The sequence below is a fragment of the Staphylococcus pseudintermedius genome (assembly GCF_034042775.1).
Classification (GTDB): Bacteria; Bacillota; Bacilli; order Staphylococcales; family Staphylococcaceae; genus Staphylococcus; species Staphylococcus pseudintermedius.
Map to the genome: position 1 here is coordinate 919,978 of NZ_CP120150.1, position 57,671 is coordinate 977,648.

A 57,671-nucleotide genomic window follows, 5' to 3' on the forward strand; every position below is an offset into this window, starting at 1 on the left:
TACGCGGCTATGATGATAGAGAAGTAAAAGCGGAAAGAATTCGGAAAACTGTAGGGGCGGAACGGACATTTTCACTCGATACGAACGATGACGAAGAAATTTTACAAAAAATAGAAATGTTAAGCGAGAAAATTGCACAGCGTCTCGAAAAAATGAATCAGGCAGGACGTACGGTTACAGTAAAAATTAAAACACATCGCTTTGAAAATTTTTCCAAGCAACAAAGTTTAATCACGCCTGTCCAAGATGCCGATGAAATATATCGCATTGCATATGATTTATATTATGAATTGAAAGAAGCAGAAGTCCCGATTCGTTTAGTCGGTGTGACGGCAGGCGGTTTGCAAGATGCCTTTTTCAGAAACATGACGATTTATGACTTTTTATAACATATCTTTATCAGTCAGTTGCTTGCCATAAACTTGGAGGACATTGTTAAGGCTAGGATAGTGTTTCAGCAAACGATACGTAATCATTGCACAGGCTTTCGCGTCATTTAAAGCATCATGATGACCATGAAAATCAAGATTGAAATGAGACATCATATGTTTTAAGCCATGGCGACGTGCAGATACCGTCCTTTTTGCGAGTTGATATGAACAAAAGTAAGTCATTGGTGGCGTGATGAGGTTTTCTGCTTGGATGCTGGCGTGCAGGACTGACATATCAAAGGCGGCATTATGTGCAACGACTGGAAGATCGCCTATAAATTGCATCATGTAGGGATACACGTACGCAAAATTTGGCGAATGTTGTACGTCTTTTGCTTGAATACCGTGAACTTCAATATTACGTGCTGCAAAAAAATCATTCGGATTTACTAACGTATAAAAAGTTTCTACAATCTCATTGGCGACAACTTTCACCATACCGACTGAACAAATGCTCGTCCGTTTATAATTGGCAGTTTCAAAATCGAGCGCAACAAAACTATTTTCCATCATAGCCATACTTCCTTTCAAAATAATAGCTAAATATTAGCACATTTGGACGAGAGATAAAAATAAGATGATGTTGAAGCGGTTTGTGGAAAAATGAATAAGGTTTCATTCTCGGTATTTGAAACCAATCAAGAAATGAGAACAAGTTAAGTACAAATTTGTCCAGTTTAGCATTCAGTAGGGGATTTTTGCCAGAAAGCCATGTTCTATATCTGTAGAAAGAAAGGCTAGGTTACAAGGGTGTTTACCTAGCCTTTTATGCGGAAAGTAAATTTGGTCTATAAGGATTGTTTATACTTCAACTTCAAATTTACGTGCCGCTAATTCTTTTTCATAAAGATAAAGCGCATTTGAATCATCACCAATACGTTTTAAATAATCGATGTGTGTTTCGAACATTGATTCTTCTTCCACTTGTTCATCTAAAAACCAATTTAAAAATGAAATTGTCGCATAATCTTTATATTCATGTGCAATTTCAGATAAATCATAAAAACGGTGTGTCACATCTTGCTCTTGTTTTAAACCGTCTTCAAATGTTTCAAGAATGCTGTTGAACTCAACTTTTGGTGCGTCAAGTTGACTGAAAACGGCTTGTTCTCCACGGTCGTTAATGTAATCATAAATTTTTTGACCATGGAAACGTTCTTCTTTTGCCTGTTGGATGTAAAAATTCGCAAAGCCCTCGTACGAATGATAATCACAGTAAGAAGCCATCGCCATATAAGCATGTGCTGCAAAAAATTCATGGTTCATTTGACGATTTAATGCATTTAATAATTTTTCATTTAACATATCAATCACCCCTAAAATCTTTGGTATTTATTCATTGTACCCTATATTGTGAACAATATTCAAAAGAACGTTGTATTAAGAGTTTTTTATCAAAATGTACATCGGTCGTCAGTCGATGTTGAGCGATTATCTTTTTATTTGGTAATTTGTGTCACCATGATATAATATTGTAGGAAATCGGAGGAGAATGTTGAATATGAGACAATGGACAGCAATTAATATGGCAAAGCTCGCAAGAAAAGCAAGTCGTGCAACAGGGCGTAAAGGAACAGATTTACCAGGCCAAGTTGCGCGCAAAATTGATCAAAATATTTTACGTAAACTGGCTGGCCGTGTGGATGAAGTCGTGTTTGTTAGTGGTACAAATGGTAAAACAACGACATCGAATTTAATCGGTCATACGCTTAAAGCAAATCATATCGAAATTATTCATAACAATGAAGGTGCGAACATGGCTGCTGGGATCACTTCAGCTTTCATCGTCCAATCGACACCTCAAACGAAAATCGCCATCATTGAAATTGATGAAGGCTCTATTCCACGTGTTTTAAATGAAATGACACCTACTAAAATGGTATTTACAAACTTTTTCAGAGATCAAATGGACCGGTTTGGCGAAATCGATATTATGGTAAATGGCATTATTTCAGCCATTGAAAATAAAGGTATTCAGTTATTATTAAATGCTGACGATCCATTTGTGACACGTTTGAAAATCGCAAGTGATCATGTCACATATTATGGGATGCAAGCCCATGCGTACGAATTTGAACAGTCCACGATGAATGAGAGTCGTTATTGTCCGAACTGTGGGTCACTGCTGAATTATTCCCACATTCATTATAACCAACTCGGTCATTACACATGTCATTGTGGCTTTAAGCGAGAGACACCGCAATATGAGATTGCTTCATTTACTGTGGACCCCTTTATTGAAATGACGGTCAATGACACGACCTTTAATATGAAAATTGCAGGTGACTTTAACGCATACAATGCACTTGCAGCATATACAGTATTAAGAGAATTAGGTTTAAGTGATACATCGATTCGTAAAGGTTTTGAAACGTATACTTCAGATAATGGTCGTATGCAGTATTTCGAAAAAGGACAGAAAAAGGCACTGATTAACTTGGCGAAAAACCCGGCTGGCATGAACGCATCGATTGCTATGGGTGAAAAGTTAGATGAATCAAAAGTGTATGTCTTGAGCCTGAACGACTTTGCAGCTGATGGTCGGGATACGTCATGGATTTATGATGCTGACTTTGAAAAGTTAAATGAACAAACGATAGAAGCAATCATTGTAACAGGTTCACGAGCTGAAGAATTGCAATTGCGATTAAAACTTGCGGAAGTGACAGCACCGATTATTTTAGAAAAAGACATTTATAAAGCAACGGCGCTGACGATGGACTACAACAGTTTTACAGTTGCGATACCGAACTACACATCATTAGCACCAATGCTCGAACAACTGAATCGTTCATTTAAGGAGGTCGATTAATATGCATGAACTCACTGTCTATCATTTTATGCCAGACAAACTCAATTTATATAGTGATATTGGCAACATTATGGCGTTGAAATATCGTGCCAAAAAGCGTGGTATTCATCTTAACGTTGTTGATGTAAATGATACTGAGAATGTCGACCTTTCTAAAGCGGATATTTTCTTCATCGGTGGTGGAAGTGACCGTGAACAAAGTTTGGCTACGGAATCACTACGCAAAATTAAAACGGAATTGAAAGCAGCAATAGAAGATGGCTTACCGGGTCTCACAGTTTGTGGGGGATACCAGTTTTTGGGTGAAAAGTATATTACACCGGATGGGCAAGAACTCGAAGGCTTACACATTTTAGACTTTTATACAGAATCAAAAAAAGAGCGTCTAACAGGTGATATCGTGATCGAAAGTGATACGTTTGGCACTATCGTCGGTTTTGAAAATCATGGCGGTCGCACGTACCATGATTATGATACATTAGGCACTGTGACGCACGGTTACGGTAATAATGATACCGACTTTAAAGAAGGGATTCATTATAAAAACTTGTTAGGGACGTATTTACATGGGCCGATTTTACCGAAAAACCATGAGATGACGGACTATTTATTGAAAGCCGCTGCAGAACGAAAAGGCATTCCGTTCGAACCACTCCATATTGATAATGCGGAAGAAGAACAAGCCAAACAAGTATTAGTGGATCGTGCGCGTAAGAGAAAATGAATCTAGCGGCTCGGACACAATTTTTGATGTATTTTTAATGAGGTTATTCTATAAACCTGCCTTTATCTAAATTTAAACATTCATATTAACTGTAATTGCCCTTAATGGACTCGCGTTCTTAGGGGCTGAAGTCTCAAGAGTCTCGTCCATTGGGGCAATTTTACGTTAATTGTTAAAAGAAGCAGGCAGGTTTATGTGAATAAAGCGATTCAATACATCAAGAATTGTGTTTTTTTCTTATAACTTTGAGTGTGCACTTAGAAGCTTTTTGAGACAGCAGTGTGTTGCGGTAGTGTCCATTATATAAAATACATATTTCAAAATGGAGTGAGCGATAGCAGTGCCTTGCTCCATTTTTTTACGCTAAAGTAGAGAATAGAACTTGTTTTAAGTTTTCGGGAAGGAACGCAAAAGAGGTCAGATTTTCATATAAACCAGAATTGTTATTCACTCATTTCACCGGAGCGAACAAACGTAAAGAGATTTTTAAATGACCCATTGCTGTTAGTCTCATTGAAAATAAAGTGTTTAAAAATTGAAAGAACAGAGGTAGGACATTGAGTTTCCGAGCCCCTCTCCTACGATGAACGAAAAGCAAAATATAGAAATATAAAATTAATTAAGGTGAATGGGGATAAAAATTTTTGATTGTTTCATCTTATCAGCTCGTTTCATTGATTCACAGCATTTAAATTCAAATTGCTAAAATGGACGAGACTCCTGAGGGATCAGACGTAGCCGAAAATCCGCCAACGCTTCATTCATATTTAACAGCTCAATAAAGCGTTGGCTAGTTGAGGCAAGTCCCCTAGGAACGCGAGTCCATGATAGCAATTGTGAGAATTTAAAAAGGTGATAAATGAGGCAATTAGATGAAAATGCATCAATGGCATCAAAATTTTATGTCCCATTCCCGGTCAATTATATAAGAAGTGTATGAATGGTTCGCACTCACTTTTATACACTCTATTTGACTTTATAACGCAACAATAAAATACGATAAATTAACAAAATCTCATAAATGGTATGACTTTTAACTTGGTTATCGTCAAACTCATTCAAACCTTTCACTGAGTTCTTCAATGTCGATGCAGCTTTTTTCTCCGGCTTAAACGTGCCACAATTAAAAATTTGATCCATCCGCTGTGATATCGAAATCATCGCAATTTTTTCTTCGTCCGTAAAAATCATCATTGTATCATTTGGTAAATAAATAATATTCGACAAATGTGTAATCATCAGTCGATTTTCATGCGCGCGATTTGTCAACCGTCTTAAACGCAACCATTCATCGGATTGACTGCGACTTTTATGATAATTCAATTCATCTTTTTGGTATCCGAGTAATTCTTCAATCCGTGCGTTCAATACATGCAATTTTTGTACCGCTTGATCACTTTTTTTAGAGTGAAATAAGCCGATGACCAGTTCTTTCATCCGCGTATCAAATAAATGGTAAATTTCACGTTCTGTTTTTTCAATAAGGACATCGATTTGGTCGTAATATTTCGGTGGCATTATGATGAAGTTCACCAGTCCTGCTGTACCTAATCCTATGAAGGCTGTTAATAAGCGTGAAAAAAAGTTGAAATAATAATCTTCGTGTATATCTGGAATCATTGCTAAAGCGGTAAGTGTCGCAACTGTAATCCCGACATGTAAGTTCAAGCGAATACAAAGTAAGATGGTTAAAGTTGCAGTCAAACCATAAGTGAGTGCCGAGTCATCACCTAAAAAGTAAGTGCAGACGACAGCAATAAATGCACCAATGACTGTGGCTGGAAGTCGTTTGTAACCTTTTCGAATGGAAGCTTTGACAGTGGGTTCAATCGTTACGACGGCTGATAAAATTGCAAAAATAGGGTTGAGATCGAGTGACAAACAAAAAAGCGCAGTAAGAAAAGTAGCTAACCCTGTTTTAAGCGTCCGTGCACCGACTAAATTTTTATACCATTTATCCTTCATAGTTCGTATCTCCTGTTTCGTAGTTCATTATTAGTATATCAAAAATTTTTTGTTATAATAAGGACTGTATAAACTTTTAGAAGGAACGGGATAACAATGATAGTAAAAACAGACGAAGAATTACAGGCATTAAAAGAAATAGGTGCGATTTGTGCTGAGGTTCGTGATACAATGCGTGAAGCGACTAAGCCAGGCGTGACAACGAAAGAACTTGATCAAATCGCTAAAGATATGTTTGAACAAGCGGTTGCAATTTCTGCGCCGATTCATGATGAAAATTTCCCTGGACAGACTTGTATTAGTGTTAATGAAGAAGTCGCTCACGGGATTCCAAGTCAGCGTGTCATTCGTGAAGGTGACTTGGTGAATATTGACGTCTCAGCATTGAAAAATGGTTATTACGCGGATACGGGCGTTTCGTTCGTTGTAGGTGAAACGAGTGAGCCGATGAAGCAAAAAGTATGTGACGTTGCAGAAGAAGCTTTTGAAGCTGCAATGAAAAAAATTAAGCCAGGTTCTAAAATCAGTCAAATTGGTAAGGCGGTGCATGCTGTGGCGCGTAAAAACGATTTGACTGTCATTAAAAACTTAACAGGTCACGGTGTCGGTCAATCTTTACACGAAGCACCTGCGCACATTTTAAATTATTTCGATCCGCATGAAAAGTTGTTGTTAAAAGAAGGGATGGTCCTTGCTGTTGAGCCGTTTATTTCTTCTAATGCGACATATGTCACTGAAGGTAAAAATGAGTGGGCATTTGAAACGAAAGATAAAAGTTATGTCGCTCAAATCGAACATACTGTCATTGTGACAAAAGACGGTCCTGTACTCACAACGAAAATCGACCGTGATGAATAGATTCGGACTTAAGTCTTAAAGGGAAATGGTTCTGTAGCCTATTATCAAGGTTATAGAACCATTTTATAATAGGGGTAACGTTAGAGGTGATTCTAAAATGTTACAACTATTAAAAAGTTATTTTGAAAAGTTTTTTCGTGAGGTTTATCAACAACTGTTTCATCAATATTTGAATCGATTAGATATTAAAATTCAAAATATTGACTGTGCAATGGCTTATATCGAACGCAAAAAATGCCAAATGCGGATGATGATTGACAGAAGAACGATTGAATTAGAAAATAAATATATCGACTTAATGAATGAATATCATCTCTCAAGTGCGAAAGTGATTGAGGGTGGAGACATCAATTCGATTAAAAGTGATTTGAATGAAATTGAAAAAGAGTATGCGCAATTGGAAAATTACTTCCTCAAGTTAAGAGAAGATAAAGGTTTGATGAAAAAGGAATGTGATTTTGTTCAATCTTTAATGTATGCATACTAGAAAGGTGGAAATATGACACAAAAATATATTTCGACCGAATTACTCATTATTTTTACTGCGCTAATGATTATTGCGAACCTTTACTATATCTTTTTTGAGAAAATCGGGTTCCTCTTCGTTTTATTATTAGGCAGTATTTTAATGTATGTCGGTTATATTTACTTTCATAAAGTGCGTGGATTACTATTCTTTTGGATTGGCGCATTAATGATTTTATTTACATTATTATCTAATAAGTACACACTCGTCATATTATTCTTGTTTATGATTATCGTTGCGGTGCGCTATGTGATCTACAAAAGACGACCACTTGAAATATTATCAACAGAAGATGCGGCGCAAAACCCTTCATTCATCAAACAAAAATGGTTTGGCGAACAAAAAACACCAGTCTATGTTTATAAATGGGAAGATTTGCAAATTCAACATGGGATTGGTGACGTAGTTGTGGATATGACGAAAGCGGCGAATTTAAAAATGCAAAACCATGTCGTCATTCGTCACATCGTAGGTAAAGTGCAAGTCGTGGTACCCCTTAATTATAATGTGAATTTGAATGTGGCTGCATTTTACGGCAATGTCACTTTAGATCAACAGCGTTTTAAAGTTGAAAATAATAACATTTTAATGCAATCACAACATAAACCAGAAAACTATACCGTCAATATCTTCGTCTCAACATTTATAGGTGATGTTGAGGTGGTTTATCGATGAATCACTACGTGCGAGCGATAGGTTCGATGCTCATTCTCGTATATAGTATGCTCACCGCGTTTTTCTTTATTGACAAAGTGTTCACCAATATTATTTTCTTTCAAGGCATGTTTTATACACAAATTTTAGGTATTCCTGTTTTTATCTTTTTAAATTTAGTCGTCATTTTTTTATGTATTATTGTGGGCAGTGTGTTAGCTTATAAAATCAATCAACAAAATGATTGGCTCAAGCAACAAATCGTTCGTGCCTTTGAAGGTGAAACAGTGGGCATCAATGATCAACAACTCGAGCTGTATAATGAAACGATTGAATTATATCAAGCACTCGTCCCATTAAATCAAGAATTGCATAAAATGCGAATTAAAACACAAAATTTAACGAATGAAACGTATAATTTAAATGATTTGAAGGTGAAAAAGATTATAGAAGATGAACGACAGCGTTTAGCACGAGAATTGCATGATAGTGTGTCGCAACAACTTTTCGCGGCAAGTATGATGTTGTCTGCAATCAAAGAAACAGATTTAGCACCACCGTTAGACCAACAAATTCCAACGTTAGAAAAAATGGTGCAAGACTCACAACTTGAAATGCGCGCTCTGTTACTTCACTTGAGACCTATAGGATTGAAGGACAAATCGTTAGGTGAGGGAATTAAATCGCTTGTGACGGATCTACAACGTAAAGTACCCATTAAAGTCGTGCAAGAAATTGATGAGTTTGAAGTACCTAAAGGCATTGAGGATCACCTTTTTAGAATTACCCAAGAAGCGATTTCCAATACGTTACGACATGCTGAGGGGACGCAAGTAACGGTAGAATTACTTAACCGCAATGATTATTTATTGTTGCGTATACAAGATGACGGCATTGGATTTAATGTCGATGAAAAGTTAGAACAAAGTTATGGATTAAAAAATATGCGTGAACGTGCAATAGAGATTGGTGCCACATTTCATATCGTCTCATTACCTGATGCGGGGACGAGAATAGAAGTGAAAGCACCACTTGAAAAGGAGGAACAGCATGACAATTAAAGTATTATTTGTTGATGATCATGAAATGGTACGTATTGGGATTTCAAGTTATTTATCAACACAACCCGATATCGAAGTAGTGGGAGAAGGTGCCTCAGGTAAAGAAGCAATCGCAAAAGCCCACGAATTGAAACCAGATTTAATTTTAATGGATTTAGTGATGACGGATATGGACGGCGTTGAAGCGACAATGCAAATTAAGAAAGATTTGCCACATATTAAAGTCGTGATGCTGACGAGTTATATTGAAGATAAAGAAGTGTATCGAGCGTTAGATGCCGGTGTCGATAGTTACATTTTAAAAACGACGAGTGCGAATGATATTGCGGAAGCTGTACGTAAAACGAGTCGTGGTGAGTCTGTGTTTGAAGCGGAAGTATTAGTGAAAATGCGCAATCGAATGAAGCAGCGTGCGGAGTTATATGAATTGTTGACTGAGCGCGAGATGGAAATTTTGTTGTTGATTTCAAAAGGCTATTCGAACCAAGAGATTGCGAGTGCATCACATATTACGATTAAGACAGTGAAGACGCATGTGAGTAATATTTTAAGTAAGCTTGAGGTGCAGGATCGTACGCAAGCGGTTATTTATGCTTTCCAACACGGCTTGATTGAGTAGAACGTACGAGTATTCATAAAAAGGGAAAGAGGTAGGACATAAAAATTTTCGATGCTGTTGATGTAATATGGTTGTTGTACTTGCCCTTCCTATGACTTGAGGCTTTAGATTGCCCTCATGGCTTCGCGTTCCGAGGGACTGGTCCTTCAATTGACTACTGTTTGATTAAACTGTTACATTTGTTGAGACAATAGTGGATTATCGGAGCAGTACAGAAATCTCATGTGTCACAAAGATTTCGTCTGACTGCCCTTGCAAACATTGAGAAGTCAGACAGCTACTGCTGACAGTAACCACTATTAAAGAGAAGCGGTAACTGTCAGCAGTATGTATGCATTCCATCAGCCGTCTCAGCCTTTTAGGCAATCGTATATCAAATACAGCGCAAACAGAGTGCAAATTTATGAAATCAAGAAAACGATAGCAACATTTTTTATATCCCATTTACCTCTATTTTTCGACCGCTCGATTACCATTAATCTATTTCAGTAATGGTGATGAAACAGTCAAAAAAATGAGGAGGAGTAGGAAATAAATTTTTATCTCCTACTCCTCCTCAAGTTCGTTTAATTTTGATAGGATTCAGCGCGCTCATAACCGTTATGCACAAGGTCTAATTCACCGGTATGCGGATCAATGACAAGACCATGAACCGGCACTTTATTATCAAACAGTGGATGTTCATAAATCATTTCAATGTTGTGTTTTACATTATCATAAACATCGTCAAAGCCTTTTAAAAAGTTGGAAACATCGATGCCAGAGTAGTTGAGAATATCGATCACTTGCTCGTCGACACCACGTTGTTGCATCGTTGTCATCACTTCTTCGACATTAATATTTCCCATACCACAGTCTTTATGTCCCATAATAATAATTTCTTCAGCCCCTAATGCATAGATGCCTACGAGTAAACTTCGCATTGTTGAACCGAATGGATGGCTAATCGTAGCCCCTGCATTTTTAACGACCTTTAAATCCCCATTATTGAAACCGAGTGCTTTGGTTGATAAATCTTGCAAGCGTGTATCCATACAAGTGAGTAATACCGCTTTTTTTGAAGGTGTTTTACTTGTTGAATAAGCTTCGTACGCTTTATTCGCTACAAATTCTTCGTTGTATTCTAAAATGTGTTCTAGTAATGTCATTAGACTTCCTCCCAAGATTGGTACAGTGTTGTTTAATCTTCTGTTGTTTTAATATGCTTTGAACGACCTGTATTCGTGCGTTCGACTATTTCTGGTTCTTTGTATTGTGGTGCACGGTCTGTTGACGTGGTCATGTCATGTGTTGATTCAGACGCTGTGTTCTGTACGCTCTCTTTATGGCGCGTGTCGTTTGTTTCTTGATCATCATTCACTTGTTTATCGTCTTTTTCGCCATAATTATTATGTGCTTCAGCTAAGTCTTCTTCGTCTTCTGCTTCAAGTTCATCATACGTTTCTTCTTCAGGTGTTTTGCCTTTAATGACTTTACGTTGATGAACAATCGCATTGATTTCAGCACCAATAATTAAAATAAAGCCAGTGATGTACAACCATAACATTAAGACGATCACGCCTCCGATACTACCATACGTTTTAGAGTAGTTGGCAAAGTTTGAAACGTAAAAACCAAATGCCAATGAACCTAAAATCCATACAATCGTTGAGAATAGGGCACCAGGAATAACCGATTTAAATCGAATTTTCACATTTGGTGCTAACGTATATATAATTGTAAAAACAATCAGTACAGCTAATACAGGAAGGGCAGTACGTAACAGACTAAATACCCAACGAACTTGTTCGTCTAGGCCTAGTGGTCCGAATAATAAGTTGCCGATTTGCTCACCAAACGTAAATAAGACGAGTGTGAGTGGTAATGTAATCCCAATTAATAATGTAAAGAAAATCGCTAACAACTTCGATACGACAAAGTTACGGCTATCTTCAACATCATAAGCGACGTTAAAAGCATTCATCATCGCAGTCATTCCGTTCGATGCTGTCCACAATGCCAAGATCAACCCGATTGAGAGTAGACCACCACTTGCATTACCCATGACATCATCAATAATACCGGTAATGATGGAGGACGTTTCTGCAGGGGCATTCTTTGAAATTTGTGCTGTAATCGTATCGCTATCAATGTTAAAGAGTGGAACGAGCGATAAGATGAAAATCAACATTGGAAAAAGCGACAACATAAAATAGTAAGCAAGTTGTGCGGCTAATCCAGATGCATCATCTTTTCCAATACGATAAATTAAATAGTTAAAAAAGTTCGGACGGTCTGTATATTTGGCTGGTTTGTTAATTCTTGAAACGAAAAATGTTTGATTTTCTTTCGGTGCTTCTTTAGATTGAAACGGTTGAGGCTTTACGAATTTATGCTTCTCTTCCGTTTCACCTGTCGCATCTCCTTTTCGATCAGGAGAAGGCGTTTCTTCTTTTTGATTTTGCGCATGTTCGTCATTAGAAATTGTCTTTTTGACTTTATCAATAAAGCCTTCTGACTGTTGTTCGTTTTTAGACATAGCTAAACTCCTTATCTTAAAAATTAAAAGGGGCAATCTCCAAGGCATCATAAAATGTGCATTGAAATTGCCCTTGGGTATGACAGACGACATCAAACATATGAACGACATATAGCGTCAATGCATTGAAATGTGAACGTATCAATGTGAGTCATATGAGCTGTTCATACTTAAGATGTCATTGTCATCCAACGATAGTTCTAAAAATGGTTAGATTAAAGACCAATTTGTTTGTTGTTTTTGCGTTCCATAAATGTATCTTTTGCGTTGCGTAAAGAACGTTCTAGTTCTGGATTGTTACGACGAATTTCGTCAAACGTATTTTTCCAGTATAATACTTCATCTTTCACTTGAGTGAACTTAGAAGGTTGGCTTGAACGTTGCCCTGTTTTAATGTTATTCACTGATGTTTTCACAGAACGGCGTGTGTTTTTGTCGATTAACGCAATCGCACCACCGACTGTAGCCCCAATTAAGATTCCAGGTAATAATTTGTTTTGCATAATGATGTTACCCCTTTCGTGTGTCTTTAAGAATATAGTCTATTAAATGATCCGTAGATGACTGAATCATTTCATAAACACCTTCAAAATTATTTGTGTAATATGGGTCTGGAACGTCTGTTTCCTCCATATCACTGAATTCAAGCAATTTGTGCACCTTACCTTTAAGATGAGGATTAATGTCCTTAATATTATCTACATTACTTTGATCCATGGCAATAATGTAATCAAAATCATCCGTTTCTGTAAATAATTCGCTAATCATCCCATCGAAAGGAATGTCATGTGCTTTTAAAATTTTTTGTGTACCTTGATGAGGGGGTTCACCTAAATTCCAGCGACCTGTCCCTCTCGAGTATACTTCAATGTCGTCAATATTGCGATCCTTTAGACGTTGGCGCATAATTGCCTCAGCCATAGGAGATCGACAAATATTACCTAAACATACAAAAGCAACTGTTGTCATGCAGATAACCTCCATGTTCTAAATCTATATGCCCATTTTAGCCTTTTTTAAAACAATTCGAAAGTGATAGCGACAAAAATTTTTCAAATATTCATCACTTTGATAAAATATTGGAGACGAAAGGATGAGATAAATGTCAAAATCTATTGAAGAAATGATTATAGAAATACGCAATCGTTTAAATTTAGTAAACCCCGGATTAATTGATCCAGAAAACTATAGTGAAAATGATCGTGAAGATATAGAAGATATACATGCGTTTGTCACTTCGAAACGTGACTTTACACCACGTGAAATGACAGGTATTACTGAAGCATTAGGTGATATTCGCAAGTAATTCGAATTGGGAGGTTTTTATATGACAACTGAGAAACGATTACAACAATATGCTAAATTGCTCGTACGTGTGGGGATGAATGTGCAACAAGGTCAACCTGTGTACATTCGCACATCTGTAGAAACCGTGGACTTCACACGTTTAATTGTAAAAGAAGCTTATGCAGCAGGGGCCTCGGATGTAAGAGTGAAATATGAGGATCCTCAAGTTAAACGTCTGACTTACGAAAATGAGCCGACTTCATTTTTTGAACAAGAGGTTAAAGGCTATGACGTAGAAGAACGCATGGATTACGTGAACCGTGGTGCATGTATGCTAGCACTCTTATCAGAAGATCCAGATTTACTGAATGGCATCGATTCTGACAAATTAAAGGCGGCACAACGTCAATACGCAAAAGCTTTTAAACCATACATGATTGCAGCACAAAAAAATAGTTTCCCGTGGCTTGTTGCATGTTATCCTTCCCAAGCATGGGCAAACCGTGTGTATCCTGAATTAAGTGATGAAGAAGCGATGGCGCGGTTTTTAGAAGATATTTTGAGTATTGTACGCGTCGATGGCAATGATCCAATTGAAAACTGGGAAAGACATGCACAAAACTTAAAAGTGCGTGCAGCAATGTTGAACGACAAAGCTTATACAGCGCTTCATTTCGTTTCAGAAGGAACAGACTTACATATTGGCTTACCGAAAGGCCATATTTGGGAAGAACCGATGAGTTATACAGAACAAGGTCAAGGTTTTATCGCAAACATCCCGACTGAAGAGGTGTTCACTGCACCAGATTGTAACAATGTGAATGGTTATGTCACTAATAAATTACCGCTCAGTTATAACGGCACCATTATTGATGGTTTCAAATTAACGTTTAAAGATGGCGCTGTCGTTGATTTTGAAGCGAAACAAGGAGAAGCAGTTTTAGCAGACTTACTAGACACGGACGAAGGTGCGCGTCGTTTAGGTGAGGTCGCATTAGTGCCAGATGATTCACCGATTTCAAATAAAAACACGATTTTCTTTAATACATTGTTTGATGAAAATGCATCATGCCATATTGCGTTAGGTGCTGCATATGCGTTTAATTTGCAAGGTGGGACTGAAATGACGGCTGAAGAACTGAAAGCCCATGGTTTGAATGATTCATTAACACATGTGGACTTTATGATTGGTAGTAGTGACCTTAATATTTACGGTGTACTTGAAGATGGTACAAAAGAACAAATATTTAAAGACGGAAATTGGAGCAATTAAACATATTGAGGTGATGACATGGCAAAAATAGATAAAAAAGCGATGCAAGATTCGAAAGTTTATAAATCGAGACAAGTATTTCCACAAGACACCAATCATCTCGGGACGTTGTTCGGTGGTACAATGATGGCGAATATTGATGAAATTGCGGCAATTTGTGCAATGAAACATGCGAATCAAACTGTCGTGACGGCGTCTACAGATTCAGTAGACTTTTTAAAACCGATTCGTAACGGTGACATTTTAACGTATATCGCGATGGTTTCATATTCAGGTAGTTCATCAATGGAAGTTTGTGTTCAAATTTTAATTGAAGATATTCCGAACAATAAGCAGGAGTTAGCAGCACTCAGCTTTTTAACTTTTGTCGCATTAGATGATGACGGCAAGCCAACAAAAGTGCCTGCAGTATATCCTGAAACGGAAGCAGAAAAATGGTTTCACGAAACAGCTGAAGCCCGTGTAGCACGTCGAAAAGCAAGAAGACAAGAAAGTAAACAAACATTGCAATTTATTTCAGAATTAGAATTTAAGCAATAAACAATAGAAAGGCTGGGAAACGTCAAAAACTGCTTCCTAGCCTTTTTTAGCACGCATCTATTCGTTATTGATTAAAAAGTGTATGCATATGCGCTTCTTGTACCTTAAAATCAACATTTGGATAATACATATTTTTAACAAGAATATTCGGTCCGAGACATTCAAATTTTGGACAATGACAATTAATTGCCTGAGCTAAAGGACTGTCCAACCATCTTTGGAATACATCCGTCAATTGATCATGACGAATATTAGAAATTGTACCTGTTTCATCACCAAAATCTGTCACAATAACATCTCCCGTAAACACATTCACATTTAAGCGACTGCGGCCATCAGGATCATTACGCATCGTTACATTCGGTGCTTGTTTTAGCTTTTGACGTAATTTCGCATCTGCTTCATCTTGCAAACAAGGGAATATCGGCAAAGTTCCAAACAACATCCACGTGTTTGAATCACGCACATCTAATAAATGTGAAATGGCTTCTTTCATCGTTTTCAAATCGAGCACTTCCAATTGGCTCGCAAAATCAGCAGGGTACATCGGATGAATTTCATGACGTTGACATTTCATATCATTCACGACTTCACGATGAATAGACGTGAGATGTGGATAGGTACTTTTGTTTAACATCGTTTCTGCTGAGACGAACATTCCTTGCTCACTTAAAGTACGTGCGTTTGAAATCATTTGTTCATACAATTTCAATTTCGCTTTTAATGGGGGCTGCTTTTCCATCGCACCGAAACCGACTTCAGTAAAAGTATCAATTGTGCCCCAATTGTGTGAAATATGGAGGACATCAATATATTCTGCAATGTCCAAATAACGGTCTAACGGTAAAGTTAAATTCGAATTCAATTGGACATATATTCCACGTTGATATGCGTACTTTAATAATGGTTTAACTACTTCACGAATTGATTTTTTTGAAAACATGGGCTCGCCACCCGTAATAGAAATCGTACGTAACGTTGGAATTTCATCTAAACGTTGTAAAATTAATGACATCGGTAATATATCGGGGTCTTTCGTTTGTAATGTATAGCCCACAGCACAATGACTACAACGCATATTACACAAATTCGTTGTCGTGAATTCCACGTTGCTCAGCGTCAATTGACTGTATTGTTCTATATCTATATAAGGCTCCCACGGGTCATTAAATATTGAAATAGGCTCCTTTTGGGTCGTTAACATTTTTAAAAACTCCTCATCTTAAAATACATGATCACTTGATATTTACCATTGAGGAAAATCAAATTCATGTTAATATAACTATGACAACTGCAATTATAAAGGAGAATCGTAAAGTATGGAAGAGCCACAAACTATGAATCAAGTGAAAGAGAGACTTTCTCAATTTTTAGAAGAGATTGAACATGCGGATCCAAACAAGGTGGATGTTGCGGATATCGACGAATGGCTTCAATTGTTAGACCAACTTGAAGCGAAAGTGAATCAATTACGTCAATAAATATGGGTCAATATGTTTGAACGATTTACTTTGGGGTATACATTGAAATAGATATTTAAAAGAAAGGTGATGCAAATTATGGCAAAAGTAGCTGTATTATTAGCAGACGAATTTGAAGATGTTGAATTCACAAGCCCCAAAGAAGCACTTGAAGAAGCGGGCCATGAAACGGTAGTCATTGGTACAACTGCCAATGCTGAAGTTGTAGGTAAACACGGGACTAAAGTGACTGTGGATTTATCTATTGCTGATGCAAAACCAGAAGATTATGATGGTTTATTATTACCAGGTGGATTCTCACCAGACATATTACGTGGAGATGCAGAACAAAGATTTGGTACTTTCGCGAAATATTTCTTAAAAGAAGATTTACCATCATTCGCCATTTGCCACGGACCCCAAATTTTAATTGACACAGATGAGTTAAAAGGTCGTACTTTAACGGCTGTGCTTAATGTACGTAAAGACTTATCTAACGCAGGTGCAAACGTTGTTGACGAATCTGTTGTTGTTGATAAAAAATTAGTAACAAGTCGTACACCTGATGACTTAGATGACTTTAATAGAGAAATTGTAAATCAATTTAAATAATATGTGATTGATTGAGAGCGAGCGCTAGAATTTCTAGTGTTCGCTTTTTTAATATGTCCTGTTTTTGATACATACTCATATATTTAAAGGGTTTTCTAGTTTGCAGAACTAACCTTCGCTTTCTTAGGGGGGCTCAACTCAATTCAGCTTAAGTGTAGTGTACATTTATATGAAGTTGAATTGGATTTTCGGCTGGGTCTGATTCATCAACAGTCTTGAGAAGTTCTTGCAATCTAACAGTTTATGGCAAAAAATGAATTGTGTTGTAATAGAAAGTGAAAGTCTTTAGCACTCGCAGTTCTTAATTTCTATGGTTATAATTTCAAGTGAAACTTCGAATGTGAGAATGGTCGTAATACGAAAGGAAAGTATATTAAGTGTTTACACTTCTCATTTATTTTAATTGATGGAAATCACTTTGCATTGCCGATTTTTATATTTGGATTGAGTCGTCTGAATATGAAATTTTTACAATTTACATTGCCTCAAAATGTCTTAAACTTACATTTGAACGTAACAGTTGAAAACGGTAAAAAAACAGCACAGGTGATTTCACCTATGCTGCTTGAATGTGCTTATAAGAAACGTCTTACTGCTGTTGTTAATGATGGCATTTCGTTAAAAATAAATTTGCGGTCTTCTGTTAAGCTACGGTATGCCCATTTTGCATAATTTATCGCTTGTTCAGGCACGATTTTACCTGGAAGTGGTGCAGCATTTTTATCTACATACACATTAACGATTGTTGGTTTGTGTTGTTGTACTGCTGTTTGTACGATTGAATCAATGTCTTTCGGATCTTTTAATGTGTAACCGACACCACCACAAGCTTCTGCAAATTTCGCGAAGTCAATATCACTAAAGTCGATACCGTACTCTAATTCACCCGCTTCTTGTTGTTCATATTTAATAAATGAAAGTTCACTGTTATTAAGGACGAACAACACCATTGGTAAATTGTATTGCACCGCTGTTGAGAAGTCCTGCATCACCATTTCGAACGCACCGTCACCTGTAATCCCAATCACTTGGCGGCCAGGGAAAGCAATGCGTGATGCGATAGCTGTTGGAAGGGCACAACCCATTGTACCGAGCCAACTTGAAATAATGAAGTGGTTGTTCACACCTAAGTTCAAGTACCGTGTTGACCATACAGTTGATGTGCCCACGTCAGCTGCAATGACCGTATCATCAGTCATAACTTTATTAATCGCATCCATCAATCGTTCAGGACGGATTGGTGAAGCATCATTATTTTTATCTTCAGTCATCCAACCTTTCCAAGTTTCACGATGGTCTAACATTTCATTTAAGAATGATCGTTTTTCGACAGGTTGAATTGCGTCTGTCAATGCGCGTAATGCCAATTGACTGTCCCCAACGATAGGTGCATCGACATCAAAGCGGTGACCGATAGCTTCTGGATTTTCATCGATTTGTATCGCTGGTATGTTTTTCTTCGGTAAATAATCCACATACGGATAGTTCGTGCCTGCTAAAATGAGCAAGTCCGCATTTTGCATGGCTTGGTAAGAAGGTTTTGAACCAATTTTACCGAGGTTACCAAGATTGTATGGATGGTCATCGCCTACAATCGTTTTTGATGGCAACGTCACGATAGTTGGAATTTTACCTTTTTCAATGAATTCACGTACTTCTGCTTTCGCATGGTCTGTCCCTTTACCGACTAAAATGACAGGGCGCTTACTTTCATTGAATAACTGTGCAGCGCGTTGAATTTCGTGGCTTAAAGGTTGACGACGTTCTGGTACGTAAGGTTCAACTTCTGTAGGAAAATTGTCCTCAACTTTTGTATTTAAAATGTTGTTTGGTAAGGTCAACACTGCAACACCTTTTTCACGATATGCGGTACGAATCGCTTCGTCAACAATTTCGAAAATACGTGTCGCATCACTCTCTTTCAATTGATAGTTGTAAACTGCAACATCTTCAAATAATTTTGGTAAGTCCACTTCTTGGAATGCTTTTGTGCCTAGTTTATGACTGTCTGCTTGTCCTGATAATACAAGTTGTGGCACATTGTCCATTTTCGCATCGTACATCCCGTTTAATAAATGGATGGCACCAGGTCCACCGATTGCAAGTGAAACTGCAATTTTGCCAGTTAATTTAGTATAAGCGGCTGCTGCAAGACTTGCGACTTCTTCATGTCGTACGTGAATAAAGTCAATGTCGTTTTCAGCTACTTTTAATCCATCGACAACAGCATCGATAGAGTCACCTGGTATCCCATAGACATGGTCAATATCCCATGCTTTTAATGCGCTTACTAACGCCATATTTGCTTTTACTTTTCCCATAATAATGATTACTCCTTCTGTTTTGATTCTCTTTATGACAGTTACATACCCATTTTTTCACGTTCAGTAACAATCTTCAATGTTCGTGCTCAAGCTCGTTCTACAGACTGATTTTTGCCGAAACATATAGCATAATTTTGAAGGACTTGGTAAACTCACATTATTAAGTGATTTAATATGAGAAAGTAGGTCACACATATATGAAAAGAAGAGGCCGAATAGCCAAGCCTGCACCGCACAATGAACCACATCACAATACGTATTATCAACCTGTCGGACAACCGCCGAAGAAACAAAAGCCACGCCGTATTTTTCGCACGTTATTGATGTTAATTGTATTAGCAGGTGCATTATTTATTGGTGCGATGTATTTTATGGCACAGCGCGCGGACATAGATGAATTAAAAAGTATTGAACAAAAAAGTAGTTATGTCAGTGCTTCACAAATGCCAGATTATACAAAAGGGGCATTTATCGCTGTAGAAGATCGTCGTTTTTACAAACATTCAGGTGTAGATTATCGAGGAAGTTTACGTGCGATTTTTGCATCGGTGCGTGACCGTGATCGTTTACAAGGTGGGAGTACGATTACACAGCAGCTTGCAAAAAATTATTATTATGATAACCAACAGACCGTGACGCGTAAGTTGAAAGAAATGTTTGTCGCTAAACGGATTGAGCGGTATTACGACAAAGATGAAATTTTAAGCTACTATATGAATAATATTTATTATGGCGACAATCATTATACAATTGAATCTGCTGCGAATGATTATTTTGGTGTCACAACAAATGAACAAAATTACACATTACCGCATATTACAGTATTACAAAGTGCCATATTAGCAAGTAAGGTGAATGCGCCTTCCGTGTACAATGTGAATGACATGTCACCTTCATTTATTAATCGTACGAAAATGACGTTAGAAAAAATGAAACAACAAGAATTTATCAATGAACAACAATATACAGAAGCGTTGCAAGAACTTGGTGCTTAATGTATGAATATGGCATAATAAGGACATGAAGTGTTGAGGAAAACGAGACAATTTGCGATTTCTATCACTGCACAAACTTTAATGCCGGTCACGACGCTGTCAACAGAGTGGGGTAGAGCATTGGAATCTAATTATATTTTTAGATTTGAGCTCTACTCTTTTTCTTATTTAAAGGGGTGAAACGATGTCAAAAATTACTAAAATTGAAGTGCAAAAAAATAATCATGAACGTTTTAACATTTATATTGATAATGAATTTGCGATCGGCATTTCAATAGATACGTTGGTGGCGTTTAATATTAAAAAGGGCGATGAACTGGACATAGATGAACTTAAATCATTGGCCCAACGTGAATATCAACAGCAAGCGAACAATCATGCCATTCAATATTTGTCCTATCGCAAAAGAACACGTAAAGAAATCGCCACACAGCTAAGAAAAGAAGGTTATGAAGAAGACATCATTCACGAAGCCATTGCTTATTGTGAGCGACTTAAACTCATTGATCACCGCGATTATATGATCAGTTTAAAAAACACGATGCTACGAACAACGGATAAAGGACCGGAAGTATTTCGTCAAAAGCTACATCAAGCAGGAATTGAAGCGGATTTGATAGAAGAAGGCGTCCGTGTATACGAAGAGGAACAACCATTCGAAAGCATAGTAGACATTGGTCAAAAAATAATGAATCAAAAAAAAGGACCTCCCTCAAAAGTAAAGGTGAAAGTACAACAATCCCTACAACAAAAAGGATTCACCCTAGACACGATATTTAAAGTGATGGATGCATTAGATTTTAAACAGGACCCAGAAACTGTGGATAATTTATTGCAACGGGATTTAGAGAAAGTCTATAATAAATATCAGAAGAAATATGAAGGAAAGCCTTTATATATGAAAACGGTTGAGGCATTACTAAGAAAAGGGTATCCGTATGACGATATCCAACGAAAACTGACAGAAAGTGGTATTGATCATGATTGAAAAACGATTAAGCGACATGGATAGACAAGAAATTTTACATGTTATCCAGACGAGTAAAGAGAAAATGCGAAAAGCTGAAATGAACGGCATTATGAATGAATATGATGTTTATGCGAATAAAGTAGTTATTGCAGAGAGTTATTTAATCGACACGAATGAAATTGAACTTGGTAAAATTTATCGCCTTAAAGATGGCACAGGCAATTATTTTAAAGTCGAACGTCTCAAAGGGGTATTCGCATGGGGCTATCGCATTAATGGGGCGGAAGCTGAAGAAGGTTTACCAATTTCATTATTACAAATATAGAAGGGACTTTAGCGCATGGGTAGTTCAATTGTCTTGAAGATGATTAATGTCACACATTATTATCGTAATCAAAAAAAGCAAAATGTGCTTAAACCTTTTAGTTATCAACCAGAAGATATTGAGTTGAACAACATTTCTCTGCATATTTATGAAGGTGAAGCGCTAGGGATTATTGGTGAGGCTGAATCATCTAAATCATTAATCGGTGAAATTTTAGCTGGGACTGTCGAACCCGATAAAGGAAGAATCGCACGTGCTGCATCAATGTTTTATGCGAATATGAATCAAAAATCAGTTGAAAATATTCTAGTGATGGACTATGTAAAAGATGTCATTCAACTGTTTCCTTACGATGCACCTGAACATAAAGCTACACAAGTCATTAAGTATGCACATTTAGAAGCTGTACAAGATGAACGGGTCAAAGACTTAACAGATGCACAATATGCGCAGTTGTTATTCAGCTTAGCACGCGCATCAGAAGCAAAAATTGTCATTCTAAGTCATATATTGAGTGATTTAGATGAAGGATTTTTTGAAAAAGCAAAAGTAATGGTAGAAGATTATATCGACCGCGAATGGACTTGGATTGCGATTGACAATGATGTCGAAAAAGTGAAAGCTGTGAGTAACTATTTAGCATGGATTTCACACGGTCAAGTACGTAAAGAAGGCTCGATTAAACAAGTATTGCCTTATTTTCTGTCGCATCAACGGGATATGGCATCGTTAACGACAGCGGAAGAACGAGAACACTTTGATGAAGACTGGAAGCGCAATCGTTCACGCATGCCAGAGCTTACATATAATTTTAGACGGATTGAACGTTATCGTCATGCGCAACCACCAGCCTTTTTATCGCGAATATGGACTTGGTTGGCACTGTTTTTTCTTGGTATGTGCATGGCAGGTGTATTAATTTTTACTAACTTAGGCAAAATTGCAAGCGCACCATTAGTGACCCAAGCAACCATTTCGAAATCGACATCTGATCCATATGTGGACAAATTAGCTTATGGCATTGTAAACGACAGTGAAATGACGATCACGCCATTAGACAATAAGGGTAAAGAAGAACAGTTACCGCACTATACAGTCGCATCGATTACGGGTGAGAATAAAACAACGTACCGCATTGAAGTGGACGGCAAAAGTTATAAAGCAAACAAAGACAAATTCCTTTATTTAAATCCAGCAGCACTTTATAAAGAAGTCGATCGTAAACAGTTAGAACCTTATATGAAAGACAACTATATTAACTTTGTCGATTACTTTAACAGTGCACTCCATAAATCACATAAAAAGGTGAATGAAACACTTGTGCCAGAACATGAACAACGATTTGTAGAGCCGATTGTCGAACAGCCGATTTCAATGTTGTTTGATGACCGCGATCATTTACTCGGCTTTACATTTCCAATCGTGAAGCAAGACAAATTTAAAGATGAATTTAATATTAAAACCGATATTTGGATGAGCAAAACAGATTCAGGTTATTTCATTGCCGATCTTAAACATTCCAAATGGATTTATATCGAATTGTAGGTGATGAGCGTGTTAGAAAACTTAATTCATTTTTTTCATAATCGAACGAGATTGTTTAGACACAGTAAATATCGCCTTCAAAAACATCGCAAATGGACAGCATTAACTTTTTTAATTGCATTTGGTTTAATGGTTTTAACCGCAATAGCTTTTTATTTTTTAGATATCGTGGAAGTGACACAAGCGACTTTTGATTATCGACTGACAGGGCTAGTCGCTTTTGGTGTCATATGGGTTGCGATTTATATCCATTACCGCTTCTTTCCTAGAGATTATTATGTGACGCGTCACTTTAATATGAGTCCATTTTTCCATATTGTTTTGTCGAGCGGCATGCATACCATAATATTAACTGTTTTAATGACTGTCATGGCTTGGTTAAAACCATTGAATACTGATACGACGTGGGTAGGCGTATTCTTTTATAGTGCGATGTCGTTTGTTTTTATTGTCATCATGTCATTTTTACTTGGTTTAGTGTATGTGCTCTATCCAAAGTTAGACCGTGTCTTTACATTGATTGTGATTTTGACGTTTTTACTCGTGCCTATCCTTTATATTCCACCTAATAGTAACGGCTGGGTGACACATGTGATGATGCTGAACCCGATGTATTATCTAGTCAATGGCATGCAACAAGCTGTCATCGTTGGCCATGAAGCCATGAATCATCTCGGTTATCATTTTTATTTCATGTGTTTCATTGGATTGATGATTGTATTTTGTTATGCATTAAAAGATTATGTCTCACAATTAAGACCAAACGAACACCATCAATCAAAAGTACAAAAAGAAAAAGCCGAATAAACCAAAAGCTGTGAAACAACGACATCTCATCGTTGCACACAGCTTTTTTGTTTGATGGTTTTGAAGCGGTAAGGGCTAGGAAACACGTTTTAACGCTAAGGTGAAGGAGATATGAAGCACCATGAATACAAGTGATTAATTAATGATAATTAGTGCAATTGTTCAGTTTAAGAAACATATCAGATAACAGAACGATGCTGTGATAAAACAATAAAAAGCCTTTAAGGGGAGCAAAGCTAGGCGAGACTCCTGAGGTATCAGCTGAAACAAATAATCCACTATCGCTTTCATGAATGTAACAGTAAAATTAAAAACGTTTGTTAGTTGAAGTTTCAGCGCCTAGGAAGACGAGTCTAAAGCGTGCAACCCATAAAGGCTAAATAATTTTAAAAACTGCAGCATCGTGTTGCAATCTAAGGTTTGATTGGAGTAAAACCACTTAAATCGTTATAGTATATCATCACGCTGAATTAATGAGCGAGTAATTTTCTCAATAACTTCTCCTCACTAAACACCCACCCTGTATACGAATGCTTCACCTTCATCTCTTGATCAAGATGCAAAATCGCCACAAACTGATAATGCCCATCCTTCAAATAACGCAAATCAATAAATCGCAGCTCAGTCGTATAAGAATCAACTTGTCTCACATGCCAACGATAAATGGAAGAAAAGTTCAGAAAAGCTTTCACATTTTTATCATATTGTGCATATTTCATGATTGCATTACTTGGAAAAGGCTGACGTTCTACCTTGTCACTAAACACAATATTACGTCCATAACTGCGACCGACATAATCGTGTTTTTCAGTTTGGATTGCGATACGCCATTGCATAAAACGAAGGGTCGGTGCTACAAAAACTTTAATTGGTGTGCCGAGATGTTCCACTTGATTTAAAGCTTGTTTTTTTAACCAACTGCGCATTTGAAATCTTAAAATATAATATACAATGAGGACAATTAACACTGGAATAAACACAACATAAGGGTGTACACCGATGGCCCAAATGGCGATACCGACGAGCAAAATCGCAAAAATAATCGGATCAAATGTATTAATGACACTCAATTGAATCCATTTATTCGAAAAGGGCCGTAATGCTTGTGTACCATATGAGTTGAAAATATCAACAAACACATGGAGAAAGACGGCGAGTTGTGCCCATAACCAAACATGTAAGGGATCGACATGTTTGAAAAGACTATAGACCAGTAAAGTTAACAATAATGGCCAAAGTAAAGTAAAAGGAATAGAATGTGTAATGCCTCTATGATTTGAAATATATGTTGCATTATCTTTTAATTTTAGTACAGTATCACTATCAGGAATTAAAGAACCTGCAATCAGTACGGTTGCTGTTGCAGCGAAGTTTCCGCTCATAGCAGCATCCGTCGTTGCGATTGCTGTAAGTCCAACGCCTATCGCGATGTGTGTGGCTGTATCCATAATGTCTCACTCTTTTCAATATAACGTAACTTTATTATAGTCGATTATTGAAATGAACAAAAATCATTAATATATGCAAGGAGAATTGAAATGTTAGATGAACTTACATTCAAGCCACATTTATTGGAATGGTTTGAAAAGGAACAACGGCAAATGCCTTGGAGAGAAACGAAAAATCCCTATTATATTTGGATTAGTGAAGTGATGTTACAACAAACACAAGTCGATACGGTTCGTGATTATTATCATCGTTTTGTTGAAGCGTTTCCGACAATTGAAGATTTGGCGAATGCAGATGAGGACGATGTATTAAAACTATGGGAGGGTCTTGGATACTATAGTCGTGCACGTAATTTTCACACTGCCGCCAAAGAAGTCGTCGCATTTCATGATGGAAGCGTACCACAACATCCAGAGACATTTTTAAATTTGAAAGGTGTAGGTCCGTACACCCAAGCAGCTGTGATGAGTATTGCTTTTGATTTACCGTTAGCGACAGTGGATGGAAATGTCTTTCGTGTATGGTCTCGTTTAAATGATGATACACGTGATACGGCGCTTCAGTCGACAAGAAAAGCTTATGAAAATGAGCTGGCGCCTTATGTTGCACAACAATCAGGTGATTTTAATCAAGCGATGATGGAGTTAGGTGCACTTGTGTGTACACCTAAAGCGCCACTTTGTCTATTCTGTCCAGTTCAAATGCATTGTGAATCCTACGAACAAGGGACCGTATTAGAACGTCCTGTCAAAACGAAAAAGTTGAAGAAAAAAACGTTGAACTTTGATGTGTATGTCATTCAAAATCAATTAGGAGACTTTTTAATAGAACAACGTACAGCATCATTACTCAAAGGTATGTGGCAGTTTCCGATGATTGAACATGGTGCGAAAGAAGACATAGAACCAACCTTAGACATCAATCATTTAACGATTCAACGTAAAAATGTAGTGAAAGTGAAACATCAATTTACACATTTGACATGGCATTTGACTGTACATACTGCAACGGTGGATGAAACGGTCGCACCGGTTGTCGCAAATGGAAGAAGATGGATGGCATCCGTTGAAAAGGATAACTACTCTTTTCCAGTCCCGATGACAAAAATATTTAACGCAATAAATGAAGCGGAATAATTAAGTAATAGGAATGGAATATGATATAATAACGAGGTGAATTTTTAACAAGGTGGTGTGAGAAGTTGGTCAAATCGTGTATACCTCGAGAAGGGGAATCGATTAAAATTCAATCTTATAAACACGATGGCAATATACACCGTGTATGGTCCGAAACTACAATTTTAAAAGGAACAGCAGATGTCGTCATCGGTGGTAATGATCATACGCTTGTAACCGAAAGTGATGGCCGAACATGGGTAACGCGTGAGCCTGCAATTGTCTATTTCCATTCAGAATATTGGTTTAATGTCATTTGTATGTTTCGTGAAGATGGCGTTTATTATTATTGTAACTTATCGTCGCCTTTTGTTTGTGATGAAGAAGCTTTAAAATATATCGATTATGATTTAGATATTAAAGTTTATCCAAATGGCAAATATCATTTATTAGATGAAGATGAGTACGAACAACATATGAATCAAATGAATTATCCAAAAGATATTGATATGATTTTAAGACGCAATGTTGATATTTTACAACAATGGATTGAGCAGAAAAAGGGACCATTTGCACCTGATTTTATTAAAGTGTGGCGTCAACGATTTCAAAAGGTGAAAAACTTTTAAAATATCATATCGTTTGTAATTGAATAACAACACCGATTGGCGATGACAATGTAATACGGGGGCGGGACATAAAAATTTTTGATGCGATTGATGCAATATTTTGTTAAACTTGCCCTCCCTACGATTTTCGGTTTTTGATTGCCATCATGGCTTCCCTTTCCTAGGGGCTGGCCCTCCAACTCAATTCGGCTTGATTGAAGTCAACATTTGTTTGAAGCCGAATTGGATTTTGGGAGCAGTACAGGAATCTCATGTGTAACAAAGATTTCGTCGTACTGCCCCCGCAAGGCTGACTAGACTTCTCAAAATCATGCGCATTGAGAAGTCAGACAGCTACTGCGTTAAACGGTAGCCACTTTTAAAGTTAAATGACGTTGTTTAGCGTTTAACTTATCCCTCAGGAGTCTCAGCCTTCTGGGCAATCATATTTCAATACTGCGCAACTGCTTGCAAGTTGATGAAATCAAGAAAACGATCGCATCATTTTTTACATACACCCTTATTTTTCAACGGTTTAATCACCATTAATGGATATCAATCCATAAATAGAAGCAGAGACTGGGAAAACATCATGTCCCAGTCCCGTTCAATTCGTCATTCAAAGAGACGCGCGAAATTTATTTAACACATGATACAAATGGGGTCAATGTTGACGTAGGATAATACCGGGGGGCGTTTTTTTGATAAGAAGATATTTAGAGTTTGTAAAGCCGTATCGATGGCTGATTGTTGGTACGATTATAGTCGGAATATTGAAGTTTGGTATTCCATTACTGATTCCATTATTAATCAAATATGTCATTGATGATGTCATAAATAATGCGGCTCTAACAGTAGATGATAAGTTAATGCGTTTAGGTGTGTCTATGCTTATCGCGGCGTTTATTTTTGTAGTAGTACGTCCGCCGATTGAGTTTTTTAGACAATATTTAGCACAATGGACAAGTAACAAAATTTTATATGATATTCGAAAAAAATTGTATGATCATTTACAAGCGTTAAGTTCAAAGTTTTATGCGAACAACAAAGCAGGTGAAGTCATTTCACGTGTTATTAATGATGTCGAACAGACGAAAGATTTCATCATGACGGGGCTCATGAATATTTGGCTTGACTGTATTACGATTATTATTGCGTTGTCGGTGATGTTTTTCTTAGACGTACAACTGACGTTAGCGGCAATCGTTGTCTTACCTTTTTACATTTTAACGGTATATTTCTTTTTCGGCCGTTTAAGGGCTCTGACTCGTGAACGTTCACAAAAACTTGCTGAGACACAAGGTTTTCTTCATGAACGTGTCAATGGGATGGCGGTCATTAAAAGTTTTGCGATTGAAGAAAATGAAGCTAAAAATTTCGATCAACGCAACACGAACTTTTTAAACAAGGCCTTTAAACATACACGTTGGAATGCTTATTCATTTTCGGCTATCAACACTGTGACTGATATTGGTCCATTAATTGTTATAGGTTACGGTGCTTATTTAGCCATTACGGGATCTGTGACAGTGGGGACACTTGCGGCATTTGTCAGCTACCTTGAACAACTATACGGGCCATTGCGTCGACTTGTGTCTTCTTTTACAACATTAACGCAAAGTTTTGCATCAATGGATCGTGTTTTTCAATTGTTTGACGAGCCTTATGATATTAAAAATGCACCACAAGCGAAAGCGATACCGATTCGTGAAGGGCAAATTGAAATCGAAAATGTCTCATTTAAGTACAATCCAGAAGAGCGAAATGTATTGAACCATTTGAATTTGGATATCCAACATGGCGAAACAGTCGCATTTGTCGGTATGAGTGGAGGCGGAAAGTCAACCTTAATTCATCTTATTCCTCGCTTTTACGATGTGACGGAAGGCCATATTAAAATTGATGGCCATGACGTTAAAGATTTCGATACGGCAAGTTTGAGACGTCAAATCGGTATGGTGCAGCAAGACAACATTTTATTTTCTGATACGGTGAAAGAAAATATTTTGCTCGGTCGTCCAGATGCGTCATTTGAGGAAGTTGTAGAAGCGGCGAAACTCGCAAATGCCCACGACTTTATTATGGCATTGCCTCAAGGTTATGATACGGAAGTCGGCGAACGTGGCGTAAAACTTTCTGGTGGGCAAAAACAACGCTTATCGATTGCTCGTATTTTCTTAAATGATCCACCTATATTGATTTTAGATGAAGCAACAAGTGCGTTAGATTTAGAAAGTGAAGCGATTATTCAAGAGGCGTTAGAAAAGCTGAGTCATGACCGGACTACTATTATTGTAGCACATCGACTTTCAACGATTACACATGCAGATAAAATTGTCGTCATTGAAAATGGTGAAATTGTGGAGCAAGGTTCCCATGAGACGTTAATGCAACGAGAAGGCGCATACCGTCGATTATTCTCAATTCAAAACTTATAATTGCAATTGCAATCGTATGATAGTGATATGAAAGGGATTGGAACACAGAAAAATTTTGATGCTATTGATGCAAGATGATGAACCCCAAAACAATAACATCAATTTTTTATCCTTTTCACCCTCATTATCTGACTTTTTTAAAGTTATTAATGAATCATCGATCTATGAAGGGTTTGAGGCTTAAATTTTTATGTCCCATCCCTTGGCATACACAACATATAGTAAAGGAGCTAAGGAAATTTAATGTCCTAGCTCCTTTTGATGTTTGTGAGGTATAACGTGACGCCTAAAAGCAAGGTGAAAATTTAAATTTAAAAATAAATAGGATGTTCTGAGTGCAAAATGTGATAAGAATAAATCATTTTTGAATTCATTGTTAGTGGAAAAATCTATAAATAGAATGTGTCAATGATGCATGTGCCTAGAGGTGATTAATCAAGTTATTTCCAATTTAAATCGGTCACTTAAGTCAATATGGCCCTATATTTCATGTATAATGAAAGAAAAAGGGAGTGGGGGGTACAATGACTTTTTTAACTGTACTTCAATTAATTATCAATGTTTTATTAGTAGGTATATTCGTCATTGCATGTATCGCATTGATTGCGTTTTTAATTTTTGATAAACGACAAAAGCAGCACAGTGTATTACGTAATTATCCTGTGCTCGCACGTGTGAGATACTTTTTAGAACATATTGGACCTGAAATGCGCCAATATTTATTTTTAAATGACAATGAAGACCAACCTTTTTCAAGAATGGAATATCAAAATATTGTTATTGCGGGCAAGTACAACTCAAGAGGGGCGAGTTTTGGGACGCAGAAAAATTACGACAGCGGTTATTTTATTAATAATGCAATGTTTCCAACGCAAAAGCATCAGTTAAGGGTCGACAATGATGAATGGATTTCAACGTTCATTTATCAAATTAAAAGCGAAACATTGTTTAATCGTTCAGAGCATATTCGTGCGAAAGAAATTGAACCTTTTTATTTGGCGCCTGAACACTATGTCAAAATCGGTGAGCATGTCGCGCATCCATTTTATGTTAAACGTTTAGTTGGACAGTCGGGCATGAGTTACGGTGCTCTGGGTAAAAATGCGATTACGGCACTTTCGAAAGGATTAGGCATGGCGAACACATGGATGAATACCGGTGAAGGCGGCTTATCTGATTATCATCTTGCCGGTGATGTTGATATTATTTTCCAAATCGGGCCTGGTTTATTTGGCGTTAGGGACGAGCACGGACAATTCGACCCTGATCATTTCATGGCAGTTGCACAACATACACAAGTTAAAGCGTTTGAAATCAAGTTGGCACAAGGCGCTAAAACACGTGGCGGTCATATTGAAGGTAAAAAAGTGACAGAAGAAATTGCCAAAATTCGTAAGCTTCAACCTTATGAAACTGTCGACTCGCCGAACCGTTTTGACTTTATTAATAACGCGTATGATTTGTTGAAATGGATTGATGAGTTGCGAGAAATGAGTCAAAAACCAGTGGGCTTTAAAATGGTACTTGGTAGAAAAGACGACTTTAAACAATTGATTGACGCTATGCAAACGTTACAGATTTATCCAGACTTTATTACGATTGATGGTGGTGAAGGTGGGACAGGTGCAACGTTCCAGGAATTGCAAGATGGCGTCGGTTTACCGTTATTTACAGCGTTACCTATCATTGATGGTTTACTCAAAGCGCATCAGTTAAGAGACAAGGTGAAAATTTTTGCATCTGGAAAACTGGTCACGCCTGATAAAATTGCCATCGCGTTAGCATTAGGGGCTGACCTCGTGAATGTAGCCAGAGCGATGATGATTAGTGTAGGTTGTATCATGAGTCGTCAATGCCATAAAAATATTTGTCCAGTCGGTGTTGCAACGACGGATCCTAAAAAAGAAGAAGCGCTTGTCGTCGATGAAAAACAATATCGTGTAACGAACTATATTACGAGCTTGCATGAAGGGTTGTTTAATATTGCGGCAGCGGTTGGTGTGAAAAGTCCAACTGAAATCGGTCCTGAACATGTGACGATTAAATATCAGAATGGTGAAATTGAATCGGTTCATCAATATCAATTAAAGTTGATTGATTAAATGGGGAAATGGGGTGGTACAAAAAATTTTTGATGCGCACCCTCATTAAATGTGATAGAGGCAGAAAAAGTTGATCTACTAGCCTTATCAATACAGAAAAAGCTCGAACAAGATGACGTTAAATCATTTTGCTCGAGCTTTTATTTGTTATAAATCAAAATCTTCTTCAATGATATCGATATCGGGGTCTGTGTTATGGTATTTAAAATAACTGACACGTAAACGATCTAAGTGTTCTAAATTGTAGCGATATTCTTCTAAAGCTGAAATGATATGCATAATGTTGGCATAAGAAAAGTTTTCAGGTTCTGGGTCTACTATGACCTCTTCTTGAAAGGCTGTGATGACTTCTTTTTTCAATGGGTTCGGGACAAAACGTTGATCGAGTGTCACGTCGAACTTTGCTTTTTTCGTTATACTAATTAAAATTTGTTCGTGAAATTGTGTCAGCTCATCAATTTCTAATTTGATTTGTAATAATAATGCATGATTTAAATGCACCAAATCATTTTGATATCGATTCATTCGTCTGAGCACGTCATACGCATCACGTGTCGACAAGACGATTTCTTTAAATAAGATTTTCTTACGTGTTTGTGCGAAGACTTGTTTCTTTGTATAGACACGTTCTTCTTTATAAAATTCAAGTAACTGCTCAAGTTTGACAATACGTTGACGTAAATTTTCTAAATCTTGCTTCACATAATTAAATTCTGTCGCATCATTTAACACTAAATTAAACCACTTAAAAATATCGGTCGAAATGTTTAATGAGTTGTAATAAATCTTCGTCTCAAACTTTGGTGGTAAAAATGTGAGATTAACGATGAATGAGCTGATGACCCCAATCATCACAAGAGAAAATCGGTAAAAGGCTGAGATGTAAAAAGAGCCGTCATGTTGTCCCATAATAACCAGTGCAGTCACTGTCGCTAACGTTGCAACATGTGCGATTTTCATTTTAAAGAGTAATGCGATTAACAAAATGACTGTCGCACCCATAATAATGACATTGTTGCCGAAAATGGTCACCATAGCTACAGCGAGAAGGGCACCAATGACATTACCTTGGAATTGATCGACAATCGTTTTAAATGTCCGATAGACACTAGGCTGCATGGCAACGACCGCTGCAATGCCTGCGACGGTCACCATCCCAGCACTATGAGGTAACAGTGAGGCAATCGAAACCGCAAGTATAATGGCGATACCTGTTTTTAAAATTCTAGCTCCCAGTTTCAAAACATCGCGCTCCTTTGATTAAATTAAAGCCTGAGTCGTGCATAGGTTTAATCATGTTATACACTGTTACATCGCAAATTTCAATAGCGAAGTTTACAATTGGCTAAATGCATAATCCGCAGCAGCAATTGTTTTTTCAATATCTGCTTCTGTATGTTCAGTTGTTAAAAACCATGCTTCATATTTTGATGGTGCTAAGTTGATGCCTTGATGTAACATCAGTTTGAAAAATTTCGCAAATTGTTCGCCATCAGACGCATCAGCTTGTTCGTAATGTGTCACTTTTTCATCTGTAAAGTATACCGTTAACGCACCATATACACGGTTGATAGTTGCTTTGATTTGATATTTATCAATAGCAGCTTGTAAACCGGCTTCTAATTTTTTACCGAGTTGATTTAATTTTTCATATACACCTGGTTGTTCTAATACTTCTAACAACGCAATACCTGCTTTCATTGATAATGGGTTACCTGCCATTGTCCCTGCTTGATAGGCGGGTCCGAGTGGTGCGACTTGTTCCATAATATCTTGGCGACCACCGTAACCACCGATTGGAAGGCCACCTCCTACAATTTTACCGAAAGCAGTTAAATCAGGATAAACGCCCAATAAATCTTGTGCAGCACCATAATGAAAACGGAATGCAGTAATGACCTCATCGTAAATAACTAAGCCACCATATTCATGTGTCACACGGTTCACTTCTTCTAAAAATCCAGGTTGAGGTTCGACCATGCCAAAGTTACCGACAATAGGTTCAACTAGCACGCCAGCCACTTGATTGCCCCAGTGTTTCATTGCTTCTTTAAAAGACTCAATATCGTTAAATGGCACAGTGATTACTTCTTGGGCTACACTTTTCGGCACACCCGCTGAATCAGGAGAACCAAGTTGTGATGGGCCACTTCCTGCAGCGACAAGCACTAAGTCAGAGTGGCCGTGATAACAGCCAGCAAATTTGATGATTTTATCTCTATTTGTATAAGCACGTGCAACGCGAATCGTAGTCATCACAGCTTCTGTTCCTGAATTGACAAAGCGCATTTTTTCTAATGAAGGAATGGCTGCTCGTAATTTTCGTGCAAATGCAATTTCTAATTCTGTAGGTGTACCGTATAATACACCAAGGGCAGCCTGTTCTTGGATGGCTTCAGTAATATGCGGGTGGGCATGTCCAGTAATAATAGGACCATATGCTTGTAAGTAGTCGATATATTCATTGCCATCGACGTCGTATAAATAAGCACCTTTACCAGACTTCATCACAACTGGTGCGCCACCACCGACAGCTTTATATGAACGAGACGGTGAATTGACACCCCCTAAAATATATTCATTGGATTGTTCTTGTAATGCTTCACTTCGATTAAAATTCATAAATCAACCAACCTCTTTTAATTTAATATTTTTCCCTATTATCGTATCATAAAATGAGAAGATATTAGAAAGAAGGGTTGTTATGTTAAAAAAAGGTGACACATTTCCAGACTTCCAATTAGAAAATCAAAATGGCGAGCAAATTTCAAAAGCTTCATTAAAAGGACAAAAAGTAATTCTCTATTTTTACCCACGAGATAACACACCTACATGTACAACAGAAGCATGTGACTTCAGAGATAACATCGCATACTTTAATGATTTAAATGTGCAAGTTTACGGTGTAAGCGGCGATTCAAAACGCAAACATCAAAATTTCATAGAGAAACATCAGTTAAATTTTGATTTGTTGGTAGATGAAGATTTTCAACTTTCAGAAGCGGTTGGTGTATACCAATTGAAGAAATCTTTTGGTAAAGAATCGATGGGCATCGTACGAACAACTTTTGTACTAGATGAAGAAGGGAAAATTATAGATGTTATTGAAAAAGTAAAAGTCAAAGAACAAATGGCACAACTTAAAGAAATCTTGGAAGGGTGATTCTACATGTTAGTCGTTAGCTTGATGCGTTTAGATGATCAAGAAACAAGATTACAAGAAGCATTTCCTCATGTTGACTTTAAATTTTATAAGCATCCCTCTCAACTGCCTGAAGAAGTGCACCAACAAATGGATGTGTTGATTTCATATCATCCAGAAGTTGATGCAGCTTTTATTGAAAACGCACCAAATCTAAAATGGATAGCTTGGTATGCGACAGGGGTCAATCGTTTGCCTTTTGAAACGCTCAAGAAAAGAGAGATTCAATTGACTAATGCAGGGGGTGTACATGCACAACAACTTACGGAATTTCTGTTTGCGTACATATTAGATGACTACAAAGAACTCAAATCAATTTATGAAGAACAACAAGCACGCATTTATAATCATAAACGTGTTACACCATCCGTTAAAGGTCAGCATATTTTATTTTTAGGTACCGGAAAAATTCCTCAACGTGCATCCCAAATAGCAAAAATATTGGGGATGAAAACGATAGGGTTAAATACAACAGGTCATGCGGCAGAACATTTTGACGAGACGTATCCTATTTCAGAACGACACCATGTTTATAAAGAAGTGGATATCGTTGTGAATTTGTTACCGGAAACAACAGATACACGATATTTATTGACCGTAGAAGATTTTAAAGCGATGAATCAACATACATTATTTGTTAATTTAGGACGAGGTACAATTGCACAAGAATCAGTTATTGTTGATGCCTTAAAAAACAAATCGATTCGTAAAGCATATTTAGATGTATTTGAACAGGAGCCACTAGAATCCGATTCAGAACTCTACCAGTTGGATAATGTCTTTTTAACACCACATATTTCAGGCAGTCACGTAGATAACAAAAAATTAGCAACTGATATTTTTTCTAACAATTTAAAATCTTTTCTCAGTAACGGTAATTTGATTGAGAATAAGGTTAATATTGATAGAGGATATTAGATAAATATTGACAATAAATAGGTAAACCTTATATATTATTAGGTAAGAATTATTATTAATAAGAAAGACGGGTGAACCTAATGACTGCTGAATTGGAATCTCATGATCATCAATTAAAAGAGTCAATAGCGTCTTTACGTGAAGCAGGCGTGCGTATTACACCGCAACGTCAAGCAATATTAAATTTCCTCATCAAAGCGGAATCACATCCAACTGCTGACGAAATATATCAATCATTATCACCTGACTTCCCAAGTATAAGTGTTGCAACGATTTACAATAACCTTAAAGTATTTAAAAAGACAGGCATTGTTAAAGAGTTAACATATGGTGATGCGTCGAGTCGTTTTGATTTCGACACACAGAATCATTATCATGTCATCTGTGAGAAATGTGGTAAGATTGTTGACTTCCACTATCCATTACTTCATGAAGTTGAACAACTTGCGCAACATGTAACAGAATTTGACGTCACGCATCACAGAATGGAGATATATGGTGTTTGTCAATCGTGTAAAGAGGCTGAAAAAGAATTATAAGTGATTGAAGGCTTATTCAGAAAGCGTATGAATGAAACGTTATGATGAATAAGCCTTTTTTAAGTTTTAGTGATTATTTTTAGTTTAAGATGCGTTGATTGTTTTGAATCGTGCATGTTAATTCAGGTATTAAATTTTTGAACGACGGGCAACTTAGTAAGATGTTAATCTTCTTGGTTAGAACTGAAGGATATGTGTGCGTTCGCTTTTGAATTGAGTGAGGCTATAACTGTTTAAATTGATTCAAAAGATAATTCACGCTATGTTTTAAATGTTTTGATGTAAAAATAACTCAATACGTGTTAGTTTTCAAAAACATAGTAAATTTGATTAGGAATAACAGTTGATTTTGTGTTGACGATGGGGATTCTACTTGGTAAGATAAGGAAGTCGTTTCGAGGAGATTGTAAAAATAATGCTTTCATGATTGAACGCATGTAAACGAATGATTAAAAGTGTAAAATTAACGCTTGAAACTTTCTCCGTAACATTATAAGATATTAAATGTTGAACGAGACAACAACTTATTAACAAAAAATTAAAAAAAACTTTAAATTAAATCTTGACAGAGAAATTTGTTTAAAGTATAATGTTTTCTTGTAACAGCAAAAACGAACATTGAAAACTGAATGACAATATGTCAACGTTAATTCCAATAATTTGAGTACTTCAAAAGTACTTTCGAGAGTGATTGACTTAAACAATCAACGAGCTATATCAAGCTTACTTCTTTTATGGAGAGTTTGATCCTGGCTCAGGATGAACGCTGGCGGCGTGCCTAATACATGCAAGTCGAGCGAACAGATAAGGAGCTTGCTCCTTTGACGTTAGCGGCGGACGGGTGAGTAACACGTGGGTAACCTACCTATAAGACTGGAATAACTCCGGGAAACCGGGGCTAATGCCGGATAACATGTTGAACCGCATGGTTCTACAGTGAAAGACGGTCTTGCTGTCACTTATAGATGGACCCGCGCCGTATTAGCTAGTTGGTGGGGTAACGGCCTACCAAGGCGACGATACGTAGCCGACCTGAGAGGGTGATCGGCCACACTGGAACTGAGACACGGTCCAGACTCCTACGGGAGGCAGCAGTAGGGAATCTTCCGCAATGGGCGAAAGCCTGACGGAGCAACGCCGCGTGAGTGATGAAGATCTTCGGATCGTAAAGCTCTGTTGTTAGGGAAGAACAAATGTGTAAGTAACTGTGCACATCTTGACGGTACCTAACCAGAAAGCCACGGCTAACTACGTGCCAGCAGCCGCGGTAATACGTAGGTGGCAAGCGTTATCCGGAATTATTGGGCGTAAAGCGCGCGTAGGCGGTTTTTTAAGTCTGATGTGAAAGCCCACGGCTCAACCGTGGAGGGTCATTGGAAACTGGAAAACTTGAGTGCAGAAGAGGAAAGTGGAATTCCATGTGTAGCGGTGAAATGCGCAGAGATATGGAGGAACACCAGTGGCGAAGGCGGCTTTCTGGTCTGCAACTGACGCTGATGTGCGAAAGCGTGGGGATCAAACAGGATTAGATACCCTGGTAGTCCACGCCGTAAACGATGAGTGCTAAGTGTTAGGGGGTTTCCGCCCCTTAGTGCTGCAGCTAACGCATTAAGCACTCCGCCTGGGGAGTACGGTCGCAAGACTGAAACTCAAAGGAATTGACGGGGACCCGCACAAGCGGTGGAGCATGTGGTTTAATTCGAAGCAACGCGAAGAACCTTACCAAATCTTGACATCCTTTGACCGCTCTAGAGATAGAGTTTTCCTCTTCGGAGGACAAAGTGACAGGTGGTGCATGGTTGTCGTCAGCTCGTGTCGTGAGATGTTGGGTTAAGTCCCGCAACGAGCGCAACCCTTGAACTTAGTTGCCATCATTCAGTTGGGCACTCTAAGTTGACTGCCGGTGACAAACCGGAGGAAGGTGGGGATGACGTCAAATCATCATGCCCCTTATGATTTGGGCTACACACGTGCTACAATGGACAATACAAAGGGCAGCGAAACCGCGAGGTCAAGCAAATCCCATAAAGTTGTTCTCAGTTCGGATTGTAGTCTGCAACTCGACTACATGAAGCTGGAATCGCTAGTAATCGTAGATCAGCATGCTACGGTGAATACGTTCCCGGGTCTTGTACACACCGCCCGTCACACCACGAGAGTTTGTAACACCCGAAGCCGGTGGAGTAACCATTTTGGAGCTAGCCGTCGAAGGTGGGACAAATGATTGGGGTGAAGTCGTAACAAGGTAGCCGTATCGGAAGGTGCGGCTGGATCACCTCCTTTCTAAGGATAATATACGGAATATCACCATCAGGTGATAAACGGATTAACGTGACATATTGTATTCAGTTTTGAATGTTTGTATAAATGTTCGGGGCCTATAGCTCAGCTGGTTAGAGCGCACGCCTGATAAGCGTGAGGTCGGTGGTTCGAGTCCACTTAGGCCCACCATTTAAAATTCAAATTATATATTGGGGGCTTAGCTCAGCTGGGAGAGCGCCTGCTTTGCACGCAGGAGGTCAGCGGTTCGATCCCGCTAGTCTCCACCATTTATATGTTTTGTACATTGAAAACTAGATAAGTAAGTATAGATTTTACCAAGCAAAACCGAGTGACAAGCGTTTAAAAGCTTGAAACAAAAAATTATCGCTAGTCGTCAAATGACGACTCACATAATTAATAACTGGTGATTTTGGAAAAAATTGTATTTCGGTAGACGACATGATGTTTTGAAAACGTTTGTCAGTCTATGAATCACAAGCATGAGCGAAGGCGCTTACTGCGCGTAAGTAACTGAGTGAATGTGAAGTGATGAAGCCGAATGCGAACGTTTGCCAAAATATCATATAGATTAAGTTATTAAGGGCGCACGGTGGATGCCTTGGCACTAGAAGCCGATGAAGGACGTTACTAACGACGATATGCTTTGGGGAGCTGTAAGTAAGCTTTGATCCAGAGATTTCCGAATGGGGAAACCCAGCACGAGTTATGTCGTGTTATCTGCATGTGAATACATAGCATGCAAGAAGGCAGACCCGGAGAACTGAAACATCTTAGTACCCGGAGGAAGAGAAAGAAAAATCGATTCCCTGAGTAGCGGCGAGCGAAACGGGAAGAGCCCAAACCAATAAGCTTGCTTATTGGGGTTGTAGGACACTCTGTACGGAGTTACAAAAGAATTTGTTAGACGAATAACCTGGAAAGGTTAATCAGAGAAGGTAATAATCCTGTAGTCGAAAACGAATTCTCTCTTGAGTGGATCCTGAGTACGACGGAGCACGTGAAATTCCGTCGGAATCTGGGAGGACCATCTCCTAAGGCTAAATACTCTCTAGTGACCGATAGTGAACCAGTACCGTGAGGGAAAGGTGAAAAGTACCCCGGAAGGGGAGTGAAAGAGAACTTGAAACCGTGTGCTTACAAGTAGTCAGAGCCCGTTAATGGGTGATGGCGTGCCTTTTGTAGAATGAACCGGCGAGTTACGATCTGATGCAAGGTTAAGCAGAAAATGTGGAGCCGTAGCGAAAGCGAGTCTGAATAGGGCGAATGAGTATTTGGTCGTAGACCCGAAACCAGGTGATCTACCCTTGGTCAGGTTGAAGTTCAGGTAACACTGAATGGAGGACCGAACCGACTTACGTTGAAAAGTGAGCGGATGAACTGAGGGTAGCGGAGAAATTCCAATCGAACTTGGAGATAGCTGGTTCTCTCCGAAATAGCTTTAGGGCTAGCCTCAAGTGATGATTATTGGAGGTAGAGCACTGTTTGGACGAGGGGCCCCTCTCGGGTTACCGAATTCAGACAAACTCCGAATGCCAAATAATTTAACTTGGGAGTCAGAATGTGGGTGATAAGGTCCATATTCGAAAGGGAAACAGCCCAGACCACCAGCTAAGGTCCCAAAATATATGTTAAGTGGAAAAGGATGTGGCGTTGCCCAGACAACTAGGATGTTGGCTTAGAAGCAGCCATCATTTAAAGAGTGCGTAATAGCTCACTAGTCGAGTGACACTGCGCCGAAAATGTACCGGGGCTAAACATATTACCGAAGCTGTGGATTGTCCTTTGGACAATGGTAGGAGAGCGTTCTAAGGGCGTTGAAGCATGATCGCAAGGACATGTGGAGCGCTTAGAAGTGAGAATGCCGGTGTGAGTAGCGAAAGACGGGTGAGAATCCCGTCCACCGATTGACTAAGGTTTCCAGAGGAAGGCTCGTCCGCTCTGGGTTAGTCGGGTCCTAAGCTGAGGCCGACAGGCGTAGGCGATGGATAACAGGTTGATATTCCTGTACCACCATTATTCGTTTTAAGCGATGGGGGGACGCAGTAGGATAGGCGAAGCGTGCTGTTGGAGTGCACGTCCAAGCAGTGAGATTGAGTGTTAGGCAAATCCGGCACTCTTAAGATTGAGCTGTGATGGGGAGAGGAACTTGTTCCTCGAGTCGTTGATTTCACACTGCCGAGAAAAGCCTCTAGCTAGAATAACGGTGCCCGTACCGCAAACCGACACAGGTAGTCAAGATGAGAATTCTAAGGTGAGCGAGCGAACTCTCGTTAAGGAACTCGGCAAAATGACCCCGTAACTTCGGGAGAAGGGGTGCTCTTTGAGGTTCACGCTTCGAAGAGCCGCAGTGAATAGGCCCAAGCGACTGTTTATCAAAAACACAGGTCTCTGCTAAACCGTAAGGTGACGTATAGGGGCTGACGCCTGCCCGGTGCTGGAAGGTTAAGAGGAGTGGTTAGCGCAAGCGAAGCTACGAATCGAAGCCCCAGTAAACGGCGGCCGTAACTATAACGGTCCTAAGGTAGCGAAATTCCTTGTCGGGTAAGTTCCGACCCGCACGAAAGGCGTAACGATTTGGGCACTGTCTCAACGAGAGACTCGGTGAAATCATAGTACCGGTGAAGATGCCGGTTACCCGCGACAGGACGGAAAGACCCCGTGGAGCTTTACTGTAGCCTGATATTGAAATTCGGTACAGTTTGTACAGGATAGGTAGGAGCCTTAGAAGCGTGAGCGCTAGCTTACGTGGAGGCATTGGTGGGATACTACCCTAATTGTATTGGATTTCTAACCCGCAGCACTTATCGTGCTGGGAGACAGTGTCAGGCGGGCAGTTTGACTGGGGCGGTCGCCTCCTAAAGAGTAACGGAGGCGCTCAAAGGTTCCCTCAGAATGGTTGGAAATCATTCATAGAGTGTAAAGGCATAAGGGAGCTTGACTGCGAGACCTACAAGTCGAGCAGGGTCGAAAGACGGACTTAGTGATCCGGTGGTTCCGCATGGAAGGGCCATCGCTCAACGGATAAAAGCTACCCCGGGGATAACAGGCTTATCTCCCCCAAGAGTTCACATCGACGGGGAGGTTTGGCACCTCGATGTCGGCTCATCGCATCCTGGGGCTGTAGTCGGTCCCAAGGGTTGGGCTGTTCGCCCATTAAAGCGGTACGCGAGCTGGGTTCAGAACGTCGTGAGACAGTTCGGTCCCTATCCGTCGTGGGCGTAGGAAATTTGAGAGGAGCTGTCCTTAGTACGAGAGGACCGGGATGGACATACCTCTGGTGTACCAGTTGTCGTGCCAACGGCATAGCTGGGTAGCTATGTATGGACGGGATAAGTGCTGAAAGCATCTAAGCATGAAGCCCCCCTCGAGATGAGATTTCCCAACTTCGGTTATAAGATCCCTCAAAGATGATGAGGTGAATAGGTTCGAGGTGGAAGCGTAGTGATACGTGGAGCTGACGAATACTAATCGATCGAAGACTTAATCAATATAATTGTTCATAAGGTAATGCTTGTGATAAATATACTTACTATCTAGTTTTGAATGTATGACATTCAAAAACTTAATCTGGTGCCAATGGCAAAGAGGTCACACCTGTTCCCATGCCGAACACAGAAGTTAAGCTCTTTAGCGCCGATGGTAGTCGGACTTACGTTCCGCGAGAGTAGGACGGTGCCAGGTTATTACATAATTGGAGAATTAGCTCAGCTGGGAGAGCATCTGCCTTACAAGCAGAGGGTCGGCGGTTCGATCCCGTCATTCTCCACCATTTTTAAAAAATAAATATGAGTAGCCGGCCTAGCTCAATTGGTAGAGCAACTGACTTGTAATCAGTAGGTTGGGGGTTCAAGTCCTCTGGCCGGCACCATGATGAGCCATTAGCTCAGTTGGTAGAGCATCTGACTTTTAATCAGAGGGTCAGAGGTTCGAATCCTCTATGGCTCACTTTGCGGGTGTGGCGGAATTGGCAGACGCACTAGACTTAGGATCTAGCGCCTTACGGCGTGGGGGTTCGACTCCCTTCACCCGCATATGCAGAAGTAGTTCAGCGGTAGAATACAACCTTGCCAAGGTTGGGGTCGCGGGTTCGAATCCCGTCTTCTGCTCCATTATTTGCCGGGGTGGCGGAACTGGCAGACGCACAGGACTTAAAATCCTGCGGTGAGAGATCACCGTACCGGTTCGATTCCGGTCCTCGGCACCATTGTTTCTGTTTCATATGCGCCCGTAGCTCAATTGGATAGAGCGTTTGACTACGGATCAAAAGGTTATGGGTTCGACTCCTATCGGGCGCGCTACATTACCTTACGGGAAGTAGCTCAGCTTGGTAGAGCACTTGGTTTGGGACCAAGGGGTCGCAGGTTCAAATCCTGTCTTCCCGATAGCTTTTAAAATTATTTATATGGGGGCTTAGCTCAGCTGGGAGAGCGCCTGCTTTGCACGCAGGAGGTCAGCGGTTCGATCCCGCTAGTCTCCACCATTTAAATTTAATACTAATACAACTACATAAGGCGGCGTAGCTCAGCTGGCTAGAGCGTACGGTTCATACCCGTGAGGTCGGGGGTTCGATCCCCTCCGCCGCCACTAATTTTAGTTGAAAATATTATTAGGACCTTTAGCTCAGTTGGTTAGAGCTAACGGCTCATAACCGTTCGGTCGCAGGTTCGAGTCCTGCAAGGTCCATATAATTCGGAGGAATACCCAAGTCTGGCTGAAGGGATCGGTCTTGAAAACCGACAGGGGCTTAACGGCTCGCGGGGGTTCGAATCCCTCTTCCTCCGCCATTATTATTTTTTATTACCGCGGGATGGAGCAGTTCGGTAGCTCGTCGGGCTCATAACCCGAAGGTCGGTGGTTCAAATCCGCCTCCCGCAATATTATTTATAAGTGGTCCCGTAGTGGAGCGGTTTAACACGCCTGCCTGTCACGCAGGAGATCGCGGGTTCGATTCCCGTCGGGACCGCCATTATTAAAATGGTTCAGTAGCTCAGTCGGTAGAGCAAAGGACTGAAAATCCTTGTGTCGGCGGTTCGATTCCGTCCTGAACCACTTTTTTTGCCGGCCTAGCTCAATTGGTAGAGCAACTGACTTGTAATCAGTAGGTTGGGGGTTCAAGTCCTCTGGCCGGCACCATGTCTTGGAGGGGTAGCGAAGTGGCTAAACGCGGCGGACTGTAAATCCGCTCCTTCGGGTTCGGCAGTTCGAATCTGCCCCCCTCCACCATATCAATAGGGGCATAGTTCAACGGTAGAATAGAGGTCTCCAAAACCTTTGATGTGGGTTCGATTCCTACTGCCCCTGCCATGGCGGTTGTGGCGAAGTGGTTAACGCATCGGATTGTGGTTCCGACATTCGTGGGTTCGATTCCCATCAACCGCCCTTTATTTAAAATTAATGGGCTATAGCCAAGCGGTAAGGCAACGGACTTTGACTCCGTCACTCGCTGGTTCGAATCCAGCTAGCCCAGTTACTTTTGGCGGCATAGCCAAGTGGTAAGGCCGAGGTCTGCAAAACCTCTATTCACCGGTTCAAATCCGGTTGCCGCCTCCATTGATATGAAACATGCGGGAGTAGTTCAATTTTTAGAACACTTTCCTTCCCGGAAAGAGGTATAGGTGTAAGTCCTATCTTCCGCTCCAAATCATTTTAAATTCAAGTTAATCACTCATGATGCGGGAGTAGTTCAATTCTAGAACACTTTCCTTCCCGGAAAGAGGTATAGGTGCAAGTCCTATCTTCCGCTCCATTTTTCCAATGACATATTGGATTTTTTTGTATTATGCCGGTGTGGCGGAATTGGCAGACGCGCGGGACTCAAAAGTAAATGGTAGGTTTCACGATATCTCATGAAATTTATTTTCGTATATTATACGCATACATATTCATAAATTTTTACGAAGGCAAACCGTTGAATCACACGTAGGATGTGGATTTAGACGGATTTTTTATTGCCTAAAATTTCGACTGTGTTGTGATTACAATCGCACATATTTCGAAAGCCTTTCGCGGGATTCTCGTAAAGGTACTATATTTCGAAGAACAACGAAAACGTCTCTAAGAAAAGTAGGCGTATTTTTTATGTCGGAAATTAGACGAGGTTCCATTTCGGCCAAGTTTGCCGCAGAGTTACGTAAGGAAGTGGCGAATGATTTTGGCGGAGGTCAAACTGATTCACTCGATTATTATTTCGAAAAGTTTATGCGACATCAGGTGACTAAAGATTTATCGAAACATACGATTAAATATTATAATGAGCGTTATTCTATCTATCGTAAATGGAGGGTAGATAACGATGAAGATTTAACGTTAGATGTAATCAACTAATGGTGCTGTTAAATAGAATTTAAACGGTAACTCACTCGATTTTTACGGGAGTTCACATATCGACTTCCACACATCCTCGAATATACTTAAATATAAAAATAAAGATGGGGTAGGTTTTTTAATGTTTACGAATACAGAAGGAACTACAAGTCCGGCAGTAGTGTTGGGAGCTAATAGAAGTGGTTCAGTCGATCCTAAACGTGGAGATTTTGCGGGAATAGTAGCGCACTCTTATGCAAATCCGTATAGTTCTACAGGAATATATTCAGATAAAGTTTATTTCGATAGTCATGGAGGTGAGCCTAATACAGGTGGTTGGACGCTTGAAAATTATCGTAAAAGTGGTAAAATGCGAGCCTTTTTCGGTAATAACTCTGTCGAATATAGTTATGAATTAGGGCAAGCTAATGCGCAGTTCTATTCAGTTTGGACGCAAGGTTTGAATGATAAGTTTAAACTCGTGACATATAGAAGTGGGAATGCAGGTCTTACTAGTTGGAATGGTCGTTACGGTATAGTGATATCAAATCATAGTGTGGAGCTGTTATATAACAACGCTGTCTATGATGTAGGAAATATACTTCAAGATAGTACTTGGAAAGTTTAATATGAATAAGGAGGAAGATTAGTGAAGTTAACATTAAAAAATGTCGAAATAAATAAAGTTAGTACGTTTATGTATAAGTTAGAACTAAAAGCGAAACAAAGTAGGTCAAGAACGAAATTTATGCGATTGCTAGACGAAAAGCAGGAGGAATATAAAGAAGGTAACGATGAATTGTTAAGTATGTACGCAGTTAAAGACGAGGCAGGGCAGCCTAAGATTGTAGACAATCAATATGAATTCGAAAATGGTAACTTAGAAAAATATATCGATGAGCGTGCGGAATTAGATAACGAAGAAGTTATTATCAATCTCGAAGATTACCCGAAAGTGTTCGAAACTCTATTTGAAGTTTTAGATGAGTTAGATATTCAATTGAAAGAAGAGGACGCTGTTACTTACGATAGATTGTGCGAAGTATTCCGCGTTGAATAAATATAAGGGGTGGTAATTTATGGCAAAAGAGATTCAAGGTAAGTCGACAAGCTATATTCTAGTTCAAGTGGATAGTGAAAGTAATGAGAAAGCGTTGATGCGTGACTCTTATTCTGGGACGTATTACGCTACGGAGGAACTAGCATTTGCTAAATCGATTAAGAGTGTGGCATCAGCGAAGAAGGTAGAATCGGCGTTAGAAATACTTCACGAAGATGAAGACGGAGAAAGCTCAATAACGTTTAAAGTTATGCAAGTAGATGTTGAAAGAAAGCGGTAGAAGAGTAGTTATAAAGCAGTGAAAATGCGCAAATAACAACAAGAAAATAAAAGGCGGTAGAGAAACGTGATACGTGGATTGATAGAAAAAGTAGAAGACGTAGCGTTACGTGCCATCATCGCTTATATCGAAACACAAATAGATTCGCATGATCAACGCATTGCGAAGTTGGAAGATAATACGAAGTTGTCAGATGAACAATTGTCGAAAGTAATAGCGCAGATAGAATCAGATTCTGAAACTTGGAAATTGATTAAGAAGACGTTTATTACTACGATTGTTGGCGGTATAAGTGGTTACATTTTAATCCGTCTTGGAATGAAGTAGGAGGTTAAGAATGATTAGGAAACCGGCGGCGATAGAAATCGTCATATTCTTTTACGCATTGTATGTAACATTTACACTTGCGTTAGAGCCATCGTTATTTAGTAAGATTGACAACGATGTTTACAAAGGTTACGTTAACCTTCTCGGTAGTCAATCATCGCTTTTGCATATATCTTTAAGCGTAGCAATATTTTATCTAATCGGATTTTTTACGAAGAGACCGATACTAAAATTGGCGGTTAATACTATCGGATTCTTTTATTTCGGTATAGTGACGAGTAGCTTTCTGCTCAACTATCCGAATTTGGGTTAGGGATAATGGTGCTTGTGTTGGCTTTAATATTCCGTAATTTGATGCGTATTATAGATGAAGATGAACGTAGAAAAGTTGCGAAAATAAAGAATCAAATTGTAGCAGAATTAGACGAACAGAAGTGAAAATAAAACGAACAAAGGGAAAATACAAATGAATAAATTTAAAACAAACTTCGGTGTTAGAACGAGAAATCCACACTTTTGGGCGCAAATGGTTGCGTCTATTTTTATGCCAATTTTGGTGTACTACGGTGTTACTGCGAAGCAAATTGCGTCATGGGGAACGTTGTTTAAATTAGTTACAGACGCTGTAAGTAATCCATATGTATTTGCAACAATTGGCGTATCAGCATACAATGTATACGCAGATAATACGACACCAGGATTCGGAGATAGTGTGCGAGCATTAAGCTATAAGAAACCGAAAGCATAAGATAAATTAGTCGCTCAAATGGGCGTCTTTTTTATTTGTATTTTATTCGTATTTTGCATTGAATTATCGAGGAAGAGGTGGACTATTTGCAGACAATCGTATTAAACGTCTTGAATTTAGGAGACGGAAACAGGATCAAGCAAGGCGATAAATCTGTGATGAGATATCAATTGATTGATGAAAATGACGAACTATCTATCGTAGGAAAAGTAGAGGTAGTTTATTTGTATAAAAGTTCGAAAATTATTTATAAAAAAGAAACAACGGTAGAAAATATCGATGACAAGGACGTAGTAATCGTAAAAATAGACGATATACTTCCTCGCGGTACTTATATGTTAGAAATAGTCGTAGATGATAAGTATGTATTCCCGTCGGATGAAAGCGAAAAGATTGAGGTTACTAAATCGATTTTAGGGCGTACATTCGAATAAGTAGTGAATAAATCTGTATATGATGAGCTAATCAAGTTCGAAATAGAGAAGGGTTTGCTCGAAGCGTTACGTGGGCGTGATGGACGTTCATTAGAAGTTATTGGTGCGGACTTAGATAAAGAAGGTAATATAATCATTAAATTTAGCGATAATTCGTACGTAACTATACCGAGAGGACAGCGTGGAGAAGGTGGAGAAGCAAGCGCGAAAGGCGAGGCAGGTCAGTCGATAACTATCTTAAGTCAACGTGTAGAAGACGGAAATATATTGGTTAAGTTCTCGGATGAGACTACGCTAACTATTCCGAAAGGGCAAGACGGTAGAGATGGTGTGAACGGAACAAATGGTCTAAGTGCGTATGAGCTTGCGAAGAACAGTGGGTTCACTGGAACTATCGAAGAATGGTTGAAATTGCTAAAAGGCGAAGATGATGCTAAAGGCGAACGTGGCGAACAAGGTATTCAAGGTAAGGCGGGTCGTGACGGACAAAAAGGCGATATTATTAATTTATGGGCAGGTACAAATGACGAGTATGATGCGTTGTCTTCTATTAGCAGCACTACGTTGTACCTAATTACGTATTGAGGTGACGATATATGGCGAAAGTAATTTTAGGTAATCGTAAGATAACTGTACAACCTAGTCGTTTTGATATCGTAATCAACCGTAGCTTAGGTAGAGTATTGGGTAATCATACGTACTCATCGCTAACAATTAACGATGTCAGCTACGATATCGAAAGTATGGTTGTAAGTGATACGTCAATTACTGTGTTGTTATCGAATGATCAATACAACTTATCAGGCGTAGTAACTGCGAAGGTAGTATTTTTTAGAGACGATAGTAAAACTGAATGGCGCGTCGTTGTAGATGTTTTACCTTCATTAGTACGCAGTGCAACCGCAGAATACGACAGCAATCTACTTCCTACGCAATCATACGTTAAGAGGCGAGGATTAAATGGCACAATAGTTAACCGTAGAGAAGTAGAATAAAAGGACGAAGTACCTACAGGTATAACACGAAACGAACGAGTGGAAACTGAAAAATATCCGCTCAATGATTTATTAGTTATCGGTACGAAGAAATCCGGTAAAGTGCAAGACGATATGAATTTATTGATTACGAAAGAAGTGTTCTACGGCGAAACAGATATTGTAGCAATATACGCAGGAAAACGATTGGTGAGAATCAACCGTATATAAACCATTTTGAGTCGGTGTAATGCCGGTTTTTTATTTTGCAGAAAATCTGTAGTAAGGAGAACGATTTATGCCGATAGGTTACGAAACAAAAGCTAGTGAAGCATTGCGGTGGGCTAAACGACAAAGAGGCATAATGCATGATGGCGACGGAATATGGCCGGGACAATGCGCTGACTGGATAATTATATTCGGTAAAAAGTATTTCGATTGGCATTTCGAAGGACATGCGAAGGATATTATCAGTCAAAAGAATAGAAGGAAAGCGCCCAAAGGAAGGAAGTTTATTCGTAATAAAGAAACCTTCGTAGTACAGCCGTTAGATATATGCGTTTGGGTCAAAGGTAAGTGCGGACATGTGGCTCTTGGAGTCGAAGGTAATTTAGATTTGTTTAAGTCGCTAGATCAGAATTGGGCGACACATGGGAACGGTAGTCCAGTCGAAGAAGTAATTCATAACTACGATGATTTAGAATTCTGGGGCGTAATTAGGCTTCCGTTTATTGACGACCTAGATATCGAAAAAGATTCATACGTAAAAACAACAAAGGGGAATGGTAAAATGGTGAAGAAATATATTGGAGATTGGAACGGAGTACCAACGTATACAGAGTTTTTGAAAATCGGAACTAGACGTACAGGACAACGATTAGATAGTGGTCATCCGAAGTTCTTAGTTTTTCACGATACAGGTAATAGAAATAGTACAGCGCAACAAAATGTAAATTACTACAACAATACGTATAATCAACCGTGGGCTACGACTGTGTCAGCGCATGTGTTTGTAGATGACAAAGAGTGTATCAATTGCGTACCGTTAGACGAAAAAGCATGACATGTGTTGTACTATGCTTCTACGGATAACTTATGGTATGGCGATGACACTAACGATATTGCAGTAGGTGTAGAGGCGTGTTACTTTAGCGATAAAGAGCGTTCAAGAAAGTCGTTCGATAATGCGTGTAAAATTGCAGTGTTTATCTGCAAAGAATACGGAATTAATCCACGCAACCAAATGCCGGGTCATTATCAAATACAAGCTGATAAGATTGTTCCAAAGAGCGTATTGGAAGCGTGTGGATATTCGAAAGATATGTCGGTAGTAGATAAGTATGTACTGAAATATCTCGATGGTGTAGCGAAAGAGTCTAAACCTAAAGAATCGAAACCAGCACCTAAACCTACGTCAAAAGCTACGCAGAAGATTCCAGTCAAGAAACAACCTAAAACGGCTAAAAGAATTAAACCGTGGTCTGAAAAAGCACACTATAGCGGTAAGATTAAATACAATGCATCATTACGTGAGCGTTCCGGAGATAGCTTCAATAACTATTCATTCGGACATGAGAAGGGAATTTTAGGGAAGGGAGAAACGGTTTATATCTTCGAAGAAATTCAAGATGAGCAAGGAAATATTTGGTGTCGTATGTATACGCCGGCAAATAAAAGTTGGGTTCATAAGCATACGATAGCAGTTTCTAAATAGTGTAAATTAATTTTTTTGTATTCTAAAGTGCTTACAATTATATTACATATATGTTACATTGAAAACGCAAACATTTAATACTTAGGAGGAATTATTTATGAAAAGTAAGAATCTGAAGTTTTTAGGTGTAGCAGTTTTATCTGGAGGTTTAGTTCTAAGTCCGTTGGGTGTAGGAGACAGCGTCGTAAACGCATCAAGTGAAAACAAGACTACACAAGCGCAAGCAGGAGACGAGCAGGTAAATGAAGAAATGGCAAATATTATTTACTCTAATTTAGCTAAAAGTAAAGATGGCGATTTAGTTATATCAGATGAGGGTAAATTAAAAAAAGATTTGAATTCATCAAATTTAGGAGTGAGTGTTAAAGACGTTCAGACTTATGTGCAAAACTATAATGCCACAATAAAAGGCGAAAATGGTAAAAAAGCACAAAAACAACTAAAAACTTATAATTCAGAAGTTGAAAAACATATGAAAAATCAGGTGAGTAATGATAAATTCAGATCTAAATGCTCAACTGCAATCAGTGTATCAGGTTTACTACACACTGGGGCGACTACAGCAGCAATGACCGCTCTAGGTGTTAGTGGTCCAGTTGGTTGGGGCGTAGGTTTCGGAATGGCAGCGTTATACACTGCTGGTAGCACACTTTGTTGATAAAGACCATGAGGTGATTAGAAATGAAAAATACAATTGAACAGTATTATTTCACTATAATATATTTTACTATATTATTAATTTTCTCAATATCAATAACAGATATGTTTACAAATAGAGTGTTGATATATTTAATATTGAGCATCGTAATAATACTTTCTACCCTTGTAGTTGAGTCGAAAATTAACCAATCTCATAATCTTCAAGAAAAAGCAAAAATCATGTTATTTTCAATGGTGCCAATCAATTTAATTGTTATCACTATATTTTGGATATTCGTATTTTAGTTTGATAAATAAATATCGCCCACTTAGTCGTTGAAATAGACGGTTAGGTGGGTTATTTTTTTGCGTAAATTATACGAATACATATTTGATACATATTCTATATTTTTTCGTAGGCAAATCGATTGTGATACCGATTAAATGTTACATTATAAATTACAAATTACTATAATTGTTACGACTTGTTTTAAAAACTTATTACGAATGTTAATACGCTTGTTGACTTTTAAGTCACATTGAATTAATCTGTTTATAGATGTTTTCGAGGATTTTTCAAAATCCCGCGAAGCTCAAACGAGTTTTGCGCGTATGAAAGTTTAGGAAAATGTATAAAATCAATAATAGTGGGCCGGTGTGGCGGAATTGGCAGACGCGCGGGACTCAAAATCCCGTGTCTTCACAGACGTGTCGGTTCGACCCCGACCACCGGTACTAATAACCATAATTACACACCAAAGCACATCAGAAACCCTGTTATTACGGGGTTTCTTTTTATTTATACACCATAGAATATCAAAATTTTGGTCACACATTGGACACGATTGCTACATTGTATGTCCAATGTGTCCAAGTATTATAGCGCATTTAATAGCTCAAATTAACTGGCACGAAAATGGCACGATAACGCCTTGGTGTGCGGCACGTGAAACATCTTTGCACGTTATTCTTAATAAATGTTCTTAAGCGCATGTTTGAGCCTGATTTTTTTATGTATTCTATCATTGAGTCACATCGATAAATTGACCATGTTTTTCTAACCGTGATTGTTATACGACAAAAAGCATTGATTATTTCACTATTTTAGCCTTTGTGTAATCAAAGTTTAAAGAAAATGGTCATTGCAATTTTCACTATCTCTCTCATGCAAAGATAGTTGATCTTTTTCCAATTTTCTACTAAAATCCACCTAATATTCATAACACTTTAAAGCATTGATGAATATTTTAAGAAATTTTCAGAATACTGTTGTACCATAAGTTCACTTATATTATGATTAATCTATTCTGATAAGCGGAGGGTTGCGTAGATGGCGACAAATCAAATTAACAGCAAGCAATTTTTTAGCGTCATTTTAAATGCGGTAGGGGCAGGTGTGGTAATTGCGTTACTTCCTAATGCCTTTCTAGGTGAATTGTTGAAGTTTTTTAAAGACGGTCAACCCATTCTTGAAATGATCTATCAAGTTGTTTTGGTTATCCAATCATTTATGGCATTTATTATTGGGGCACTTGCTGCACATGCCTTTAAATTTCCAGGTCCAGGGGTAACATTTGTAGGGACTTCTGCGATGATTGGTTCAGGAGCGTTACAGTTTAAGAATGGTGCGTTTGTGTTACATGGCATTGGGGATATCATTAATGTCATGCTCATTGTGATGATTGCGTGTCTCATGTTTATTTTATTGTCTGGCAAATTAGGATCATTAGAAATTATCGTGTTACCCGCGTTAATTCCTGTGACTGCGGGAATGATTGGACTCATGACATTACCTTATGTGAGTAAAGTAACACAATCATTAGGACATTTAATTCACACGTTTACTGAACTTAATCCATTAATTATGAGTCTTTTAATTGCGATTACATATGCCTTATTGATGGTGACACCGATTTCACTTGTAGCGATAGCAACGGCAATATCTTTAACAGGTTTGGGAAGTGGTGCCGGTAATATGGGTGTTGTAGCGGCGTGTGTTACATTTATAATGGGATCGATAAAGGTCAATAAACTAGGAGTGAATATCGTACTTTTATTTGGTGCGGCTAAAATGATGATTCCTGTTTATTTCAAACATCCTATTATTAGCATCCCGTTAATCATCAATGGTTTCGTGGCAGGTCTGATTGCATACTTTGTGGGCATACAAGGTACACCGATGTCAGCAGGTTTTGGCTATTCAGGGCTCGTTGGACCGATTAATGCGTTCAACCGTTTAGAAGGAGATCCGATGATGAATATTTTCTTATTATTGATTGCCTATTTCGTGATTCCTTTTACAGTAGGATGGTTTGTACATCAATTGAGTAAAAAAGTATTGCCAGGTTATCGAGATGAAATTTATCATTTTGAAGTACTGAAAGATTAAATGTGAGCCGTCATATATGAATTTGAAATGAATCATAGCATAATGAATAAAACATCAATCAACGATACAAAGTTGATTGATGTTTTTTTGTTGTTTAGAAGGTTAATGAAAAATTTTGAAAATTATTATTGCATAAACTTACATATAAATGTATAATAATCAATATTATCGGGAGGAGGCAGTGTAATGAAGTATTTGGGGAAACTGATGACAATGATGTTAATCGTCGTATTTAGTATTTCGGGAATTCCTGCGAAGTATGATGCCCAAGCTGCAAGTGAGGATCAGTGGGATGTCATTAAAGATCGTGGAGAATTGAGAGTGGGACTATCTGCAGACTATGCGCCAATGGAATTTGAAAGAACAGTGAATGGTGAACGAGAATATGCAGGTATCGATATTGAATTAGCCAAAAAAATTGCGAAAGATAATGGTGTTAAATTAAAAATCGTCAATATGCAGTTTGATAGTTTACTTGGTGCATTAAAAACTGGAAAAATCGACATGATTATTTCTGGGATGACACCAACAGCTGAACGTAAAAAAGAAGTGGATTTTTCCGATAACTATATGACAGTTGATCAAAAAGTCGTTGTTCGTAAAAAGGATAAAGATAAATATAAAACGTTGAAAGATTTAGCGCATCATCGTATTGGGGCGCAAAAACAAACGACGCAAGAAGAATTAGCGCAAAAGGAAATTGAAGGTGCAGATGTACAATCGTTAACACGTTTGCCTGAAGTCATTTTATCTCTCAAAAGTAACAAAGTAGATGCGATTGTGATGGATAGTGCTGTAGGTAAGGCGTATTTAGAACAGAATGAGGAATTAACGTTCTCAGATGCATCGTTTGCAGATTCAAAAAAACAGACTGCAATTGCGATTCCGAAAGATTCACCTAAGTTATTAAAACGAGTAAATCAATCTATTGCAGACGTCAATGATCACAATTTGCTTGCTAAATATGAAAAAATTGCTGCTGATGCAATGCAAGATGATGGTAGCTTTTTAACAAAATATGGGGCGTTTTTCTTAACAGGTATTAAAAGCACAATTGCCATTTCATTAATCGGAGTTGTATTAGGCGCAGTGTTTGGTTCCATGTTTGCGTTGATGAAAATTAGTACAATTCGCCCGTTAAAATGGTTTGCTTCAGCGTATATCGAGTTTTTACGTGGCACACCGTTACTCGTACAAGTCTTTTTAGTATTCTTTGGTACAACAGCAGTATTAGGTTTAGACATTTCAGCATTTATTTGTGGGGCCATCGCGTTAGTGATTAACTGCTCGGCTTACATTGCAGAAATTATTCGTGCAGGAATTAATGCCGTAGATAAAGGTCAAATGGAGGCAGCACGTAGTTTAGGTTTAAGCTACAGTCAAACGATGAAGTCAGTTATTATGCCGCAAGCGATTAAAAAGATATTGCCTGCATTAGGGAATGAGTTTGTGACAGTGATTAAAGAATCTTCTATCGTTTCTGTAATTGGTGTGAGTGAAATTATGTTCAATGCACAAGTTGTACAAGGTGCATCATTTGATCCATTCACGCCATTGTTAATTGCCGCTGTATTGTACTTTATTTTAACATTCACGCTGTCACGTTTAATGAGCTTTTTAGAAGGGAGAATGAGTATCAGTGATTAAAATTTCAAAGTTAAATAAATCGTATGGTCAAAATGAAGTGTTAACAGGTATTGATTTAGAAATTGCACAAGGTGAAGTGGTCGCGATCATTGGTCCTTCTGGAAGCGGGAAAAGTACATTACTGAGATGTATGAATTTATTAGAAGTTCCTACATCAGGGCAAGTCATTTTTGAAGGTCGTGATTTGACTGATAAGGGCACTAAAGTAGATGAATTACGTCAAAAAATGGGCATGGTATTTCAAAACTTCAATTTATTTCCACATAAAAAGGTGATTGATAATATTATGCTAGCGCCACAATTATTGAAAAAAGGGGATGCACAACAATTAAAAACACGTGCATTGGACTTATTATCAAAAGTAGGTTTAGCAGATAAAGCAGAAGCTTATCCGAATCAATTATCAGGTGGACAAAAGCAAAGGGTTGCGATTGCGCGTGCGTTGGCGATGGATCCTGACGTGTTGTTATTTGACGAACCTACATCCGCATTAGATCCTGAGGTGGTTGGCGAAGTATTAGCAGTTATGAAATCACTCGCTAATGAAGGGATGACCATGGTTGTCGTGACGCATGAAATGGATTTTGCGAAAAATGTGAGTGATCGTGTTGTATTTATGGCAGATGGTGTGGTGGTAGAAGATGGACCACCACATGAAATTTTTGAAAATCCGCAACATGAACGTACACAAAATTTCTTGAAACGTGTGTTAAACTAAATATCAATGAAAGGGCTAGGAATTTATTGATTCCGGCTCTTTTTTAGTTGATGCTTCAAATGATGTAAATGAGATTCCAAGCTTCTATGGAATAATTCAACGCAATGACAGTCAGATATGTTAAAATAGTATGGTGATTTTAAAGAGGTGACATGATGGATGTACGGGGATTGAAAGAAGAGATAATCGCATATGCGCATACAATAGGTATCAATAGTATTGGTTTTACCACTGCAGATCCTTTTGATGAATTGAAACAAAAACTTGTCGATTATCATGCAAAAGGCTATGCATCAGGTTTTGAGCCGTCTGATATTGCTTTACGTACAGAGCCGAAATTATCATTACCGACTGCACGTTCAATTATTGCGATTGCTGTTGGATACCCGAATAAATTAAAAGGTGCGCCTAAAAGTGTTCGAGGTGATCGTCGAGGTGTGTTTGCACGCGCATCATGGGGACAAGATTACCATTCGATTATGCGGCGACGTTTAGATGATTTGGCTGCTTTTATACAACGTAAAGTGCCTGATGTAGAGCTCATGTCAATGGTGGATACGGGCGTGCTATCTGACCGTGCAGTTGCAGAACGTGCGGGGCTTGGATTTGTAGGACGTAATGGTTTCGTCATTAATCCTGACCTAGGGACGTGGTCGTATTTAGGAGAAATGTTAGTGAGTATTCCATTTCCACCAGATGATCCACTCCTTGATAGTTGTGGAGATTGTACGATTTGTGTTGATCGTTGTCCTACGGGCGCGCTCGTTGGTAATGGGCAATTGAACAGCCAAAAATGTATTAGCTTTTTAACGCAAACGAAAGGCTATTTACCGGATGAATATCGTTATAAAATCGGTAATCGTCTGTACGGTTGTGATACGTGTCAACAAGTTTGTCCGAAAAATCGAGGTATTAATACGGAACAAGACGATATACATCTAGAGCCAGAAATTTTAAAACCACGATTAGTTCCATTACTGAAAATGAATAATAAGACGTTTAAAAATCAATTTGGCCATCTTGCTGGTGCGTGGAGAGGTAAAAAGCCGATTCAACGGAATGCGATTCTTGCACTGGCACACTTTAAAGAAGAAACGGCAATTCCCGATTTAAAAGATGTGGCTGAAACAGATCCGAGACCTATGATTCGTGCGACAGCCTTTTGGGCAATCGGTCAAATTTTAGGTGAGGCCGCTAAAGATTATGTGATCTCACATTATGATAATGAACTTGAAGAAGTCCAAGTCGAGATGATTAAAGGATTAGAAATGAGGAGAGATGAATAATGCCAATTCATGTAGTTTTATATCAACCAGAAATTCCTGCGAATACAGGGAATATTGCACGGACATGTGCAGCGACTGACACACATTTACATTTAATTCGTCCACTAGGTTTTAGTACTGACGATAAAATGTTGCGACGTGCCGGCTTAGATTATTGGAAATATGTATCGATTACTTATTACGACAATATTG

53 protein-coding genes, 26 tRNA genes, 3 rRNA genes and 1 pseudogene (2 of these 83 only partly in view) are annotated in these 57,671 nt (G+C 38.7%); 71 read left to right on the forward strand and 12 right to left on the reverse strand.

Annotated elements, in window-relative coordinates; genetic code table 11:
- Positions 1–389 carry the 3' portion of a DNA polymerase IV gene (dinB, locus tag P3U61_RS04175; protein ID WP_014613472.1) on the forward strand. 682 nt of this gene lie to the left of the window's left edge, so 389 of the gene's 1,071 nt are visible here — the last part of the coding sequence; its start codon lies off the left edge, out of view; its stop codon occupies positions 387–389.
- Here the strand turns inward: dinB and P3U61_RS04180 are convergent.
- Both P3U61_RS04180 and P3U61_RS04185 read right to left on the reverse strand, forming a co-directional pair.
- Positions 384–944 carry a 3'-5' exonuclease gene (locus P3U61_RS04180; RefSeq protein ID WP_014613473.1) on the reverse strand — a complete coding sequence of 187 codons (561 nt, stop codon included), beginning with the start codon at positions 942–944 and terminating at the stop codon, positions 384–386. The two genes, dinB and P3U61_RS04180, sit on opposite strands and share 6 nt — an antisense overlap.
- A gap of 288 nt (positions 945–1,232) precedes the next feature.
- Positions 1,233–1,736, reverse strand: coding sequence for a ferritin (locus tag P3U61_RS04185; RefSeq protein ID WP_014613474.1), 504 nt, complete (start codon positions 1,734–1,736; stop codon positions 1,233–1,235).
- Between the two features lie 196 nt (positions 1,737–1,932).
- Here P3U61_RS04185 and murT point away from each other — a divergent pair, with 196 nt between their 5' ends.
- Positions 1,933–3,243, forward strand: a complete 1,311-nt coding sequence (gene murT, locus P3U61_RS04190; protein ID WP_014613475.1) for a lipid II isoglutaminyl synthase subunit MurT — start codon at positions 1,933–1,935, stop codon at positions 3,241–3,243.
- Between the two features lies 1 nt (position 3,244).
- Positions 3,245–3,967 (forward strand): lipid II isoglutaminyl synthase subunit GatD, encoded by a 723-nt coding sequence (gene gatD, locus P3U61_RS04195; protein ID WP_014613476.1) that lies wholly within the window; start codon positions 3,245–3,247, stop codon positions 3,965–3,967.
- Positions 3,968–4,933: 966 nt separating this feature from the next.
- Here gatD and P3U61_RS04200 read toward each other — a convergent pair.
- A complete protein-coding gene (locus P3U61_RS04200) occupies positions 4,934–5,932 on the reverse strand; it encodes an FUSC family protein (protein ID WP_014613477.1) in 999 nt (332 codons plus the stop codon).
- Between the two features lie 96 nt (positions 5,933–6,028).
- Here P3U61_RS04200 and map point away from each other — a divergent pair, with 96 nt between their 5' ends.
- The 5 genes from map (at position 6,029) to vraR (ending at position 9,650) form a co-directional block, all read left to right on the forward strand.
- A complete protein-coding gene (gene map / locus P3U61_RS04205) occupies positions 6,029–6,790 on the forward strand; it encodes a type I methionyl aminopeptidase (RefSeq protein ID WP_199613460.1) in 762 nt (253 codons plus the stop codon).
- A 97-nt stretch (positions 6,791–6,887) separates the two neighbouring features.
- A complete protein-coding gene (locus P3U61_RS04210) occupies positions 6,888–7,277 on the forward strand; it encodes a hypothetical protein (RefSeq protein WP_014613479.1) in 390 nt (129 codons plus the stop codon).
- Between the two features lie 12 nt (positions 7,278–7,289).
- Entirely contained in the window at positions 7,290–7,991 is a 702-nt protein-coding gene (vraT, locus tag P3U61_RS04215; RefSeq protein ID WP_014613480.1) for a cell wall-active antibiotics response protein VraT, read from the forward strand.
- Positions 7,988–9,031, forward strand: a complete 1,044-nt coding sequence (vraS, locus tag P3U61_RS04220; protein ID WP_014613481.1) for a sensor histidine kinase VraS — start codon at positions 7,988–7,990, stop codon at positions 9,029–9,031. Before vraT ends, vraS begins: the two co-directional genes overlap by 4 nt.
- Complete coding sequence (gene vraR / locus P3U61_RS04225; protein ID WP_014613482.1) at positions 9,021–9,650, forward strand: response regulator transcription factor VraR; 630 nt, start codon at positions 9,021–9,023, stop codon at positions 9,648–9,650. Before vraS ends, vraR begins: the two co-directional genes overlap by 11 nt.
- A gap of 566 nt (positions 9,651–10,216) precedes the next feature.
- On the opposite strand, the gene P3U61_RS04230 is transcribed toward vraR, so the two are convergent.
- The 4 genes from P3U61_RS04230 to P3U61_RS04245 form a co-directional block, all read right to left on the reverse strand.
- On the reverse strand, positions 10,217–10,798 hold the full coding sequence (locus tag P3U61_RS04230; RefSeq protein ID WP_015729388.1) for a beta-class carbonic anhydrase: 582 nt from the start codon (positions 10,796–10,798) through the stop codon (positions 10,217–10,219).
- A 32-nt stretch (positions 10,799–10,830) separates the two neighbouring features.
- A complete protein-coding gene (locus P3U61_RS04235; protein WP_014613484.1) occupies positions 10,831–12,168 on the reverse strand; it encodes a YihY/virulence factor BrkB family protein in 1,338 nt (445 codons plus the stop codon).
- Between the two features lie 215 nt (positions 12,169–12,383).
- On the reverse strand, positions 12,384–12,671 hold the full coding sequence (locus P3U61_RS04240; protein WP_014613485.1) for a YtxH domain-containing protein: 288 nt from the start codon (positions 12,669–12,671) through the stop codon (positions 12,384–12,386).
- 7 nt (positions 12,672–12,678) lie between these two features.
- Positions 12,679–13,137 carry a low molecular weight protein-tyrosine-phosphatase gene (locus P3U61_RS04245; protein WP_014613486.1) on the reverse strand — a complete coding sequence of 153 codons (459 nt, stop codon included), beginning with the start codon at positions 13,135–13,137 and terminating at the stop codon, positions 12,679–12,681.
- Between the two features lie 133 nt (positions 13,138–13,270).
- Between P3U61_RS04245 and P3U61_RS04250 the strand changes: the two genes are divergently transcribed.
- The 3 genes from P3U61_RS04250 to P3U61_RS04260 are packed head-to-tail and all read left to right on the forward strand — an operon-like array spanning position 13,271 to position 15,268.
- Positions 13,271–13,474, forward strand: a complete 204-nt coding sequence (locus tag P3U61_RS04250) for a DUF1128 family protein (RefSeq protein WP_014613487.1) — start codon at positions 13,271–13,273, stop codon at positions 13,472–13,474.
- A 21-nt stretch (positions 13,475–13,495) separates the two neighbouring features.
- Positions 13,496–14,728, forward strand: a complete 1,233-nt coding sequence (locus P3U61_RS04255; protein WP_037542648.1) for an aminopeptidase — start codon at positions 13,496–13,498, stop codon at positions 14,726–14,728.
- A gap of 18 nt (positions 14,729–14,746) precedes the next feature.
- A complete protein-coding gene (locus tag P3U61_RS04260; protein WP_014613489.1) occupies positions 14,747–15,268 on the forward strand; it encodes an acyl-CoA thioesterase in 522 nt (173 codons plus the stop codon).
- Positions 15,269–15,332: 64 nt separating this feature from the next.
- Here the strand turns inward: P3U61_RS04260 and yfkAB are convergent, their stop codons facing one another.
- Positions 15,333–16,472, reverse strand: a complete 1,140-nt coding sequence (gene yfkAB, locus P3U61_RS04265) for a radical SAM/CxCxxxxC motif protein YfkAB (protein WP_199613461.1) — start codon at positions 16,470–16,472, stop codon at positions 15,333–15,335.
- A 115-nt stretch (positions 16,473–16,587) separates the two neighbouring features.
- On the opposite strand from yfkAB, the gene P3U61_RS04270 reads away from it, so the two are divergent.
- Positions 16,588–16,749 carry an SE1561 family protein gene (locus P3U61_RS04270; protein WP_015729384.1) on the forward strand — a complete coding sequence of 54 codons (162 nt, stop codon included), beginning with the start codon at positions 16,588–16,590 and terminating at the stop codon, positions 16,747–16,749.
- Positions 16,750–16,824: 75 nt separating this feature from the next.
- Positions 16,825–17,340 carry a type 1 glutamine amidotransferase domain-containing protein gene (locus P3U61_RS04275; RefSeq protein ID WP_096533566.1) on the forward strand — a complete coding sequence of 172 codons (516 nt, stop codon included), beginning with the start codon at positions 16,825–16,827 and terminating at the stop codon, positions 17,338–17,340.
- A gap of 575 nt (positions 17,341–17,915) precedes the next feature.
- On the opposite strand, the gene P3U61_RS04280 is transcribed toward P3U61_RS04275, so the two are convergent.
- Complete coding sequence (locus P3U61_RS04280; protein ID WP_015729383.1) at positions 17,916–19,661, reverse strand: pyruvate oxidase; 1,746 nt, start codon at positions 19,659–19,661, stop codon at positions 17,916–17,918.
- 200 nt (positions 19,662–19,861) lie between these two features.
- Here P3U61_RS04280 and sgtB point away from each other — a divergent pair, with 200 nt between their 5' ends.
- The 5 genes from sgtB to P3U61_RS04305 all read left to right on the forward strand — a co-directional run bounded on the left by sgtB (position 19,862) and on the right by P3U61_RS04305 (position 24,306).
- A complete protein-coding gene (gene sgtB / locus P3U61_RS04285; protein WP_101457867.1) occupies positions 19,862–20,659 on the forward strand; it encodes a monofunctional peptidoglycan glycosyltransferase SgtB in 798 nt (265 codons plus the stop codon).
- A 184-nt stretch (positions 20,660–20,843) separates the two neighbouring features.
- Positions 20,844–21,647 (forward strand): recombination regulator RecX, encoded by an 804-nt coding sequence (recX, locus tag P3U61_RS04290; protein ID WP_015729382.1) that lies wholly within the window; start codon positions 20,844–20,846, stop codon positions 21,645–21,647.
- A complete protein-coding gene (locus P3U61_RS04295; protein WP_014613497.1) occupies positions 21,640–21,954 on the forward strand; it encodes a YfhH family protein in 315 nt (104 codons plus the stop codon). The genes recX and P3U61_RS04295 overlap by 8 nt, the downstream gene beginning before the upstream one ends.
- Positions 21,955–21,969: 15 nt before the next feature.
- Positions 21,970–23,499 (forward strand): ATP-binding cassette domain-containing protein, encoded by a 1,530-nt coding sequence (locus tag P3U61_RS04300; RefSeq protein ID WP_014613498.1) that lies wholly within the window; start codon positions 21,970–21,972, stop codon positions 23,497–23,499.
- A gap of 3 nt (positions 23,500–23,502) precedes the next feature.
- Positions 23,503–24,306: a teichoic acid translocation permease gene (locus P3U61_RS04305; RefSeq protein WP_201800441.1), complete on the forward strand. Its 804-nt coding sequence runs from the start codon at positions 23,503–23,505 to the stop codon at positions 24,304–24,306.
- Between the two features lie 470 nt (positions 24,307–24,776).
- Here the strand turns inward: P3U61_RS04305 and P3U61_RS04310 are convergent, their stop codons facing one another.
- Entirely contained in the window at positions 24,777–25,754 is a 978-nt protein-coding gene (locus tag P3U61_RS04310) for a metal-dependent hydrolase (protein WP_014613500.1), read from the reverse strand.
- 90 nt (positions 25,755–25,844) lie between these two features.
- Between P3U61_RS04310 and mutY the strand changes: the two genes are divergently transcribed.
- From mutY to P3U61_RS04330, 4 genes are all read left to right on the forward strand, one after another.
- On the forward strand, positions 25,845–26,891 hold the full coding sequence (gene mutY / locus P3U61_RS04315) for an A/G-specific adenine glycosylase (protein WP_101457957.1): 1,047 nt from the start codon (positions 25,845–25,847) through the stop codon (positions 26,889–26,891).
- A gap of 65 nt (positions 26,892–26,956) precedes the next feature.
- The gene (gene ntdP / locus P3U61_RS04320) at positions 26,957–27,499 is read left to right on the forward strand and encodes a nucleoside tri-diphosphate phosphatase (protein ID WP_014613502.1); all 543 of its coding nucleotides are present in this window, start codon (positions 26,957–26,959) and stop codon (positions 27,497–27,499) included.
- A 680-nt stretch (positions 27,500–28,179) separates the two neighbouring features.
- Positions 28,180–29,916, forward strand: a complete 1,737-nt coding sequence (locus P3U61_RS04325; RefSeq protein ID WP_014613503.1) for an ABC transporter ATP-binding protein — start codon at positions 28,180–28,182, stop codon at positions 29,914–29,916.
- 524 nt (positions 29,917–30,440) lie between these two features.
- Entirely contained in the window at positions 30,441–32,018 is a 1,578-nt protein-coding gene (locus P3U61_RS04330) for an FMN-binding glutamate synthase family protein (protein ID WP_014613505.1), read from the forward strand.
- Positions 32,019–32,165: 147 nt separating this feature from the next.
- Here the strand turns inward: P3U61_RS04330 and P3U61_RS04335 are convergent, their stop codons facing one another.
- A complete protein-coding gene (locus P3U61_RS04335; protein ID WP_014613506.1) occupies positions 32,166–33,260 on the reverse strand; it encodes an FUSC family protein in 1,095 nt (364 codons plus the stop codon).
- A gap of 93 nt (positions 33,261–33,353) precedes the next feature.
- On the reverse strand, positions 33,354–34,640 hold the full coding sequence (locus P3U61_RS04340) for a glutamate-1-semialdehyde 2,1-aminomutase (protein WP_063279151.1): 1,287 nt from the start codon (positions 34,638–34,640) through the stop codon (positions 33,354–33,356).
- 82 nt (positions 34,641–34,722) lie between these two features.
- On the opposite strand from P3U61_RS04340, the gene bcp reads away from it, so the two are divergent.
- The 49 genes and pseudogenes from bcp to trmL form a co-directional block, all read left to right on the forward strand.
- A complete protein-coding gene (bcp, locus tag P3U61_RS04345) occupies positions 34,723–35,181 on the forward strand; it encodes a thioredoxin-dependent thiol peroxidase (RefSeq protein ID WP_014613508.1) in 459 nt (152 codons plus the stop codon).
- Between the two features lie 6 nt (positions 35,182–35,187).
- Positions 35,188–36,138 (forward strand): phosphoglycerate dehydrogenase, encoded by a 951-nt coding sequence (locus tag P3U61_RS04350; RefSeq protein ID WP_110179232.1) that lies wholly within the window; start codon positions 35,188–35,190, stop codon positions 36,136–36,138.
- 80 nt (positions 36,139–36,218) lie between these two features.
- Entirely contained in the window at positions 36,219–36,677 is a 459-nt protein-coding gene (gene perR / locus P3U61_RS04355; RefSeq protein WP_014613510.1) for a peroxide-responsive transcriptional repressor PerR, read from the forward strand.
- A 731-nt stretch (positions 36,678–37,408) separates the two neighbouring features.
- Positions 37,409–38,960: ribosomal RNA gene (locus P3U61_RS04360) — 16S ribosomal RNA — on the forward strand.
- A gap of 91 nt (positions 38,961–39,051) precedes the next feature.
- Positions 39,052–39,128 (forward strand) — tRNA-Ile (locus P3U61_RS04365).
- A gap of 22 nt (positions 39,129–39,150) precedes the next feature.
- Positions 39,151–39,226 (forward strand) — tRNA-Ala (locus P3U61_RS04370).
- 300 nt (positions 39,227–39,526) lie between these two features.
- Positions 39,527–42,448: ribosomal RNA gene (locus P3U61_RS04375) — 23S ribosomal RNA — on the forward strand.
- 78 nt (positions 42,449–42,526) lie between these two features.
- A 5S ribosomal RNA gene (gene rrf, locus P3U61_RS04380) occupies positions 42,527–42,641 on the forward strand.
- Together the 16S, 23S and 5S rRNA genes with 25 tRNA genes alongside form the textbook arrangement of a ribosomal RNA operon.
- Before the next feature lie 12 nt (positions 42,642–42,653).
- Positions 42,654–42,729, forward strand: a tRNA-Val gene (locus P3U61_RS04385).
- 23 nt (positions 42,730–42,752) lie between these two features.
- Positions 42,753–42,828, forward strand: a tRNA-Thr gene (locus tag P3U61_RS04390).
- A gap of 4 nt (positions 42,829–42,832) precedes the next feature.
- Positions 42,833–42,905, forward strand: a tRNA-Lys gene (locus P3U61_RS04395).
- Positions 42,906–42,909: 4 nt separating this feature from the next.
- Positions 42,910–42,991 (forward strand) — tRNA-Leu (locus P3U61_RS04400).
- 3 nt (positions 42,992–42,994) lie between these two features.
- Positions 42,995–43,069, forward strand: a tRNA-Gly gene (locus tag P3U61_RS04405).
- 6 nt (positions 43,070–43,075) lie between these two features.
- A tRNA-Leu gene (locus P3U61_RS04410) sits at positions 43,076–43,164 on the forward strand.
- Between the two features lie 17 nt (positions 43,165–43,181).
- Positions 43,182–43,255: transfer RNA gene (locus tag P3U61_RS04415), tRNA-Arg, on the forward strand.
- 13 nt (positions 43,256–43,268) lie between these two features.
- Positions 43,269–43,342 (forward strand) — tRNA-Pro (locus tag P3U61_RS04420).
- 22 nt (positions 43,343–43,364) lie between these two features.
- Positions 43,365–43,440, forward strand: a tRNA-Ala gene (locus P3U61_RS04425).
- Between the two features lie 30 nt (positions 43,441–43,470).
- Positions 43,471–43,544 (forward strand) — tRNA-Met (locus tag P3U61_RS04430).
- 25 nt (positions 43,545–43,569) lie between these two features.
- Positions 43,570–43,643, forward strand: a tRNA-Ile gene (locus tag P3U61_RS04435).
- 8 nt (positions 43,644–43,651) lie between these two features.
- Positions 43,652–43,744, forward strand: a tRNA-Ser gene (locus tag P3U61_RS04440).
- A 17-nt stretch (positions 43,745–43,761) separates the two neighbouring features.
- Positions 43,762–43,835, forward strand: a tRNA-Met gene (locus tag P3U61_RS04445).
- A gap of 14 nt (positions 43,836–43,849) precedes the next feature.
- Positions 43,850–43,926, forward strand: a tRNA-Asp gene (locus tag P3U61_RS04450).
- 10 nt (positions 43,927–43,936) lie between these two features.
- Positions 43,937–44,009: transfer RNA gene (locus P3U61_RS04455), tRNA-Phe, on the forward strand.
- A gap of 8 nt (positions 44,010–44,017) precedes the next feature.
- A tRNA-Thr gene (locus P3U61_RS04460) sits at positions 44,018–44,093 on the forward strand.
- A gap of 6 nt (positions 44,094–44,099) precedes the next feature.
- Positions 44,100–44,183, forward strand: a tRNA-Tyr gene (locus P3U61_RS04465).
- 7 nt (positions 44,184–44,190) lie between these two features.
- Positions 44,191–44,264: transfer RNA gene (locus P3U61_RS04470), tRNA-Trp, on the forward strand.
- 2 nt (positions 44,265–44,266) lie between these two features.
- A tRNA-His gene (locus tag P3U61_RS04475) sits at positions 44,267–44,339 on the forward strand.
- A gap of 16 nt (positions 44,340–44,355) precedes the next feature.
- Positions 44,356–44,427: transfer RNA gene (locus P3U61_RS04480), tRNA-Gln, on the forward strand.
- A gap of 8 nt (positions 44,428–44,435) precedes the next feature.
- A tRNA-Cys gene (locus P3U61_RS04485) sits at positions 44,436–44,510 on the forward strand.
- A 14-nt stretch (positions 44,511–44,524) separates the two neighbouring features.
- Positions 44,525–44,599 (forward strand) — tRNA-Gly (locus tag P3U61_RS04490).
- Between the two features lie 33 nt (positions 44,600–44,632).
- Positions 44,633–44,706 (forward strand) — tRNA-Gly (locus P3U61_RS04495).
- Positions 44,707–45,038: 332 nt separating this feature from the next.
- On the forward strand, positions 45,039–45,284 hold the full coding sequence (locus P3U61_RS04500; protein WP_014613511.1) for a hypothetical protein: 246 nt from the start codon (positions 45,039–45,041) through the stop codon (positions 45,282–45,284).
- Between the two features lie 121 nt (positions 45,285–45,405).
- On the forward strand, positions 45,406–45,891 hold the full coding sequence (locus tag P3U61_RS04505) for a hypothetical protein (protein WP_014613512.1): 486 nt from the start codon (positions 45,406–45,408) through the stop codon (positions 45,889–45,891).
- 21 nt (positions 45,892–45,912) lie between these two features.
- Positions 45,913–46,323 (forward strand): DUF1617 family protein, encoded by a 411-nt coding sequence (locus tag P3U61_RS04510; protein ID WP_014613513.1) that lies wholly within the window; start codon positions 45,913–45,915, stop codon positions 46,321–46,323.
- Between the two features lie 19 nt (positions 46,324–46,342).
- Entirely contained in the window at positions 46,343–46,603 is a 261-nt protein-coding gene (locus P3U61_RS04515) for a hypothetical protein (RefSeq protein ID WP_014613514.1), read from the forward strand.
- A gap of 66 nt (positions 46,604–46,669) precedes the next feature.
- Entirely contained in the window at positions 46,670–46,930 is a 261-nt protein-coding gene (locus P3U61_RS04520) for a hypothetical protein (RefSeq protein WP_014613515.1), read from the forward strand.
- 466 nt (positions 46,931–47,396) lie between these two features.
- The gene (locus tag P3U61_RS04525) at positions 47,397–47,678 is read left to right on the forward strand and encodes a phage holin (RefSeq protein WP_037542671.1); all 282 of its coding nucleotides are present in this window, start codon (positions 47,397–47,399) and stop codon (positions 47,676–47,678) included.
- Positions 47,679–47,755: 77 nt separating this feature from the next.
- The gene (locus P3U61_RS04530; RefSeq protein WP_140228575.1) at positions 47,756–48,112 is read left to right on the forward strand and encodes a hypothetical protein; all 357 of its coding nucleotides are present in this window, start codon (positions 47,756–47,758) and stop codon (positions 48,110–48,112) included.
- Positions 48,113–48,166: 54 nt separating this feature from the next.
- Positions 48,167–48,697: a phage upper tail fiber protein gene (locus tag P3U61_RS04535; RefSeq protein ID WP_037542673.1), complete on the forward strand. Its 531-nt coding sequence runs from the start codon at positions 48,167–48,169 to the stop codon at positions 48,695–48,697.
- 11 nt (positions 48,698–48,708) lie between these two features.
- Positions 48,709–49,107 carry a hypothetical protein gene (locus P3U61_RS04540; protein ID WP_014613520.1) on the forward strand — a complete coding sequence of 133 codons (399 nt, stop codon included), beginning with the start codon at positions 48,709–48,711 and terminating at the stop codon, positions 49,105–49,107.
- Positions 49,108–49,146: 39 nt separating this feature from the next.
- Positions 49,147–49,317 (forward strand): hypothetical protein, encoded by a 171-nt coding sequence (locus P3U61_RS04545; RefSeq protein WP_230493235.1) that lies wholly within the window; start codon positions 49,147–49,149, stop codon positions 49,315–49,317.
- Positions 49,318–49,876: 559 nt separating this feature from the next.
- Positions 49,877–50,800, forward strand: a pseudogene (locus P3U61_RS04550) (peptidoglycan recognition protein family protein).
- Positions 50,801–50,897: 97 nt separating this feature from the next.
- A complete protein-coding gene (locus tag P3U61_RS04555) occupies positions 50,898–51,458 on the forward strand; it encodes a hypothetical protein (RefSeq protein WP_225550264.1) in 561 nt (186 codons plus the stop codon).
- A gap of 632 nt (positions 51,459–52,090) precedes the next feature.
- Positions 52,091–52,174 (forward strand) — tRNA-Leu (locus P3U61_RS04560).
- Positions 52,175–52,769: 595 nt separating this feature from the next.
- A complete protein-coding gene (locus P3U61_RS04565; RefSeq protein ID WP_015729371.1) occupies positions 52,770–53,828 on the forward strand; it encodes a PTS sugar transporter subunit IIC in 1,059 nt (352 codons plus the stop codon).
- A gap of 186 nt (positions 53,829–54,014) precedes the next feature.
- Positions 54,015–55,475, forward strand: coding sequence for an ABC transporter substrate-binding protein/permease (locus P3U61_RS04570; protein ID WP_070407784.1), 1,461 nt, complete (start codon positions 54,015–54,017; stop codon positions 55,473–55,475).
- Entirely contained in the window at positions 55,468–56,193 is a 726-nt protein-coding gene (locus tag P3U61_RS04575; protein WP_015729369.1) for an amino acid ABC transporter ATP-binding protein, read from the forward strand. The genes P3U61_RS04570 and P3U61_RS04575 overlap by 8 nt, the downstream gene beginning before the upstream one ends.
- Positions 56,194–56,348: 155 nt before the next feature.
- Entirely contained in the window at positions 56,349–57,479 is a 1,131-nt protein-coding gene (queG, locus tag P3U61_RS04580; RefSeq protein ID WP_020220223.1) for a tRNA epoxyqueuosine(34) reductase QueG, read from the forward strand.
- Positions 57,479–57,671: the 5' end (the start) of a tRNA (uridine(34)/cytosine(34)/5-carboxymethylaminomethyluridine(34)-2'-O)-methyltransferase TrmL gene (gene trmL / locus P3U61_RS04585; RefSeq protein ID WP_014613530.1), read on the forward strand. 278 nt of this gene lie beyond the right edge of the window; 193 of the gene's 471 nt are visible here — the first part of the coding sequence; the start codon lies at positions 57,479–57,481; the stop codon falls past the right edge of the window. The genes queG and trmL overlap by 1 nt, the downstream gene beginning before the upstream one ends.

What these genes read in the sequence shown, in the direction of transcription:
- P3U61_RS04255 (WP_037542648.1), top strand. Translation starts at nt 13,496, where the DNA reads ATGACAACTGAGAAACGATTACAACAATATGCTAAATTGCTCGTACGT.
- P3U61_RS04500 (WP_014613511.1), top strand. Translation starts at nt 45,039, where the DNA reads ATGTCGGAAATTAGACGAGGTTCCATTTCGGCCAAGTTTGCCGCAGAG.
- P3U61_RS04200 (WP_014613477.1), bottom strand. Translation starts at nt 5,932, where the DNA reads ATGAAGGATAAATGGTATAAAAATTTAGTCGGTGCACGGACGCTTAAA.
- vraR (WP_014613482.1), top strand. Translation starts at nt 9,021, where the DNA reads ATGACAATTAAAGTATTATTTGTTGATGATCATGAAATGGTACGTATT.
- P3U61_RS04310 (WP_014613500.1), bottom strand. Translation starts at nt 25,754, where the DNA reads ATGGATACAGCCACACACATCGCGATAGGCGTTGGACTTACAGCAATC.
- P3U61_RS04240 (WP_014613485.1), bottom strand. Translation starts at nt 12,671, where the DNA reads ATGCAAAACAAATTATTACCTGGAATCTTAATTGGGGCTACAGTCGGT.
- queG (WP_020220223.1), top strand. Translation starts at nt 56,349, where the DNA reads ATGGATGTACGGGGATTGAAAGAAGAGATAATCGCATATGCGCATACA.
- sgtB (WP_101457867.1), top strand. Translation starts at nt 19,862, where the DNA reads ATGAAAAGAAGAGGCCGAATAGCCAAGCCTGCACCGCACAATGAACCA.
- yfkAB (WP_199613461.1), bottom strand. Translation starts at nt 16,472, where the DNA reads ATGTTAACGACCCAAAAGGAGCCTATTTCAATATTTAATGACCCGTGG.
- recX (WP_015729382.1), top strand. Translation starts at nt 20,844, where the DNA reads ATGTCAAAAATTACTAAAATTGAAGTGCAAAAAAATAATCATGAACGT.
- P3U61_RS04280 (WP_015729383.1), bottom strand. Translation starts at nt 19,661, where the DNA reads ATGGGAAAAGTAAAAGCAAATATGGCGTTAGTAAGCGCATTAAAAGCA.
- vraT (WP_014613480.1), top strand. Translation starts at nt 7,290, where the DNA reads ATGACACAAAAATATATTTCGACCGAATTACTCATTATTTTTACTGCG.
- P3U61_RS04245 (WP_014613486.1), bottom strand. Translation starts at nt 13,137, where the DNA reads ATGACAACAGTTGCTTTTGTATGTTTAGGTAATATTTGTCGATCTCCT.
- P3U61_RS04180 (WP_014613473.1), bottom strand. Translation starts at nt 944, where the DNA reads ATGATGGAAAATAGTTTTGTTGCGCTCGATTTTGAAACTGCCAATTAT.
- map (WP_199613460.1), top strand. Translation starts at nt 6,029, where the DNA reads ATGATAGTAAAAACAGACGAAGAATTACAGGCATTAAAAGAAATAGGT.
- P3U61_RS04330 (WP_014613505.1), top strand. Translation starts at nt 30,441, where the DNA reads ATGACTTTTTTAACTGTACTTCAATTAATTATCAATGTTTTATTAGTA.
- P3U61_RS04515 (WP_014613514.1), top strand. Translation starts at nt 46,343, where the DNA reads ATGGCAAAAGAGATTCAAGGTAAGTCGACAAGCTATATTCTAGTTCAA.
- mutY (WP_101457957.1), top strand. Translation starts at nt 25,845, where the DNA reads ATGTTAGATGAACTTACATTCAAGCCACATTTATTGGAATGGTTTGAA.
- bcp (WP_014613508.1), top strand. Translation starts at nt 34,723, where the DNA reads ATGTTAAAAAAAGGTGACACATTTCCAGACTTCCAATTAGAAAATCAA.
- P3U61_RS04540 (WP_014613520.1), top strand. Translation starts at nt 48,709, where the DNA reads ATGGCGAAAGTAATTTTAGGTAATCGTAAGATAACTGTACAACCTAGT.
- P3U61_RS04340 (WP_063279151.1), bottom strand. Translation starts at nt 34,640, where the DNA reads ATGAATTTTAATCGAAGTGAAGCATTACAAGAACAATCCAATGAATAT.
- P3U61_RS04300 (WP_014613498.1), top strand. Translation starts at nt 21,970, where the DNA reads ATGGGTAGTTCAATTGTCTTGAAGATGATTAATGTCACACATTATTAT.
- P3U61_RS04565 (WP_015729371.1), top strand. Translation starts at nt 52,770, where the DNA reads ATGGCGACAAATCAAATTAACAGCAAGCAATTTTTTAGCGTCATTTTA.
- P3U61_RS04525 (WP_037542671.1), top strand. Translation starts at nt 47,397, where the DNA reads ATGAATAAATTTAAAACAAACTTCGGTGTTAGAACGAGAAATCCACAC.
- perR (WP_014613510.1), top strand. Translation starts at nt 36,219, where the DNA reads ATGACTGCTGAATTGGAATCTCATGATCATCAATTAAAAGAGTCAATA.
- P3U61_RS04230 (WP_015729388.1), bottom strand. Translation starts at nt 10,798, where the DNA reads ATGACATTACTAGAACACATTTTAGAATACAACGAAGAATTTGTAGCG.
- P3U61_RS04235 (WP_014613484.1), bottom strand. Translation starts at nt 12,168, where the DNA reads ATGTCTAAAAACGAACAACAGTCAGAAGGCTTTATTGATAAAGTCAAA.
- P3U61_RS04185 (WP_014613474.1), bottom strand. Translation starts at nt 1,736, where the DNA reads ATGTTAAATGAAAAATTATTAAATGCATTAAATCGTCAAATGAACCAT.
- P3U61_RS04270 (WP_015729384.1), top strand. Translation starts at nt 16,588, where the DNA reads ATGGAAGAGCCACAAACTATGAATCAAGTGAAAGAGAGACTTTCTCAA.
- P3U61_RS04305 (WP_201800441.1), top strand. Translation starts at nt 23,503, where the DNA reads ATGAGCGTGTTAGAAAACTTAATTCATTTTTTTCATAATCGAACGAGA.
- vraS (WP_014613481.1), top strand. Translation starts at nt 7,988, where the DNA reads ATGAATCACTACGTGCGAGCGATAGGTTCGATGCTCATTCTCGTATAT.
- P3U61_RS04210 (WP_014613479.1), top strand. Translation starts at nt 6,888, where the DNA reads ATGTTACAACTATTAAAAAGTTATTTTGAAAAGTTTTTTCGTGAGGTT.
- P3U61_RS04295 (WP_014613497.1), top strand. Translation starts at nt 21,640, where the DNA reads ATGATTGAAAAACGATTAAGCGACATGGATAGACAAGAAATTTTACAT.
- murT (WP_014613475.1), top strand. Translation starts at nt 1,933, where the DNA reads ATGAGACAATGGACAGCAATTAATATGGCAAAGCTCGCAAGAAAAGCA.
- P3U61_RS04505 (WP_014613512.1), top strand. Translation starts at nt 45,406, where the DNA reads ATGTTTACGAATACAGAAGGAACTACAAGTCCGGCAGTAGTGTTGGGA.
- P3U61_RS04260 (WP_014613489.1), top strand. Translation starts at nt 14,747, where the DNA reads ATGGCAAAAATAGATAAAAAAGCGATGCAAGATTCGAAAGTTTATAAA.
- P3U61_RS04555 (WP_225550264.1), top strand. Translation starts at nt 50,898, where the DNA reads ATGAAAAGTAAGAATCTGAAGTTTTTAGGTGTAGCAGTTTTATCTGGA.
- P3U61_RS04570 (WP_070407784.1), top strand. Translation starts at nt 54,015, where the DNA reads ATGAAGTATTTGGGGAAACTGATGACAATGATGTTAATCGTCGTATTT.
- P3U61_RS04350 (WP_110179232.1), top strand. Translation starts at nt 35,188, where the DNA reads ATGTTAGTCGTTAGCTTGATGCGTTTAGATGATCAAGAAACAAGATTA.
- P3U61_RS04250 (WP_014613487.1), top strand. Translation starts at nt 13,271, where the DNA reads ATGTCAAAATCTATTGAAGAAATGATTATAGAAATACGCAATCGTTTA.
- gatD (WP_014613476.1), top strand. Translation starts at nt 3,245, where the DNA reads ATGCATGAACTCACTGTCTATCATTTTATGCCAGACAAACTCAATTTA.